This window comes from Streptomyces sp. CB01635, assembly GCF_002803065.1.
Lineage (GTDB): Bacteria > Actinomycetota > Actinomycetes > Streptomycetales > Streptomycetaceae > Streptomyces.
In genome coordinates this window covers 56,049-113,281 of the sequence record NZ_NNBL01000020.1, presented here as the reverse complement: position 1 = coordinate 113,281, position 57,233 = coordinate 56,049, and the positions used below count along the sequence as shown (strand labels likewise).

Annotated in this window: 49 protein-coding genes and 1 pseudogene (2 of these 50 cut by a window edge); 30 read left to right on the top strand and 20 right to left on the bottom strand. The window is 71.1% G+C overall.

From position 1 onward, the window contains the following. A protein-coding gene (locus tag CG723_RS34065; RefSeq protein WP_100597398.1) for an alkyl/aryl-sulfatase crosses the window boundary here: on the top strand, nt 1-1,612 show its 3' portion. Its footprint begins 293 nt before the window's first position; 1,612 of the gene's 1,905 nt are visible here — the last part of the coding sequence; its start codon lies off the left edge, out of view; it ends in the stop codon at nt 1,610-1,612. Nucleotides 1,613-1,699: 87 nt separating this feature from the next. Then, a complete protein-coding gene (locus CG723_RS34060) occupies nt 1,700-2,998 on the top strand; it encodes a hypothetical protein (protein WP_100597358.1) in 1,299 nt (432 codons plus the stop codon). 13 nt (nt 2,999-3,011) lie between these two features. Here CG723_RS34060 and CG723_RS34055 read toward each other — a convergent pair whose 3' ends face one another. After that, nucleotides 3,012-3,623 (bottom strand): TetR/AcrR family transcriptional regulator, encoded by a 612-nt coding sequence (locus tag CG723_RS34055; protein ID WP_199842004.1) that lies wholly within the window; start codon nt 3,621-3,623, stop codon nt 3,012-3,014. 115 nt (nt 3,624-3,738) lie between these two features. Between CG723_RS34055 and CG723_RS34050 the strand changes: the two genes are divergently transcribed. From CG723_RS34050 to CG723_RS34035, 4 genes are all read left to right on the top strand, one after another. Further along, entirely contained in the window at nt 3,739-5,427 is a 1,689-nt protein-coding gene (locus tag CG723_RS34050; protein ID WP_199842003.1) for a class I adenylate-forming enzyme family protein, read from the top strand. Nucleotides 5,428-5,711: 284 nt separating this feature from the next. Beyond that, complete coding sequence (locus CG723_RS34045; protein ID WP_100597357.1) at nt 5,712-6,386, top strand: SRPBCC family protein; 675 nt, start codon at nt 5,712-5,714, stop codon at nt 6,384-6,386. A 69-nt stretch (nt 6,387-6,455) separates the two neighbouring features. Next, nucleotides 6,456-6,968 (top strand): DinB family protein, encoded by a 513-nt coding sequence (locus CG723_RS34040; RefSeq protein ID WP_100597356.1) that lies wholly within the window; start codon nt 6,456-6,458, stop codon nt 6,966-6,968. A gap of 99 nt (nt 6,969-7,067) precedes the next feature. Continuing rightward, nucleotides 7,068-7,700 (top strand): TetR family transcriptional regulator, encoded by a 633-nt coding sequence (locus tag CG723_RS34035; RefSeq protein WP_100597355.1) that lies wholly within the window; start codon nt 7,068-7,070, stop codon nt 7,698-7,700. Between the two features lie 20 nt (nt 7,701-7,720). Here the strand turns inward: CG723_RS34035 and CG723_RS34030 are convergent, their stop codons facing one another. Beyond that, complete coding sequence (locus CG723_RS34030; RefSeq protein ID WP_100597354.1) at nt 7,721-9,418, bottom strand: AMP-binding protein; 1,698 nt, start codon at nt 9,416-9,418, stop codon at nt 7,721-7,723. 57 nt (nt 9,419-9,475) lie between these two features. Beyond that, nucleotides 9,476-12,721: a carboxyl transferase domain-containing protein gene (locus CG723_RS34025; protein WP_100597353.1), complete on the bottom strand. Its 3,246-nt coding sequence runs from the start codon at nt 12,719-12,721 to the stop codon at nt 9,476-9,478. Between the two features lie 222 nt (nt 12,722-12,943). On the opposite strand from CG723_RS34025, the gene CG723_RS34020 reads away from it, so the two are divergent. From CG723_RS34020 to CG723_RS34005, 4 genes are all read left to right on the top strand, one after another. Then, nucleotides 12,944-13,582: a TetR/AcrR family transcriptional regulator gene (locus CG723_RS34020; protein ID WP_100597352.1), complete on the top strand. Its 639-nt coding sequence runs from the start codon at nt 12,944-12,946 to the stop codon at nt 13,580-13,582. 107 nt (nt 13,583-13,689) lie between these two features. After that, nucleotides 13,690-14,247, top strand: coding sequence for a DUF6069 family protein (locus tag CG723_RS34015; protein ID WP_199842002.1), 558 nt, complete (start codon nt 13,690-13,692; stop codon nt 14,245-14,247). Nucleotides 14,248-14,305: 58 nt separating this feature from the next. Beyond that, nucleotides 14,306-14,890 carry a nucleosidase gene (locus tag CG723_RS34010; RefSeq protein ID WP_100597351.1) on the top strand — a complete coding sequence of 195 codons (585 nt, stop codon included), beginning with the start codon at nt 14,306-14,308 and terminating at the stop codon, nt 14,888-14,890. A gap of 119 nt (nt 14,891-15,009) precedes the next feature. Beyond that, nucleotides 15,010-15,999 carry a YihY/virulence factor BrkB family protein gene (locus tag CG723_RS34005; protein WP_442802614.1) on the top strand — a complete coding sequence of 330 codons (990 nt, stop codon included), beginning with the start codon at nt 15,010-15,012 and terminating at the stop codon, nt 15,997-15,999. On the opposite strand, the gene CG723_RS34000 is transcribed toward CG723_RS34005, so the two are convergent. The 5 genes from CG723_RS34000 to CG723_RS33980 all read right to left on the bottom strand — a co-directional run bounded on the left by CG723_RS34000 (nt 15,968) and on the right by CG723_RS33980 (nt 20,181). Further along, entirely contained in the window at nt 15,968-17,134 is a 1,167-nt protein-coding gene (locus tag CG723_RS34000; RefSeq protein ID WP_100597350.1) for an alpha-hydroxy-acid oxidizing protein, read from the bottom strand. The genes CG723_RS34005 and CG723_RS34000 overlap by 32 nt on opposite strands. A 155-nt stretch (nt 17,135-17,289) precedes the next feature. Then, nucleotides 17,290-17,832 carry a TetR/AcrR family transcriptional regulator gene (locus tag CG723_RS33995; RefSeq protein ID WP_100597349.1) on the bottom strand — a complete coding sequence of 181 codons (543 nt, stop codon included), beginning with the start codon at nt 17,830-17,832 and terminating at the stop codon, nt 17,290-17,292. An 11-nt stretch (nt 17,833-17,843) separates the two neighbouring features. After that, complete coding sequence (locus CG723_RS33990; protein WP_100597348.1) at nt 17,844-18,428, bottom strand: sugar O-acetyltransferase; 585 nt, start codon at nt 18,426-18,428, stop codon at nt 17,844-17,846. Between the two features lie 71 nt (nt 18,429-18,499). Next, complete coding sequence (locus CG723_RS33985; RefSeq protein ID WP_234374665.1) at nt 18,500-19,462, bottom strand: hypothetical protein; 963 nt, start codon at nt 19,460-19,462, stop codon at nt 18,500-18,502. Between the two features lie 110 nt (nt 19,463-19,572). After that, complete coding sequence (locus CG723_RS33980) at nt 19,573-20,181, bottom strand: dihydrofolate reductase family protein (protein ID WP_100597347.1); 609 nt, start codon at nt 20,179-20,181, stop codon at nt 19,573-19,575. Between the two features lie 793 nt (nt 20,182-20,974). Between CG723_RS33980 and CG723_RS33970 the strand changes: the two genes are divergently transcribed. The 3 genes and pseudogenes from CG723_RS33970 to CG723_RS33960 all read left to right on the top strand — a co-directional run. Further along, on the top strand, nt 20,975-23,263 hold the full coding sequence (locus CG723_RS33970; RefSeq protein WP_159032612.1) for a SpoIIE family protein phosphatase: 2,289 nt from the start codon (nt 20,975-20,977) through the stop codon (nt 23,261-23,263). A gap of 313 nt (nt 23,264-23,576) precedes the next feature. Next, entirely contained in the window at nt 23,577-25,697 is a 2,121-nt protein-coding gene (locus tag CG723_RS33965; protein WP_100597344.1) for a SpoIIE family protein phosphatase, read from the top strand. Nucleotides 25,698-26,305: 608 nt separating this feature from the next. Further along, nucleotides 26,306-26,739 (top strand): annotated as a pseudogene (locus CG723_RS33960) (zinc-binding dehydrogenase); the annotation flags it as partial. Nucleotides 26,740-27,403: 664 nt separating this feature from the next. Here CG723_RS33960 and CG723_RS33955 read toward each other — a convergent pair. Genes CG723_RS33955 through mhpD form a run of 4 tightly spaced genes read right to left on the bottom strand, consistent with a single transcriptional unit; the run spans nt 27,404 to nt 30,455 of the window. Next, nucleotides 27,404-27,583: a hypothetical protein gene (locus CG723_RS33955; protein WP_100597343.1), complete on the bottom strand. Its 180-nt coding sequence runs from the start codon at nt 27,581-27,583 to the stop codon at nt 27,404-27,406. Between the two features lie 60 nt (nt 27,584-27,643). Further along, nucleotides 27,644-28,672: a 4-hydroxy-2-oxovalerate aldolase gene (dmpG, locus tag CG723_RS33950; RefSeq protein WP_100597342.1), complete on the bottom strand. Its 1,029-nt coding sequence runs from the start codon at nt 28,670-28,672 to the stop codon at nt 27,644-27,646. Next, nucleotides 28,669-29,622: an acetaldehyde dehydrogenase (acetylating) gene (locus CG723_RS33945; RefSeq protein WP_100597341.1), complete on the bottom strand. Its 954-nt coding sequence runs from the start codon at nt 29,620-29,622 to the stop codon at nt 28,669-28,671. The genes dmpG and CG723_RS33945 overlap by 4 nt, the downstream gene beginning before the upstream one ends. Next, nucleotides 29,619-30,455 (bottom strand): 2-keto-4-pentenoate hydratase, encoded by an 837-nt coding sequence (mhpD, locus tag CG723_RS33940; protein ID WP_100597340.1) that lies wholly within the window; start codon nt 30,453-30,455, stop codon nt 29,619-29,621. The genes CG723_RS33945 and mhpD overlap by 4 nt, the downstream gene beginning before the upstream one ends. 134 nt (nt 30,456-30,589) lie before the next feature. Between mhpD and CG723_RS33935 the strand changes: the two genes are divergently transcribed. Then, nucleotides 30,590-31,312, top strand: coding sequence for an IclR family transcriptional regulator (locus CG723_RS33935; RefSeq protein WP_100597392.1), 723 nt, complete (start codon nt 30,590-30,592; stop codon nt 31,310-31,312). A gap of 15 nt (nt 31,313-31,327) precedes the next feature. Here CG723_RS33935 and CG723_RS33930 read toward each other — a convergent pair whose 3' ends face one another. The 7 genes from CG723_RS33930 to CG723_RS33900 form a co-directional block, all read right to left on the bottom strand. Further along, nucleotides 31,328-32,734 carry a peptide MFS transporter gene (locus CG723_RS33930; protein ID WP_100597339.1) on the bottom strand — a complete coding sequence of 469 codons (1,407 nt, stop codon included), beginning with the start codon at nt 32,732-32,734 and terminating at the stop codon, nt 31,328-31,330. 101 nt (nt 32,735-32,835) lie between these two features. Next, nucleotides 32,836-34,281 (bottom strand): NAD(P)/FAD-dependent oxidoreductase, encoded by a 1,446-nt coding sequence (locus CG723_RS33925; RefSeq protein ID WP_100597338.1) that lies wholly within the window; start codon nt 34,279-34,281, stop codon nt 32,836-32,838. 36 nt (nt 34,282-34,317) lie between these two features. Beyond that, nucleotides 34,318-34,896 carry a helix-turn-helix domain-containing protein gene (locus CG723_RS33920; RefSeq protein ID WP_100597337.1) on the bottom strand — a complete coding sequence of 193 codons (579 nt, stop codon included), beginning with the start codon at nt 34,894-34,896 and terminating at the stop codon, nt 34,318-34,320. A 114-nt stretch (nt 34,897-35,010) separates the two neighbouring features. Further along, the gene (locus CG723_RS33915) at nt 35,011-35,994 is read right to left on the bottom strand and encodes a quinone oxidoreductase family protein (RefSeq protein ID WP_234374664.1); all 984 of its coding nucleotides are present in this window, start codon (nt 35,992-35,994) and stop codon (nt 35,011-35,013) included. A gap of 25 nt (nt 35,995-36,019) precedes the next feature. Next, the gene (locus CG723_RS33910) at nt 36,020-36,847 is read right to left on the bottom strand and encodes an ABC transporter permease (RefSeq protein ID WP_100597336.1); all 828 of its coding nucleotides are present in this window, start codon (nt 36,845-36,847) and stop codon (nt 36,020-36,022) included. Then, the gene (locus CG723_RS33905; protein WP_100597335.1) at nt 36,844-37,698 is read right to left on the bottom strand and encodes an ABC transporter ATP-binding protein; all 855 of its coding nucleotides are present in this window, start codon (nt 37,696-37,698) and stop codon (nt 36,844-36,846) included. The genes CG723_RS33910 and CG723_RS33905 overlap by 4 nt, the downstream gene beginning before the upstream one ends. Further along, nucleotides 37,695-38,696 (bottom strand): ABC transporter substrate-binding protein, encoded by a 1,002-nt coding sequence (locus tag CG723_RS33900; protein ID WP_100597334.1) that lies wholly within the window; start codon nt 38,694-38,696, stop codon nt 37,695-37,697. The genes CG723_RS33905 and CG723_RS33900 overlap by 4 nt, the downstream gene beginning before the upstream one ends. A 263-nt stretch (nt 38,697-38,959) precedes the next feature. Here CG723_RS33900 and CG723_RS33895 point away from each other — a divergent pair, with 263 nt between their 5' ends. From CG723_RS33895 to CG723_RS33860, 8 genes are all read left to right on the top strand, one after another. Continuing rightward, nucleotides 38,960-40,294 (top strand): MFS transporter, encoded by a 1,335-nt coding sequence (locus CG723_RS33895; protein ID WP_100597333.1) that lies wholly within the window; start codon nt 38,960-38,962, stop codon nt 40,292-40,294. Between the two features lie 86 nt (nt 40,295-40,380). Then, entirely contained in the window at nt 40,381-41,172 is a 792-nt protein-coding gene (locus CG723_RS33890) for an IclR family transcriptional regulator (protein WP_100597332.1), read from the top strand. 80 nt (nt 41,173-41,252) lie between these two features. Beyond that, nucleotides 41,253-43,580, top strand: coding sequence for a CaiB/BaiF CoA-transferase family protein (locus CG723_RS33885; RefSeq protein ID WP_234374663.1), 2,328 nt, complete (start codon nt 41,253-41,255; stop codon nt 43,578-43,580). A 93-nt stretch (nt 43,581-43,673) separates the two neighbouring features. Then, nucleotides 43,674-44,456 carry an enoyl-CoA hydratase/isomerase family protein gene (locus CG723_RS33880; protein WP_100597331.1) on the top strand — a complete coding sequence of 261 codons (783 nt, stop codon included), beginning with the start codon at nt 43,674-43,676 and terminating at the stop codon, nt 44,454-44,456. Nucleotides 44,457-44,527: 71 nt separating this feature from the next. Then, nucleotides 44,528-45,298, top strand: a complete 771-nt coding sequence (locus tag CG723_RS33875; RefSeq protein WP_100597330.1) for an SDR family NAD(P)-dependent oxidoreductase — start codon at nt 44,528-44,530, stop codon at nt 45,296-45,298. 95 nt (nt 45,299-45,393) lie between these two features. Beyond that, nucleotides 45,394-46,239, top strand: coding sequence for an alpha/beta fold hydrolase (locus CG723_RS33870; RefSeq protein WP_100597329.1), 846 nt, complete (start codon nt 45,394-45,396; stop codon nt 46,237-46,239). A 65-nt stretch (nt 46,240-46,304) separates the two neighbouring features. Then, complete coding sequence (locus CG723_RS33865; RefSeq protein ID WP_100597328.1) at nt 46,305-47,159, top strand: alpha/beta fold hydrolase; 855 nt, start codon at nt 46,305-46,307, stop codon at nt 47,157-47,159. Continuing rightward, the gene (locus CG723_RS33860; RefSeq protein ID WP_100597327.1) at nt 47,159-48,106 is read left to right on the top strand and encodes an alcohol dehydrogenase catalytic domain-containing protein; all 948 of its coding nucleotides are present in this window, start codon (nt 47,159-47,161) and stop codon (nt 48,104-48,106) included. The genes CG723_RS33865 and CG723_RS33860 overlap by 1 nt, the downstream gene beginning before the upstream one ends. Before the next feature lie 118 nt (nt 48,107-48,224). Here the strand turns inward: CG723_RS33860 and CG723_RS33855 are convergent, their stop codons facing one another. Next, on the bottom strand, nt 48,225-49,715 hold the full coding sequence (locus tag CG723_RS33855; RefSeq protein ID WP_100597326.1) for an AMP-binding protein: 1,491 nt from the start codon (nt 49,713-49,715) through the stop codon (nt 48,225-48,227). 170 nt (nt 49,716-49,885) lie between these two features. On the opposite strand from CG723_RS33855, the gene CG723_RS33850 reads away from it, so the two are divergent. The 8 genes from CG723_RS33850 to CG723_RS33815 all read left to right on the top strand — a co-directional run. Beyond that, on the top strand, nt 49,886-51,118 hold the full coding sequence (locus CG723_RS33850; RefSeq protein WP_100597325.1) for an aromatic ring-hydroxylating oxygenase subunit alpha: 1,233 nt from the start codon (nt 49,886-49,888) through the stop codon (nt 51,116-51,118). Nucleotides 51,119-51,233: 115 nt separating this feature from the next. Then, entirely contained in the window at nt 51,234-52,589 is a 1,356-nt protein-coding gene (locus CG723_RS33845; protein ID WP_100597324.1) for a M20 family metallopeptidase, read from the top strand. Then, nucleotides 52,586-53,545 (top strand): catechol 1,2-dioxygenase, encoded by a 960-nt coding sequence (locus tag CG723_RS33840; RefSeq protein ID WP_100597323.1) that lies wholly within the window; start codon nt 52,586-52,588, stop codon nt 53,543-53,545. The genes CG723_RS33845 and CG723_RS33840 overlap by 4 nt, the downstream gene beginning before the upstream one ends. After that, nucleotides 53,542-54,372: an IclR family transcriptional regulator gene (locus CG723_RS33835; protein WP_234374662.1), complete on the top strand. Its 831-nt coding sequence runs from the start codon at nt 53,542-53,544 to the stop codon at nt 54,370-54,372. The genes CG723_RS33840 and CG723_RS33835 overlap by 4 nt, the downstream gene beginning before the upstream one ends. 144 nt (nt 54,373-54,516) lie before the next feature. Next, the gene (locus CG723_RS33830; RefSeq protein ID WP_100597322.1) at nt 54,517-55,518 is read left to right on the top strand and encodes an NAD(P)/FAD-dependent oxidoreductase; all 1,002 of its coding nucleotides are present in this window, start codon (nt 54,517-54,519) and stop codon (nt 55,516-55,518) included. Between the two features lie 5 nt (nt 55,519-55,523). Further along, the gene (locus CG723_RS33825; protein WP_100597321.1) at nt 55,524-55,844 is read left to right on the top strand and encodes an indolepyruvate ferredoxin oxidoreductase subunit alpha; all 321 of its coding nucleotides are present in this window, start codon (nt 55,524-55,526) and stop codon (nt 55,842-55,844) included. After that, complete coding sequence (locus CG723_RS33820; RefSeq protein ID WP_100597320.1) at nt 55,841-56,893, top strand: LLM class flavin-dependent oxidoreductase; 1,053 nt, start codon at nt 55,841-55,843, stop codon at nt 56,891-56,893. Before CG723_RS33825 ends, CG723_RS33820 begins: the two co-directional genes overlap by 4 nt. A 43-nt stretch (nt 56,894-56,936) precedes the next feature. Further along, on the top strand, nt 56,937-57,233 hold the 5' end (the start) of the coding sequence (locus CG723_RS33815) for an alpha/beta fold hydrolase (protein WP_100597319.1). It continues 498 nt past the right edge of the window; the window shows 297 of its 795 coding nt (coding positions 1-297); the start codon lies at nt 56,937-56,939; its stop codon lies off the right edge, out of view.

Below are 57,233 nucleotides of genomic sequence, written 5' to 3'. Positions count from 1 at the left end.
CGCGCGGGCAGGCCTGTTCGAGGTGACCGAGGGCGTCTTCCAGGTACGCGGGTTCGACCTCTCCAACATGACGCTGATCGAGGGCGACCACGGTGTCGTGGTCGTCGACCCGCTCGCCTCCGCGGAGACGGCGGCCGCCGCGCTGGAGCTCTACCGGTCGCAGCGCGGCGAACGGCCCGTCGCCGCCGTCGTGTTCACCCACTCCCACCTCGACCACTTCGGCGGTGTGCTCGGCGTCATCGGAGCCGACGACGACGTACCCGTGATCGCTCCACAGGGTTTCATGGAGCATTCCGTCGCGGAGAACGTGTACGCGGGTGCGGCGATGCTGCGCCGCGGCACCTACTACACGGGCGCCAACCTGGAGCGCGGGCCCGAGGGTCTCGTGGGCATGGGGCTCGGCTTCACCGCGTCCACCGGCACCGCGGGGCTGATGGCGCCCACGGTCGAGGTCCGGCACACAGGACAGGAACTGACCCTCGACGGCGTCGTGTTCCGCTTCCAGATGACCCCGGGCACCGAGGCGCCGTCGGAGATGAACTTCCTGCTGCCGCAGCGGCGCGCCCTGTGCATGGCCGAGAACGCCACGCACAACCTGCACAACATCCTGACCCTGCGCGGCGCAGTGGTCCGCGACGCCCGGATCTGGGCCCGCTACCTCAACGAGGCCATCGAGCTCTTCGGCCACGACGCGGACGTCCTGTTCGCCTCGCACCACTGGCCGACCTGGGGCTCGGACCGCATCAGGTCGTTCCTCGCCGAGCAGCGCGACGTGTACGCGTATCTGCACGACCAGACGCTGCGCCTGCTCAACCAGGGATACACGGGGGCGGAGATCGCCGAGCTGATCGAGCTGCCGCCCGCGCTCTCCGCGGCCTGGCACGCGCGCGGCTACTACGGCTCCGTCAGCCACAACGTGAAGGCCATCTACCAGCGTTACATGGGCTGGTACGACGGCAATCCCGCATCCCTGTGGGAGCACCCGCCCACCGAGACCGCCGAACGCTACGTCGACTGCATGGGCGGGCTCGAAGCGGTGCTCGGCAAGGCGCGTACGTACCTGGAGGAGGGCGATCTGCGGTTCGCCGCCCAGCTCCTGAGGCACGCCGTGTTCGCCGCGCCGGACAGCGCTGACGCCAAGGAGCTGCTCGCGGAGACCTTCGAGCGGCTCGCGCACGGCGCGGAGTGCGCGACCTGGCGCAACTGCTACCTCACCGGCGCCCAGGAGCTGCGCGGCGAGGTCAGGGCGACCAGCATCGGCGGCGGCAACATGGGCGACGCGCTGAACATCGAGCAGCTCTTCGACTCGCTCGCGGTCCGGGTCGACGGGCCGAGGGCGTGGGACCACTCGCTCACCCTGCACTGGCATCTGTCGGACCTGGGCGAGATGTACCGCATGACGCTGCACAACGGGGTCCTGGTCCACACCCGTACGACCCGGCCCGCCGACAGCGCGGACCTCTCCCTCACGCTGACGAAGCCCCAACTCCTCACCCTGCTGGCCGGGAAGGGTCTCCACGGCGTCTATCACTCGGGCGACCTGGGCGCCCTCGACACCCTGCTCTCGGTCCTCGACGAGAACGATCCGGACTTCGCGATCGTCACTCCGTGACAGGGGTGACGGGTGACGGAGTGCGGTGGCCGCCCATACGCACTAGTCCAGCGGGCCCTCGGCCACCGCATGCCATCCCATGAGTACATGACACCGGACCGTGACGACCGTCCCCCGGCGGACACCAGCGACGACATGACGGCGCTGCGCGCCCGGGTCGCTCAGCTGGAGGCCGCGGCGCCGGCCCGGCCCCGGCACCATCTGCGCTCGTTCTTCGCCGGCCTGCTGATCGTCCTCGTGGCGATCCTGACGCCGCTCAGCGCGGTCGCGACATGGGCCAGCGACATCGTCGGAGACACCGATCGCTATGTGGCGACGATGGAGCCGCTCGCTTCCGATCCCGATGTGCAGGCGGCTGTCACGAACCGTGTCACGAACGTCGTCATGGAGAACATCGATCTCAAGGCGCTCCTCAGCGACGTGGCACCCGCCGACCGGCCGAGGCTCGAAAAGGCACTGGGCAGGCTGAGCGGCCCGCTCACCAGCGGACTCAGCGGCTTTGTGCACAACATCGTCCAGAAGTTCGTGTCGAGCGACTCGTTCGAGAAGCTGTGGACCGGCCTCAACCGGCGCGTGCACACGGCGGTCGACAAGGCGCTGACCGGGAGCGGCGGCGGCGCCGTCAAGCTCACGAACGACGCGGTGACGATCGACCTGGCGCCCGTCATCGACGAGGCGAAGCAGCGGCTCGTCGACCGCGGCCTCGGGGTCGCCTCAAAGATCCCCGAGGTGCACACCGACTTCACGGTCATGACATCCGACTCCATCGGCAAGATCAAGAAGGGCTTCCGGCTGCTCCAGCTCATGGGGGTCTGGCTGCCCGTCATCACCCTGGTCCTCGCCGCCTGCGCCGTCCTCCTGGCCGTCCGCAAGCGGCGCGCGCTGGTGGCGGCCGGGATCGCGATCGCGGTGGGCGCCGCGATCCTCGGCATCGGCCTGTGGGTCTTCCGCGCCTTCTATCTCGACGGGCTGCCCTCCGAGGTGTCGCAGCCGGCCGCCGGCGCCGTTTACGACGCGCTCGTGCGGTTCCTGCGGACGACGGTGCGCATGCTGATCACCGTCGGCATCGTGGTGGCGCTCGCGGCCTGGCTGAGCGGCGACGGCCGTGCGGCGACCCGGGTCAAGGCCATGTGGCGCGGCGGCATCGGCGCGGTGCGCGACGCGGCGGGCCTCACCGGCGGGCCGGTGGGGGCGTGGGTGCACCGGGCGAAGACGTGGCTCAACTGGACGGTCGTCGCCGTGTCGGCCGTGATCATGCTGGTGTGGGACCGTCCGACGGGCGTCGTCATCGTGTGGATCGCTCTCTGCGCGCTCATCGCTCTCGCGGTGATCGAGTTCCTGGACGACGACGGATCTCCGCATGTGACGGCCGCCCCTGCGGGGTGACGCGGTTTCGATGTCAGGCACGCGCGGGCCGGCGTACCGCGCGCGGGCGGTACTCGACCACGGTCAGCGCCAGGGCCACGTACCGCTCCACCAACTCGTCCACGGATACGGGTCCCTCGGACTGGTACCACTCCCCGATGGCGTTGCACATGGCGATCACCGCGCGCCGGGCGTCGTCCGGGTAGCGGGTGAGGAAGATGCCCTGCTCAACGCCCAGCTCGACGACGTCGCGGAACTGCCGGCTGCCGCGCGCCTCGTTCTTCCGGTAGCGCGCCAGGTGCTCGGGCTCCAGGCTGCGCCCCTCGGTCAGCACGATGCTGCTCTTCACGGGGTGTTCCGTACGGAACCGCACGGTCGCCGCGACGAGCGCCTCCAGCTGTTCGGCCGGATCGTCGCCCGCCGCCTCCAACGCCTCGTCGCACGCACCGAAGTAGGCGTCGAGACCGTCGTCGAGGATGGCGACCAGCAAGTCCTGCTTGCCCTTGTAGTAGTAGTACAGGGCAGACAGGCTCACCCCGGCGCGCTGGGCGATGTCGCGGATCGAGGTGGTCCCGTAGCCGCGCTCGGAGAACTCCTGCCGGGCAGCCTCGACGATGGCCTTGTGGCCTGCGGGTCGAGTGGACACAGCTCTCCGATCTCCTGCTCCTGTCCCGGCGTCTGGACACCTGCCGACGGGGACCGTAGCTTAACGAATGTTCTGACTGCACGCCCGTCGCACTCGTCGACAAGGGAGTTGCCGCGTGATCCGTCGCCACCCGAAGGGCATGCCGGCCCGCCTCTCCTACCCCGAGGCGTCCGTCGGGGACATCCTCGCCGGTTCGGCCAGGAGATACCCCGACCGCGTCGCCCTGCGCGACGGCGACGACACGCTGACCTTCGCGGAACTCCACCACCAGGCGCTCAGCTTCGCGCGGGGGCTGCGTGAGCGCGGCATCGCCGAGGGCGATGTGGTGGCACTGCACCAGCCCAACTCCCTCTGGTTCCCGGTCACTTACTACGGGATCCTGCTGGCCGGCGCGATCGTGGCGCCCATCAACCCGACCCTGCCCCCGACGGCCCTGCGCGCACAGCTGGACGAGGCGGGGGCCCGGGCGGCCGTGACGCATCCGGCGACAGCACCGGCGCTCCTCGCGGCCGGCACCGAAGGGCTCGAACTGCTGGCCCTCGTACCACCGTCGGCCGTCGCGCCCGGCGATCCGGCACACCTCGACGGCACCGTGCCTCTCGCCGACCTGCTCGCGGCGGCCCCCGAGCCCGGCCCACGCGTCACGCCCGACGCGGTCGCCCACCTGTCCTTCACGGGCGGCACCACGGGGCGTTCGAAGGCGGTCCAGGTGCTGCACCGCCAGGTCGTGGCGAACTGCCTCCAGTTCACCTGCTGGCGCGCGGCCGCCGTGCCCGCGGTGGACCCCGACGGGGGCATCTTCCTCGATCCGGTTCCCGAGGCCGCCACCGAGTACACCAACCCTCCGGGGCAGGGCGTCTCGGTCGCCGTCGCGCCGTTCTTCCACGCCATGGGCCTGGTCGGCCAGTCGATCGGCGTGCTCGCCGGGCTGACGAGCGTCCTCGCCGGACGTTTCGACCCCGAGCGGTTCCTCGAACTGGCCGAGAAGTTCGGAGCCACCCAGATCGCCGGGTCCCCCGCGCTCTTCCACGCCCTGCTCGCCGCCCCCGCCGCACAGGGCCGTGCGCTCCCCGCGGTCCGCGTGGTCAACTCGGGTGCGGCGCCCATCGATACGACGACACTTCGTGCCCTGGGGACACTGTTCCCGCAGGCGTGCGTCGTGGAGGGGTACGGGCTGACCGAGGCCACCATGGGAGTCACGTCGGGGATCGTCGACCCCGATGACCCGGTGCCGATCGGATCGGTCGGCCTGCCCGTCTTCGACACCGAGGTCGAGATCCGCGATCTCGTGCAGACCGGGAGCTGCGTGCCCGACGGCGAGACGGGCGAGCTGTGGGCCCGCGGCCCGCAGATCACAGCGGGCTACCTCGGCCATCCCGAGCTGACGGCAGAGCAGTTCGTCGACGGCTGGCTGCGCACGGGCGACCTGGCGCGGTGCGACGAGCGCGGTCATGTCTACATCGTGGGCCGCGCCAAGGACATGCTGATCTACAAGGGATACAACGTCTATCCCGGCCAGCTGGAGGAGATCCTCAGCGGGCATCCGGCGGTCGCGCAGGTCTCGGTGATCGGGGTGCCGGCGGCGGACGCGGGCGAGATACCGGCGGCGTACGTCGTGGCGCGCCCGGATGCCTCGCCGGCCCCCGGCCCGGCGCTCGCGGAGGAGCTGATGGCGCACGTGTCCGCCCGCGTCGCTCCGTACCAGCGGGTGCGCGAGGTGCGGTTCCTGGAGGCGCTGCCCACCTCGGCCGCGGGGAAGGTCCTGAAGGCGGAGCTGCGGCGGGCACACCAGCCGCAGATTTAACGAACGTTCAACACGCTCGGCGCCGGGTCCCCGGATTGGTGGCGGCCCGGCCCCGGCCCCTCACACCTCCCCCGCACCCCCCTCACACCCCGGGCCGCCCTGAGCCGCATGGCGGGCCCCGTCCCGGGCAGGCGACCACTGTACGTGCGTGCCCCATCACCCGTTCGGGCTAACCCGAGATGTCGTGGAGCCGATCCGCACGCACGTTTGGAAGGTAGAGCCCGTGGGGTGCGTACCCGTCGGCAACCGCGCCGACGACCGGACGGGCGCCGGGGAGGTGCGTGATGCCAGAGATTTCCGTGGACGTCCACATAGGCCGATCCGTCACTGAGGTGTACGACTTCCTCTCCGACGCACGGAATCTCGAACTCTGGTTCTCGGGTGTCGACACCGTCGCCGAGAGCGCAGAGCCTGCAGGTCCGGGCGTGGTTCATGTCTACCGCTTTCCGGGGCGCCACCGGGACCAGCTGCTCCAGTGCGTGGCGTACGTCCCGGGCGAGCACCTCGTCTTCCGCGGCGACCGGATGTGGAACCCACTCGGCGCCCAGACGCCGCTGTACTCGTTCACGCTCTCCCCGCGCCGCCGCGGCACCCTGCTGCGCCTCACGGTGCAGTGCCGCCTCGCGGGCGCCCTGACGCTCCTTGCGCCCGTCGTCGCCATGGCCTGGCGGCGCGACCTGCCGAGGGACGCGCGCCGGCTCGGCGAGCGCCTCGGCGCCCCGCACTGCCACGTCATAGCCACCCCGCGACGGATACGCCTGCCCGGCCCGTCCTTCACCCCCGCCGCCGATCCCGCGGCCGCTCCTCCGGCCCTCACGGCGCCGGCCTCGCCTCGCCCGCAGGGCCGTCCCGAACCGCGGCCCCAGGTCCATCCCGAGCCCCACCCTGAGCAGCACCCCGAGCCTCGTCCCGCCTCGGTCCCGGCCGCCAAGGAACGTGCGACGCGCCCCGCGGCATGAGGCGGCCCGGATCCGCCCACGGGAAATTCCCGTGCGCCGGGTGCGCCGGGACCAGTAGCGTCCCCGCCCATGACTCTTCCTCGTATACGCCCTGCCTACGACGCCGACGAGCGAACACAGCTGGTCGCCTGGCTGGACATGCAGCGCGCCATCGTCGAGTGGAAGTGTGAGGGCGTGTCCGAGAAGGACGCCCATCGGTCCGTACTCCCCGCGTCCCCCGCCATGACCCTGGCCGGGGTCGTGTCGCATCTGCGGTGGGTCGAGCACTGCTGGTTCGAGGTCATGCTGATGGGCGGCGCGGCCGAGGGCCCCCAGTTCGACGACGGGCCGGAGGACGCCGACATGCTGGTCGACGACGTCCCCCTCGACCAGCTCCTCGGCGAGTACGCGCGCCAGTACGCCCGGTCGAACGAGATCACCGCAGCGCATTCCCTCGACCAGGCGGGCCGGCACCCCGACTTCCGCGCGGGGGCCGCGAATCTGCGGTGGATCCTCCTGCACATGATCGAGGAGACGGCCCGGCACGCCGGTCACCTCGACGCGATCCGTGAGCTTCTCGACGGCGGGAGGGGCTACTTCTGACCCGGTTCCCACCCGCCTGCGACCCGGTTCCGGCCCGGGGTGGTCACGGCCTGCCGGGCCCTTGTACGGGCGCGTTGTGCGACCTGCGAGACTGTCGCCATGCCCAGTCCGGCCCGTACGTCGTCCGCTGCAGGCGAGGGTCTTCGCGCGAGGCGCCGCCGCGAGACCGAACACGCGATCCACGCGGCCGCGGTACGGCTCGTCGAGGGGCACGGCCTGGCCGGGGTGACGGTCGACATGATCAGTGCCGCCGCCGGGATCTCCCAGCGCACGTTCTTCAACTACTTCCCGAGCAAGGAATCCGCGCTCACCATCAGCCCGCCGCCGCTGCCGGACGCGCTCCACCTGCGTCTCACGCACGGCGACCCGGCTCCGCGGGCCACGCTCACCGAACTGCTCGACGTTCTGTCCGCGCACATCACGGACGACGTCGTACCCGACCGTGAACTCGTCCAGGCCACCTTCCGGATCGCCGACCGGCACCCGGAGCTGCGGGCGGCGCTGCACGCGCGGTTCGACGCCTTCGAGGAACAGGTGAGGGAGGCGGTGGCCGAGCGGATGGCCGCCCCTCCGGCCGACCCCCGGCCCCGCCTTCTCACCGGCATCGCGCTCGCCGTGACCCGCACCGCCCTGGAGCAGTGGTCACTGGGCGCGGCCGGCGACCACGCATCGCCCGAGCCGGATCTCCGGCAGTGCGTCGACCTGCTGCACACGCTCATGCCGAAGACCTGAGGCGCGCGTCGACACGGCCTTCAGCGCCCGTCGGCGAGCTGCTGCGCGCGGGCCGTCAGATCCACCTTCCGGATCTTCATGGTCGTCGTCATCGGCATCTCGTCGACTATCTCCACGAGGGGAACCTTGTACGGCGCCATGCTCTCGCGGGCCCAGTCCCGTAGCACCGAGGCCTCCACTGCGCCCTTTTGACGAAGTGTCACGAAGGCCACCGGGATCTGGCCCTTCGTCGGGTCGGCGGCGGGGACCACGGCGGCCGTGTGTACGTCGGGGTGGCGGCACAGCAGCATCTCGACCTCCGCGGGGAAGACGCTCATGCCCTTCACCTTGATGAGGTCCTTGTCGCGGCCGAGGTAGTGCAGACAACCGTCCTCGTTGATCCGCCCGTTGTCGCCCGTGTGCAGCCAGCCGTCGCGCAGTTGGCGTTCCGTGGCGTCCGGCTTGTTCCAGTAGCCGGTCGTCACCGAAGGGCTGCGGACGACGATCTCGCCGGCCTCGCCGAGCGGCAGCGGCTCACCGGTCAGGGGCGACATCACGGCGATGTCCGTGCCGGGCATGGGCAGTCCGCAGAAGACGGGTTCGGCGTGCAGATCCTCGTCCCCGCCCTGGAACCCGTAGGGCGTCACGTCGATGGTGTGCGTCTCGGTCATGCCGTACGCGGCCTCGCGCAGGACCGAGTGCGCTCCCGCGGCCGCCTCCCAGCGCCGCCGGACGCCGACGTCGAGCTTGCGGATGAACGAGGTGCAGAGCGGGTCGACGAGGGAACTCAGGTCGTACGTGGCGAAGTCGGTCCGGTCGAGAAGTTCGAGGTAGTTCTCCACGGTGCCGACCATGGTGGTGACCTTGTGCCCGTCGATCGCCCGCAGGACGCGCGCAGGGTCCCAACGGGGCATGAGGACCGAGGTCCCGCCCAGCATCAGGGGGTTGAGGATTCCCAGGTCCTCGCCCGCGATCCAGAAGACCGGGATGTAGCACAGGACCACCACCTCGCCGTCGGCCTTCTGGCGGGTGGCCCCTGCGCTGGTGGCGATGGTGTAGATCATGTGCCGCTGGGTGTGCATGCAGCCCTTGGGAAGCCCGGACGTGCCGCCGGTGTAGTTCAGGGCCGCCAGGGCGTCGAGGTCGGCGGGGGCCCCGTCGACCGGCTTGTGGGCGACGGCCTGTGCCCACGTGTGGACCGCGAGCCCCTCGATCGCCACGGCGTCCGGGGCGGTCGCGGAGTGGGCCATCTCGGTGAGCGAGGTGACGAACACCCTTCGTACGGCCGTCTGTTGGCGTACGGAGGCGAGCAGCGGGAGTGAGGTGTCCAGGGTGATGACGGTCTCGGCGCCGCAGTCCGCCAGTTCGTAGGCGAGTTCGGCGCCCTGGAACATCGGGTTGACCGGCACGTGCACCGCGCCGAGGCGCAGCACGGCGAGGAAGGCGACCAGGAACTGGGGGCAGTTGGGCAGGTGGACGGCGACCCGGTCGCCCGCGCCGACGCCCTCGGAGGCGAGCCGTCCCGCCACCCGGCGGCTCAGCTCGTCGAGTTCGCGGTAGGTGACGGTGCGGCCCTCGAAGACGACCGCGGCCCGGTCGGGGCGCAGCCGCGCCCAGTGCGCCACATGATCCGGCACAGAGATCTCGCCGAGCGGGTACACGACGTCGGACGGTGTGCCGTGCGGGCGGACGCGGGCCTGACGGGCACGCAGATCCTCAAGATACTCCTCGATCTTCATGCGGCTCCTCGGTTTGTTGTCCCGACCTGACCTACCCGGACCTTCACCGCACCGGCGTCACCACGTGTCGATGAATCGACCGCGGGTGCGCCCCTCGGGCGTACGCGGGTGCGGATACGAATCCGGATGCGTGGGGTGCTGGGCGAACGTCGTGGTGATCCAGCGGCGGGTGTCGGCCGGGTCGATCACGTCGTCGACCTCGAAGGTCGTCCCCGCGTTGAGCGCCTTGCCCTGCTCGTACTGCTCCGCGAGCAGGGCCTCGTACGTGGCCTGTCGCTCCTGCGGGTCGGCGATGGCCTCGAGTTCGCGGCGGTAGCCGAGCCGGACGGCGCCTTCCAGGCCCATCGGGCCGATCTCGCCGGTGGGCCAGGAGACCATCGCCGTGGGGGCGCGGAAGCCGCCGCCGGTCATCGCCATCGCGCCGAGACCGTAGCCCTTGCGCAGCACGGCGGAGAAGACCGGGACGCCGAGGTGGGCTCCCGCGACGAAGAGCCGGCTGAAGTGCCGTACGGTCGCGGTCTTCTCGGCGTCCGGGCCGACCATGAACCCCGGGGTGTCGCACAGGGTGACCACGGGCAGGCCGTGGGCGTCGCAGAGTTGCAGGAAGCGTGCCATCTTGTCGGCTGCGTCGCTGTCGATGGCGCCGCCGAGGTGCTGAGGGTTGTTGGCGACCAGGCCCATCGGCCGCCCCTCGACCCGTACGAGCGCGGTGATGACGCCGACGCCGAACTCGCGGCGCAGTTCCAGGACCGAGCCGGTGTCGGCGAGGAGCGTGACCGCCTCACGTACGTCGTACGCGCGCAGCCGGTTCTCGGGGACGACGTGCCGCAGGAGGCGCTGGTCCGCACAGCCCCAGTCGCTCAAGTCGCCCTGGAAATAGGAGAGATACTGCTTGGCGACCGCCACGGCCCCGGCCTCGTCGTCGACCAGGATGTCGACGACTCCGTTCGGTACCTGGACCGGCATCGGTCCGACCTCCTCGGGCAGGAACTGCCCGAGGCCGCCCGCCTCGATCATCGCGGGGCCGCTCATGCCGACCGTGGCGTCGGGGGTCGCGATGACGACGTCGCAGCAGCCGAGGAGCGCGGCGTTGCCCGCGAAGCAGCGCCCGGCGACGATGCCGACCGTCGGCACCTGCCCGCTGAGCCTGGCCAGGGTGGCGAAGGTGGGGACGTCGAGTCCGGCGACGGCCATCATGTCGGTGTCGCCGGGACGTCCGCCGCCGCCCTCGGCGAAGAGCACGACCGGGATCTGCTGCCGCTCGGCGAGTTCGAGCATGCGGTCGGTCTTCTTGTGGTTGAGCATCCCCTGTGTGCCGGCGAGGACGGTGTAGTCGTACGCGAGGACGGCGCACTGGCTTCGCCGGTCGCCGAACTGCGCGCCGTTGACCTGGGCGACACCGGTGACGATCCCGTCGGCCGGGGTGTTGGCGATCAGGTCCTCGAGGGTCCTGCGGCGGCGCTGCGCGGCGATGGCCAGGGCGCCGTACTCGGTGAAGCTGCCCGGATCGCAGAGGTCGGCGAGGTTCTCGCGTGCGGTCCGGTGGCCGGTGCGCCTGCGGCGCTCGACGGCCTGGGGCCTGGCCTCGTCGAGGCCGATGCGGTGGCGCTCGACGACCTCGGCGAGGTCCGGCCTGATCACGTCGAGATCGACGTCGGCCGCCGCCTCGTCGACGCCGTCCTCACCCTGCGAAGGTGCGAAGACGACGAGTTCGGCACCGGCCGGGACGACGTCCCCGACGCTCGCGCGGACCTCGCGCACGATTCCGCCGCGGGGCGCGGTCAGGACGTGTTCCATCTTCATCGCCTCGAGGACGACGAGTGGCGCACCGGCCGCCACCTCGGCGCCCGGCTCCACACAGACGTCGACGACGCTGCCCGCGGAGAGGGCGGTGAGGACCGAGCCGTGGCTCTCCTGAGAGGCGGTGGCGCCCGGTACGAGCTTGTCGAGGTGTTCGTTGACGAAGGCGGTCGTCACCGTGCCGTCCCGGAAGGCCTCGTGGCGCAGAACGGCACGCAGCAGCGGGATGTTCGAGGGGACGCCGGAGAGCGTGAACTCGGCGAGCGCCCCGGCCGCCCGCCCCGCCGCGTCGGCGAAGTCGCCGCGGACCGTACGAGTGATCACCTTGGCGACGAGGGAGTCGTACGAGCCCTTGATCTCCAGGCCCGCGCGGCCGTGGGTGTCCACGCGCACGCCGGGGCCGCCGGGTGCCTCGAAGGCGGTCAGCGTGCCCTGCGAGGCGCGGGCCGTGCCGTCCGCGGACAGCTCTTCGAGGTTGACGCGCGTCTGGATCGCGAAGCCGCGCGGCTGCGGGATTTCCTCCTGGAGGAGGCCGAGTTCGGCCAGCGACCTGCCCTGGGCGAGGCGCAGTTGGGTGGCCACCAGGTCCACGCCGGCGAGTTCCTCGGTGATGGTGTGCTCGACCTGGAGGCGCGGATTGGTCTCGATGAAGTAGTAGGCGTCCGGGTCGTCCGCGTCGACGAGGAACTCGAAGGTGCCGAGGCCGAGATACCGGGTCGCCGAAGCCATCGTCACCGCGGCCTCGATCAGCAGGTCACGCGTGCGCGCGGGGAGCCACGGGCTGGGCGCGACCTCGATCAGCTTCTGGTTGCGGCGCTGGACCGAGCACTCCCGGTCCCACAGATGGGTCACCTGTCCGGTGCCGTCCCCGACGACTTGGATCTCGATGTGCTTGGCGCGGGGCAGGAGTTGCTCGACGTACACATCACCGTTGCCGAAGGCCCGCTCGGCTTCGGAGCGGCAGCGCTCGTACGCCCAGGCGAGGTCCGACGCGTCGTGCACCGCGCGCATGCCGCGGCCGCCTCCCCCGGCGACCGCCTTCACCATGACGCCGTCGCGCACGCCGGCGAGGAACTCCGTGGCCTGCGCGAGCGAGGTCGATGCGCCGGTCGCCGCGAGGACGGGGACGCCGTGCCGGACGGCGAGCGCCCGTGAGCTCGCCTTGTCGCCGAAGAGAGCGAGGAGTTCGGGGGTGGGCCCCACGAAGGTCAGCCCCGCCTCGGCACACGCCGTCGCGAAGTCGGCGTTCTCGCTGAGGAACCCGTAGCCGGGGTGGACCAGGTCGCATCCCGCGCGCCCGGCGATCTCCACGATCTGACGCGCGTCGAGATAGGCGGCTACGCCTTCGCCCTTGAGCAGGTGGGCCTCGTCGGCGAGCCGCACATGGGCCGCCGAGCGGTCGTCCGCGGAGTGCACCGCCACGGTCCGCAGGCCGAGCGCCGATGCCGCGCGGTGGATCCGGACGGCGATCTCGCCCCGGTTGGCGATCAGCACACGTGTCATCGGACGTCTCCTCCACGGGCCCGGAACGGGGGCCTTCTGTACGTGACGGCTTCGGGCTGTAGTGAGTGCTTCGGGCTGTACATGGCTCTGCTTGGGCTGTACGTGACACGGCTTCGGGGCGTGCCGGACGTACCGACGCGCCAGCGCATTGACGCTGGTGTCAACCTCAATGGCGCGCCCAGTCTGCGTTGACGCCGTCGTCAACGTCAATAAGCTGGGGCCATGCCGATCGCGAGAAAATCCTGGACCGTGCGCGACAAGCTGGACCGCCAGGACAGCGCCACGCGGGCCCGACTGCTCACGGCGGCCCGCACGGTCTTCGAGCAGCGCGGCTATGCGCGCACGACGATCGCCGACATCACGGCGGAGTCCGACGTCGGCCGCGCCACGTTCTATGTCTACTTCGCCTCCAAGCAGGACGTCTTCGCCGTGCTCGCCGCCGATCTGCGGGACCGCTTCCTGGCGGCCCAGGAAGCGGCGGCCCCAGAGGCCGAGGACCCGTATCTGCTCGCCGAGCGGACCAACGCGGCGTTCCTGGACGCCTACGTGGACAACCTCGCGTTCCTGACCGTGCTCGAACACCAGTCACTCACGGATCCGGCGATGCGCGTGCTCCGCGACGAGATCAACGACCGCCCCCGCGGACGCACCGCGCGCTACATCGCCGGTCTGGTGCGCCAGGGCCTCGCCGAGCCGGCCGGTTCGCCGGAGTCCGTGGCCACCGCCGCGGCCGGCATGGTCGCGGGCTTCGCACGGGCCGTGGCCGCCGACCCGGGCTACCGGGACCGGGCGGTCGCCGATCTGACGGCGATGTACCTGCGGCTGCTCGGCCTCACGCCCCGCGCCGGAGCTAAGCCCTGACCCCACGGGTTCCTCCGGCCCGTCCATTCGGCCCACGCCCGCTCGCGCCATGCACTCGCCTCTGTGTTGGCTTGAGCCAAGCGTCCGGACGGAGGGGGAAGATCCTCATGGAGACACCGCATACGCCCTATGGCCAAGACCCCGGCTACGGGCAGGATCCGCATCAGCCGTACGGGCCCGACCCGGCGCACCCCACCTACACGGCGTACGGGCCGTACGCCGACAGTGCGCCGCCTCCGCCCCCGCAGCCGCGCGTCGACGCCCGCAGGATCTGGTCCGGCGGCCTGATGACCGCGCTCGTCGCCGCGCTGACCGCCGTGGCCGGTGTGCTCCTCGTCCGCGGTGTCCTCGGCGTCGCCGTGTTCGCGCCTGAGCGCGACGGCGCGATGGGGGACGCGTCCACCGGAATGCTCGCGGGCGGCGCCGCCGTCGCGGCTCTCGTCGCGACGCTGCTGCTGCATCTCCTGTGCCTGGGCACACCGCAGCCCGGGCGGTTCTTCTCCTGGATCGTCACGCTGGCGACACTCGTCGTGGTGCTGCTGACCTTCACCACGTCGGTGGCCATGGTGACGAAGGTGGGCACGGCTGCCGTCTGTCTCGCTGTCGGACTCACGATCGGGGTGCTCCTCACCCCTGTGGCACGCGGCGCGGTGCGCGGCCGCTGACCTGGTGTGCCATGCCCCGGCTGCGAGTGGGCGACCGGCCCGGAGCTACCTTTGCGGCATGGAACTCATAGGTGAGATCACCGCCGGCCGCCCCCTGCTCGTGCTGGCCGTGAAGGAAGAGGCGCAGTTCCTCGACACGGATCTCCCCGTCCTGCTCACCGGGATGGGCAAGGTCAACGCGGCGACCGCGCTCGCCACCGTCCTGGCCCGCGGCCCGCACCCCTCGGGCATCGTGAACCTGGGCACGGCGGGCGCGCTGCGCCCCGGCTGGACGGGCACCCACGTCATCGGCTCCGTGATCCAGCACGACCTCGACAACGCCGTGCTCGCCTCCCTGACGGGCGAGATCTACGGTGCGCCGATCGACCTGCCCGACCACGGCGGGCCCGTCCTCGCGACCGGCGACTCCTTCATCTCCGACGAGGCGGCCCGCGCCCGTCTCGCCGCGCACGCACCGCTCGTCGACATGGAGGGCTACGCACTCGCGTCCGCCGCCCAGCAGGCCGGTGTTCCGCTGCGCATCGTCAAGCACGTCAGCGACGAGGCGGGCGACGGGGCGGCCAGGACATGGCGCGAGACGGTTGCCGACTGCGCACGCGTCCTCGCCGACTGGGCCGCGCGGAACATTCCCGTACGCCCCTGATCCACGACTCCCCCGACAGGCCGCGGGGCCGGCGATGAGATGATCGCGGGCCACGTCCCGCATACGCCGGTACTCCCGCCGAGGCCTGTCGGGCGCCCTCCGACCGAGACGAGCACGCCTTGGGAACCCGGCCGACGGCCCAGGTCACCCGAACCGCCCCCTCCTCCGCCACGTCCGGCTCCGCCGACGAAGGCGACAACGACCACGGCCACAGCCACGTGCCGGGCGCCGAGTCGATGTCCTGGCGCCGGCTGTGGGCGGCGCTGCGTCGCACGCCGGTGTCGATGTGGAACGACGACGTGTCGGACTGGGCCGCGGCGCTGACGTACTACGCGATCCTCGCCCTGCTGCCCGCCATGCTCGTGACCGCCTCGCTCATCGGCCTGGTCAGCCCGGCGACGACGGACGCCCTGATCACGCATGTGACGGCCTGGGCGCCCGCCGAGTCGGGCGCCGCCCTGCACGAGTCGCTCCGCCACATGGCACACGAGCGGTCCGCCGCGCTCACCGTGACGATCGCAGGCGCAGTCAGCGCCCTGTGGTCGGCGTCCAGTTACTCGGCCGTGTTCCGCCGGGCCCTCCACACGCTGCACGGCGTCCGCGACACAAGGCCCGTGTGGCGCAAGGCCCACCGCATCCTGCTGACCGCCTGCACCCTGCTCGCGCTCCTCGTGGCCAGCGCGCTCGCCCTCGTGCTCAGCGGATCCCTCGCCCAGTCCCTCGGGCACTGGCTCGGACTCGGCGACACGGTCGCCGCGGCCTGGAACTTCCTCAAGTGGCCTGCCCTGCTGTGCCTGGTGGCGCTGCTCGTCCTGGTCCTGTTCCGCTCGGGGCCGCCCGCCGCCCGAGGGTGGCGGCACGGCCTGCCGGGTGGTCTGCTGGCCGCGCTGATCTGGCTCGTCGCGTCGGCCGGCTTCACGTTCTACGCCTCGCAGCTCGGCACCTACAGCAGGCTCTACGGCTCCCTGGCGGGGGGCGTCGTGTTCCTCGTCTGGCTGTGGGTGTCGAATCTGGCGCTGCTGGCCGGGGCCCAGTTCGGCGTCGAACTGGACCGGACCGCGCCCCACGCGCCCGAGGTCAGCGCCGGCGACGCAGCGCCTGCGGAGTGAGGTCGGCGAGCGTCGGATAGCCGTCGACGGCCATGATCAGGTCGGTCTCCGCGAGCAGGGACCGCAGCACGTGGACGATGCCGTCGACGCCGCCGAGGGCGAGGCCGTAGGCGTAGGGGCGGCCGATGCCGACCGCCGTCGCGCCGAGGGCGAGCGCTTTGACCACATCGGCTCCGGAGCGCACCCCCGAGTCGAACAGCACGGGCAGACCGTCGGCGGCCTCCACCACCTCGGGCAGGGCGTCGATGGCGGCGAGGCCTCCGTTGGCCTGCCGCCCGCCGTGGTTGGAGCAGTAGATCCCGTCGACGCCGCCGTCCTTGGCCCGTCGTACGTCCTCGGGGTGGCACAGGCCCTTGACGATGAGCGGCAGGTTGGTGAGCGAGCGCAGCCAGGGGAGGTCGTCCCACGTCAGGGGGTTGCCGAAGACGCTCGCGAACTGCATGACGACGGCCTGCGTGTCATCGGCGCGACCCTGCGGGAGCCGGGAGCGGAAGACCGGGTCCGAGGTGTAGTTGCTGAGGCAGTGGCCGCGCAGCTGGGGGAAGTTGCCGGTGGTCAGGTCGCGGGGCCGCCACCCGGTGACCCAGGTGTCCATGGTGACGACGATCCCCTTGAAGCCCGCCGCCTCGGCGCGGCTGACGAGGCTCTCGGCGAGGTCGCGGTCGGTCGGCGTGTAGAGCTGGAAGAAGCCGGGGGTCTCGCCGAACTCCTTGGCCACGTCCTCCATGGGGTCCGCGGACAGGGTGGAGGCCACCATCGGAACTCCCGTGCGCGCGGCGGCCCGCGCCGTCGCGAGGTCCCCGTGCCCGTCCTGCCCGCAGAGCCCGATCACGCCGATGGGGCACATGAACAGCGGGCTGTCGAGCTTGAGTCCGAAGAGGTCGACGGTCAGGTCCCGCCGGCTCGCCCCGACGAACATGCGCGGAACGAGCCCCCACTGTTCGAAGGCGGTGACGTTCTCTCGCTGGGTGAACTCGTCGCCCGCGCCACCCGCGACGTACGACCACACGGACGGCGCGAGCGCCTCGCCGGCCCGCTGCTCCAACTCCGCGAAGGCCATGGGCAGCTCGGGGACGATGCCCCCGAGCGCGTTGAAGTAGATCTCGTGCTGGTAATCACCGAACTGCTGCGTCATCGCGGCCACCCTCCTCGTCCAACGCCACCGTGTCCTGGCGGTGGCGATCAGACCCTAGTGCGCAGGCCGACGGATGGGAGCCCGTGGGGTACGGGGTCAGGTCCGCACCCCACGGGCTGCTCAGGGCCGGCCACGCGCCGAACGCCGGACGGAGATCAGCCGGAGGTCAGGCGCCGCACGGCCGCCCGCGTCAGTTCGCGGCCCTGCGGGGCCGTGTCGAGGGAACGGTGCAGGACCAACCCCTCCATCAGCGCGTCCAGTTGGCGGGCGGTGTCCGCGTCGAAATGCCGCTCCAGGAGGTCGCGGCTGCGGGCCGTCCAGGCGTGGGTGAGTTCGCGGTACTCGTCGCGGCGGGCGGCGAGGGCGTACAGCTCGTGGGTGAGGACGAGATCGCGGCGCGGCCCTTCGGAGAGCGCGTGGATGAGGTCGGTGACGGCTTCCCGGGCCCGCTCGGGGGTGCCGGCGTCGGCCAGGTGCCGCTCGAACACGGCGACGATCTGGTCGGCGAACCGTTTGAAGGCCTCGCGCAACAGGTCGTCGATGCCTGCGAAGTGGTAGGTCATCGAGCCGAGCGGCACGTCGGCTCGCACGGCGATCTTGCGGTGGGAGACCCCGGCGACGCCCTCTTCGGCGATGTGGTCGAGGGTGGCGGCGAGGATGCGCTCGCGGCGCTGCGGGTCCGTGCGTCCGGTGGCCATGGGTGCGCCGGTCAGAGGGTGCGGACGGGGCGGGCGGGGTTGCCCACGGCGACGACGTTCGCCGGGATGTCCTTGGTGACGACGGCGCCGGCGCCGATGACGGAGTTGTCCCCGATGGTCACCCCGGGACACACGATGACCCCGCCGCCGAGCCAGACGTTGTCGCCGATGGTGATGGGCAGCGCGGCTTCCAGCTTGTCGCGGCGGGGCTGCGGCTCCACCGGGTGGGTGGGGGTGAGGAGTTGGACGTTGGGGCCGATCTGGCAGTCCTCGCCGATGGCGATCCGGGCGACGTCGAGCGCGGTGAGGTGGTAATTGACGAAGGTGCGGGCGCCGATGGCGATGTTGCTGCCGTAGTCGACGAACAGCGGCGGCCGCACCTCGACGCCCTCCCCCACGGAGTCGAGCAGGTCGGCCAGAATCGGCCGGGCCTTGTCGGCATCCACGACGAAGGCGGCCTGGTAGCGGGCCGCCAGCTGCATCGCCCTCCGCTGACGCCGGGCGATCTCCGGATCGTCGGCGATGTAGAGGTCACCCGCGAGCATGCGCTCCAGGTTCGTGCGCGGGTCGTCGGCGAAGGAGTCCGTCGTTGTCATGCGTACGATCGTACACTCGAGAACGTACGCTCGCGATCGGCGAGTCACCGAGCGCAGGGCGCTCGGCCCGGCTAACCCGCTTGCCGCATCAGCATGTCGCGGACCCCGATGCCGAAGTGGGCACGCAGGCGGTGCAGTTCCCACAGGCCGACGGCGGTCACCGAGGCGGGGGCCCCGAGCATGAGCAGCACCCGGAGCGGGCCCGGCACACCCGCGTAGGCGCCGGTGAACAGGTCGACGAGCGTCATCTCCCAGACCAGCGTCATGGCCAGCAGCGGCGGCACGGTCTCGTGGATGTCCGCGGTGCGGAACACGTACACGAGCGCCAGGCCGATGCCCCAGAAGATGAACGGCACCACCCACACAAAGGTCAGCACGAGGACGGAGTACGTGACGACGGCCATCACCGGGTTGGTGGCGAACCTGCCCTCCATGAAGCCGGTGAGCATGATCGCCGGGAACACGCCCACCGCCGCCACGATGGACACCATCGCGCCGAACGACTTGGCGGCCCGGCGCAGCAGCTCGCGGCGGGCCGAGGGAGCGGCGAGGGCGAGCAGTACTCCCACGGCGACGGGGAACGTCACGGACAGCATCAGGACGCTGAGCCAGGCCTGGTCCCCCCGGTCACTGACGACGTCGCTCACCGAGTTGGCGAGCTTGTAGGACATCGACACCCACACCACCGCGCCCAGACCGACCAGGGTGCGGATCTTCTGGACACGGGCGACCAGGGCGTCGTCGACGATGCCGGAGCGGGACGGCTTGAACACCCGGCGCGCGGTGTGGATGGGGCCGACCTTCTGCCGCAGCCGCTGGAAGGGGCCAGGGGCGGGCGGCGGGCCGGGGTGCGGCGGATACGGGTGCGGCCCGTTGGGAGGGGGCCCGTACGGGTGCGGGATCTGCGGCGGGTAACCGCCGTTGGGCGGCTGTGGCGGGTACGGGCCCTGAGGCGGCGGGTACGGGCCGGGCCGGGGCCGGTGCCCTGCCTGCGGGTCGTAGGGCGGCTGCCCGCCCGGATTCCAGGCGTTCATGTGTTTCCCCCGAGGTGTGACTGATGGAACACGAGCGGCAACAGAATAGAGGCGCCGCGTCCCGGCGGACCCCTACCGGACGATGCGGCGGCGGTATCGATGCCGGCGGTTCAACCGGCGGAGGCCGGGCGGTAGCGCACGTTCACCACGAGCGACGGGTCGCTGCCGTTGACAAGACCGAGTCGGACCGGCGAGCCTCCCGGGTTGTCGAACAGGCGGATCCCGTCGCCGAGCAGGACCGGCGCGATGTGCAGGTCGATCTCGTCGATGAGCCCGCGCTCCAGGAGCTGACGGCCGATCGAGGGTGACAGGACCTCAAGGTTCTTGCCCCCGGCCGCGTCCAGAGCGATCCGGACCGCCTCGGCCACATCGCAGTTGAGGAACGTCACGCCGTCGGCGGGCTTCAGGTCCTCGGGACGGTGGGTGAGGACGAACACGGGCCCCTGCCAGTGGCCGCCGTAGGTCGCACTCGCGTCGGGGTAGGCGTCCCAGCCGTCCCGGCCTCCCAGCACGGCGCCGGTCGTCTGCGCGTACTCCTCGACAAGGCCGGGCCGGGACGAGAAGCCTGTCATCCAGTCCATGGAATGACCCGGCCCCGCCACGAAGCCGTCCAGCGACATCGTGAAGTGCCAGAGCACCTTGCCCGATGCGGTCTGCCGTTCGGTGTCGGTGATCGGCGAGGCGGCATCGGGGTTCCGCGGGGTCTCGGCGGTGGGCATGATCGGTCCTCTCGTCGGCGGAGGCTGTCCCGTAGACCCGGTACGACCCGGGAACTCATCGCCGACGCCCACCCCTGCCTCTCACTGCGCCCGCACTATCGACGTGGCCATGACGTGTGACCGCGCCTGGTGAACACGGAGACGTCGGCGCCGCGATCGGCGCCGACGAGGTTGTACGTCAGACAGACGCCGTACCCCTCGCTGACGGTGCGGCGGGCGAGGTCGGCGGCGGTGAGAGATCGACGGACCCTCGGCGACCCAGGGACAGCACACGCTTCTCGTTCTCCACCAGCCAGGCAGTGATGCGCGGCGGATTCAGCGGGGCGTTCTCGTCGACGACCCCGTCGGCGTCGCCGTACGCCCACACCCCGCCGGTGTGCGCATAGGGGTGGGGCCGCACGCCGTCCCGCAGTGCCTCCGCCGCTGCGCGGCCGACGTCCGCCGTGCCCTCGGCGGAATCCGCTCCCCGAGATGGATCACCGCGTCGGCCGGATGAAGTTGATTGAGGTCGGCATGGACAGGCTGCATCGCCCCGCTGTGCTCAGTCCGGCTTGCACACCCCACTCATCCCAGCGGGCCGAGCTCACGCGGGTACGCCACGTGCCGGCCCCGCCCGAGGGACTGCCTCGGCGTCAGCAGCCCGCCCGAACCTTGCGCATCTGCTCGGCGACTCTTCGTGACGCGCGCCATTCGACGGCATCTCTCCGTGCGGTGGCCGACCGAGGTGAGCAGCGCGCCTCCGCACATCACTATGGAAGTGGCGCGTATGTGCGTGCCGAAGCGGAGGTGTGCCATGCCGGCCAGTGCAGTCCTCATGCGTATCGCCGATGATGGGCGAATTCTCGAGTGGTCTGCCCAGGCCCGAGAACTGCTCGGCTGGTCCCGGGCGGATGCCGAGGGGCGCACTGTGGCCGGCCTGGTACGGCCGGGCTCCCCTGCGTCCGAGGTCGTGGCGGCACTGGCGGCTCTGGGGGAGGTGTCGGTACGACCCGCGCTCTCCGGTGGTTCGCTGACCTGGGAGGTAAGCGCAGCAGAAGGCTCTGGTTCAACCGAGCGGGACATCGCGGTCTTGCAGGCGTTGTTCGCTGACGCACCCATGGACTTGTACGTTCTGGACTGCGACCTGCGTATCGTCAGGTCCCGGGCCCGTACGCCCGAGGCACAGCCGGCCGTGAAGGAGACCCAGGCCGGCCCGGATTTCGCTTCGACGCTCGGGCTTGAGGATCCAGCGAACGAGCGTGCGGTGGCGCGGCTGGTTCTTGCGAGCGGTGAGCCGGCGCTGCAGCGTGTCGTGCGGTCCGCAGGAGCGGAGGGCACCAGTCGTCCCGTGGTCTACTCCCTGTCGTACGTCCGCGTCGAAGGACGTGACGGCCGGACTCAGTGCCTGGTCGCCTCGGCCATGGACGTGACGGACCGCGAGCGGACGTTGCGCCGGTTGAAGGTCTTGGAGCGGGTCCGCACAACCGTCGGGGACCGACTCGACGTCATGTCCGTGTGCCAGGAGTTGGTCGAGGCTGTCGTGCCGACGTTCTCAGGCATTGTGGTGGTCGAGGTCATCGAGGACGTGTTCCGGGGGCAGGAGCCGCCGTTGGCTCCGGTGGCCTACGACGTGCCCTTGCGGCGCGCTGCATTCAAAGGGCTGGTGTCGGCACACGCGGTGGGCGACGTTCGTCGGCTCCCGGACGGCACACCGTTCTCACGAGTCCTCAACGACCTGCGTCCGCGGCTTCTCAGTGTGGCCGAAGACAGTCCCTGGCTGTCGGCGGATCCGGCGCGGGCGAACTCCATCGTGCGGTCAGATGCGCACTCCCTGATCGTCGCCCCTCTTACCGTGCGCGGCGAAGCTCTGGGCGTGGTCAGCTTCTATCGGCACGGGGACGAGGAGCCCTTTGACGAGCACGACGTCACGCTGACGACGGATGTCTGCGCGCACGCGGCGCTGTGTATCGACAACGCACGGCGTTACACGCGGGAACGGACCATCGCAGCAACCGTGAAGCGTCAGCTCCTGCCGCAGAAGTCGCCGGTTCCGTCCACGGTGGACGTGGCCACGATGCACATCCCCGGTCCGGGTGGCGGAGGCGCATGGTTCGACACGATCGAACTGGCGGGCGGCCGAGTCGCGTTGGTGCTCGGAGACGTGGCCGGACGAGGCGTGGCGACTGCTACCACCATGGGACAGCTCAGGACCGTCATCCACGCGCTGGCCGCACTCGACTTGGAGCCGCAGGAACTGATGGCACGGCTGAGCGACACCGCCGAGCGACTGGCCACGGAACGGGCAGCGCTGCCGGCGGGAGACCCCCTGAACAGTGAACCGCTCACGGCTGCGTGCCTGATCGCGATCTACGACTCGGTCGACCACACGTGCACGCTCGTTCGCGCGGGACTCTCGGAGCCGTATCTCGTCCTTCCTGACGGCGAGTCGGCGACGGTGACGACTCCGGGAGGTCCGGTGCTCGCCGGCACCGATCACGCCCCTTTTCCTGCCACTGAGATCACGATGCCGGCAGGCAGCACGCTTGCGGTCGGCAATGAGGACCTGTTGGAGACCTCGCCGACGCTGCGTGTACTGCTGCGGGAAGGAGCGACGCTGCCCCTGACCGAAGTCTGCGACACACTCTCCTACGCGCTGCGAGACCGCCACGACACGGAGAAGATGCTGCTGCTGGCGCGTGCTCGAGGTCTGCCCCCGGACAGAGTGCTGACGGTTGCACTGGCCGAGGATCTGGCGGCCGTCCCAGCGGCCCGAAAGGCCGCACGCAGACAACTCGCCGCTTGGAAGATCAGCGAAGAGTCAGCGTTCACCACCGAACTCATCGTCAGTGAACTGGTCGCCAACGCAGTCCGGTACGGCGCCCCGCCGTACCGCCTGCGGCTCATCCTCGACGACCGTCTGACCTGCGAGATCCGTGACGCGGGGACAAGCGTCCCGCACCTCAAGCATGCCCGCGCGATCGATGAAGGGGGCCGCGGCCTGTTCATCGTCGCCAGCATCACCGACGCCTGGGGCGTCCGTTACCACGTCCAGGGCAAGACAGTGTGGGCGCAACAGGGCACGGTGGCTGCAGAGCCGGAGTAGCGGGAGAACTGCGAGGCAGCCCGTCCTCGCGCTCGCCGTCGCATTCGGGGCGATGCCCCTCTCCTGCACAGCGCCCTCAGCCACCGGTCAGCCCTACGGTCCCACGAAGATAGGCGCCCGAGCGTGCCGCCTGTGCCAACGGCGGCCTGCCGGACACCACCCTTCCCGTACAGGCCCGCGCCACGCGAATGGGGTGTGTTCTCCGGTGGTCTGGGTGACCATGGAAGTCGAAGCCGCCAGCAGGCGCAAACAGGCCGCGCCCCAGTCCGAGGGGTGGCTCATGTGGCGTCGGCGGGCAGAAGGAGTGCCTGCAATGAGCGAAGCCGAGTGGCCTCCCCCGGACATCGGCGAGGTGTTCAGCGGCCGAGCGAGCGACGAACCATCACAGCCGAGTGGGTTGATGAACCTTCTGGGAGTGGCGGCCGTGCTGCTGGACGCCGAGGGACGGGTCGTCCTGTGGAGTCCGCAGGCCGAGGAGCTGTACGGCTACACCGCCGAGGAAGCGCTCGGGCAGCACGCCGCACAGCTACTCGTCCCCGAGGAGGACTGTGATTGGGTGCTCAAGAAGTTCGCCGAGGTCATGGAGTCGGGCCGGAGCTGGGGTGGCACGTTCCCCGCCCGTCGAAAGGACGGCGGCACACGGCTGGTGGAGCTGCGCAACATGCGGCTCCTGGACGACCGCGGCGACTTCTACGCCCTTGGACTGGGCACCGACGCGCCCACACTGCGCGAGGTGGAGCGGGACGTAGCCCTCTCCACCCGGCTGATCTCCCAGTCCCCCATCGGAATCGCCATCCTCGACTCCGACCTGCGGTACCTGGCAGTCAACCCCGCGCTGGAGCGGATGCACGGCGTCCCCGCGAAAGACCACCTCGGTCGCCACTACCGCGAGATCATGACGGCTGCGAAGTTCGAAACGCCCGAGGCCGCGATGCGGCAGGTCCTCGACACCGGGATGCCCCTGATCGACCAGTCCACCATCGTCGGCCACAGCCCGGCCGACGAGGCACCGCGCCTGCACGCCTGGGCGATCTCGGCCTACCGGCTGGAAGACACCCAGGGCCGCGTGCTCGGGGTGGCCGAACTCGTCACAGACGTCACCGAGCGTTACCAATCGGCCCAGGAGGCGACCGCGACGCGGCGGCGCCTGGCCGTGATCGCCGACGGCTCCGCCCGCATCGGCACCACCCTGGACATCGCACAGACCGCCCGGGAGCTGGCCGACGTCACCGTTCCCGAACTCGCCGACGTGGTCTCCGTCGACGTGCTCGACTCCGTCATCGACGAGCACCGGCCTCGCACCACCGCCGGTCCCGCATTCTTCCGTGCCCTCGCGCTCAAGGCCTCCCACCCCACCGAGGCCCTCCAAGCCGCCGATCCGCCCGGGCACATCGCCGCGTACGAAGACAACCGTGTGGCCACCCGCTGTGTGCGCACCGGTCGACCCATCTTGATCCCCCACGCCGACGGAAACGACCTGACATCCATCGCCCGGGACGACCACGCCGCAACGCTGCTGGCCCGCGCCGGAGTGCACTCCTACATGGCCGTCCCACTCATTGCCCGCGCCACCGTCCTTGGCTTCCTGGGGCTGACCCGCGCCCGCGACCCACGGCCCTTCGACGAGGACGACCTCGCCATCGCCGCCGAACTGGCCTCCCGCACCGCGGTGTGCATCGACAACGCCCGTGCCCACCAGAGCGTGCGCAACGCCGCCGAGACCCTGCAGCGCAGCCTGCTCCCCCACCATCCACCCCACCTGCCCGGCCTGCAGGTCGCCTCCCGGTACCAGCCCGCACAGGCGGCCTACGAAATCGGCGGCGACTGGTACGACGTCCTCCCCCTGGGCGGCGACCGGACGGCCCTCGTCGTGGGCGACGTCATGGGCAGCGGTATCGACGCCGCCGCGACCATGGGCCGTCTGCGCACCGCGACCGCCGCCTTCGCCGGCCTGGACCTCGACCCCACCCGCGTCCTCCAACAGCTCGACACGATCACCTCCGGACTGGAGCCATACATCGCCACCTGCCTCTACGCCGCCTACGACCCCCGCCGTGGGGAGTGCCACATCGCCAACGCCGGCCACCTGCCCCCCGTCCTCATCCGCGACGGCAAGCATCCCCAGCTGCTCGACCTGCCCACCGGTACCCCACTCGGCGTGGGTGGCGTCCCGTTCGAGACCACCACTCTCTGCCTCGACCCGGGTGACCAGCTGATCCTCTACACCGACGGACTGGTCGAAACCCGCCACCACCCCATCGACGAGCGCCTCGACACGCTCCTGCGCGTCCTGGAAGCACTCGACTGCCCGCTGGAAGAAACCTGCGACCGGCTCCTGCACGACCTCCGACTGCCCGACGACCACGACGACGTCGCCCTGCTGATCGCCCGCAGCCTGTCGTTCGCGCCAGAGGATGAACGACGTCCCCGCTGATCCGATGCAGCAGGAGGTGATAACCGCCAACAGGCATCCGTTGGCGGCGGCGGTCTGGTACCGAAACGACTGGTCCAGGAGCTGATCCAGGCTTGGTGCCGGCCCCTCTCCGGGAACGTGCCATCGGGCACTTCCGATGCGAGAGGAAATACGTGCCGCAGCAGCTGAACAAACGTCAACTGCAGGTCCTGCGTCGGGTCGGGCAAGGCTGCCCGGAAGGCGTACGGGAAGGGACTCATCACAAACGCAGTCGGCAGGCATTTCAGAGGCCGTTGTCCTCACGGACGTGATCGTTGAGTTTCCGCTGCTCAGGCATGGTTTCGGTGTCGCTTCGGGGCGGGCGATCAGGTCGTTCTCGCGATGTGGAGATGACCGGTGACATCGGTGATGGGTCTGTTGGAGCGGCGCGAAGCGGCTGCCCGAGTGCGGGTGTATGAGCTTCGCGTGGAGGCGGAGCGCGTTCTTGCTGAACTCGGCGAGGCGGAGGCGGTGTTGGAGCGCGGTGATCGTCCGCACGGAGCCGGCCGAGGCCCTGGCTGCTCGGCAAAAGGCGGATGCGCTTGTCCCCGGCCCGCGCGAGGCGGCGGTGGACGAGTTCCCGGTTGCGGAGGCAGAAGATGACCCTCACCGACGGCACTGAGCTCAGCCCCGCCCTCGGCATCGGCGCGTTCGCGGAGAAGACGCTCGTGGCCGCCGGACAATGCACCAAAGTCGACCCCGCCGCCTCCGCTGCCGCGGCCGGCTTGCTCGGCTGCGGTGTGATGGCCTGGCTCGGAGCCGCCCTCAACATCGGCGAGGTCAGCCGCGGTGACTCCGTCGCCGTCATCGGCTGCGGTGGCGTCGGCGATGCGGCCGTGGCCGGTGCACGCTCGCCGGAGCAGGAAAGATCATCGCCGTGGACCTCGACGACCGGAAGCTCGCGACGGCCACCGCCCTGGGCGCCACACACACGGTCAACTCTCGGGAGACCGATGCGATCGACACTATCCGCGAACTGACCGGCGGATTCGGCGCGGACTGTTGTCTTCGAGGACAGCACCGCGGGCGCGAAGGCCGGAGCCGCGGCAGGCGCCACCGTCATCGGAGTCGGACAGCGCGGACTGGCCACCGACGCCACCGTCGTCGTCCGCGATCTGCGCGGCCTGACATGGCACGACGGCGTATTCAACCTCGCCGCCGCAGACCTGCTGCGGTGCTGACCACGCCCTACGCATCAGGCCCGGGCGCCGCCCCACGACACACGAAGGACCTCAGCTACCTCGCCCGGTACACCGGATTCATGGAGGGAGGTGCACGCCCGTGCCTGACAGGTGCGCCCGCTCCGTGCCGTCCAGCCGCAACGCCGTCGCCAGCGCATCCTGCCGGTTCTGTGCCCTCAACTCGGCAACCGACGAGCGTGCGTCCGCCGAAGTGCGAGCGGCCGGGTTCGAACCACTGGAGCCGTACCCCGGCCGGACCACGGACCGTTGGCGCTGCCGCTGTTCCTGCGGGAACGAAGTCGCGACGCGCCCGTCCTCCGTCCGGTCGGGAACGACCGGCTGCAAGAAGTGCGCCGCCGATCCGGTGGCCGAACCGATCCCGCGACAGCCGCCGCGGAGGCGCGCGCCGCCGGGTTCGAGCCGTTGGAGCCTTATCCGGGGAGACCACCGACCGGTGGCGCTACCGCTGCAGGTGTGGCACGGACATCACGCTCACCCTGACCAGCATCAGAGGAGGCCGTACCGCGTGCGGAACGTGGCGCAGGGCTCCCGTACGGCAAGCAGAGGCCGGGACCCAAGCCGGATGCTCTTGACGGCGAGACCGTCGACGGCTCCGTCGGCACGGTCTCCCGCGATGCCGTCCGCCGCACCCTTCGCGCCGAAGGCGCCCCGCAGGGAGACGAACATTCAGCCTCTTGGAGGGGGCCCACTGGGCCCGCGGGCCCCCTCCAAGAGCCGCGTCAGGGCTCAGGGCGATGCGTTCTCCCGCCCGCCGACCAGGTCCAGGGCGATGTCAGTGATCATGTCCTCCTGGCCGCCGACCATCCCGCGCCGGCCGACCTCGACCAGGATCGTGCGGGTGTCCAGGCCGTAGCGCGTGGCCGCCGCCTCCGCGTGGCGCAGGAAGCTGGAGTACACGCCCGCGTAGCCGAGGCTCAGCGTCTCCCGGTCCACCCGGACCTCACGGTCCTGCAGGGGACGTACGAGATCGTCGGCGGCGTCCATCAGCGGGAAGAGGTCACAGCCGTGCTTCCAGCCCTGCAGGTCCGCGACCGCGATGAAGGCTTCGAGCGGGCAGTTGCCGGCGCCCGCGCCCTGCCCCGCAAGGGAGGCGTCGACGCGGGTGACGCCCTCCTCGACGGCGACGACCGTGTTGGCGACGCCGAGCGCGAGGTTGTGGTGGGCGTGGATGCCCAGTTCGGTCGCCGGGTCCAGTACGTCGCGGTAGGCGCGGAAGCGGCTGCGTACGCCGTCCATCGTCAGGCGGCCGCCGGAGTCGGTGACGTACACGCAGTGCGCGCCGTAGGACTCCATCAGCTTCGCCTGGCGGGCCAGGTCGGCAGGCTCGGACATGTGGGACATCATCAGGAACCCGGCGACGTCCATGCCCAACTCCCGTGCCGCGGCGATGTGTTGGGCGGCGACATCGGCCTCGGTGCAGTGGGTCGCGACGCGTACCGAACGGATGCCGAGCGCGTGCGCCTGCTTGAGGTCCTGGATGGTGCCGATGCCGGGGAGGAGGAGGGTGGTCGGGACGGCCTTCTTCGTCGCGCCGACGACCGCTTCGATCCACTCCCAGTCGGTGTGCGCGCCGACGCCGTAGTTGACGCTGGAGCCGGCCAATCCGTCGCCGTGGGAGATCTCGATGGCGGCGACCCCGGCGGCGTCGAGTGCGCCGGCGATGGCGGCGGCCTGCTCGACGGTGTAGCGGTGGCGGATGGCGTGCATGCCGTCCCGCAGGGTGACGTCCTGAACGTACAGGCTCTTGGCGCTCATCGGGCGGCCACCTCCATGGCGCGGTGGGCGGCCATGCGCTCGGCGGTGCGCAGCGCGGCCGAGGTCATGATGTCGAGGTTCCCCGCGTAGGCCGGCAGATAGTGGGCGGCACCCTCGACCTCCAGGAAGACGGAGACCTTCAGCGCCTCGCCGGTCCCGGTGGGGACGAGGTCGTGCAGGGCATCGCCGGGGCGTACCGCGTCGTACTGGACCTGCTGCTTGAGGCGGTAGCCGGGGACGTACGCCTGGACGCGGGCGACCATATCCTCGATGGACGCGGTGACCGCTTCGGTGGAGCAGGCGGAGACCAGACAGTGCACCGTGTCCCGCATGATCAGCGGGGGTTCGGCCGGATTGAGGACGATGATCGCTTTGCCGCGGGCCGCGCCGCCGACCTGTTCTATGGCCGAGGAGGTGGTCTCGGTGAACTCGTCGATGTTCGCGCGGGTGCCGGGGCCCGCGGAGCGGGAGGAGATGGAGGCGACGATCTCTCCGTAGTGGACCGGGGTGACCGCGTTGACTGCGGCGACGACCGGGATGGTGGCCTGGCCGCCACAGGTGACCATGTTGACGTTCGGCGCGTCGAGGTGGGCGTCGCCGTTGACGGGCGGGACGACGTAGGGGCCGACGGCGGCCGGGGTCAGGTCGACGAGGGTGCGGCCCAGCGGGCGCAGCACCTCCTCGTGGTGGCGGTGGGCGCCGGCCGAGGTCGCGTCGAAGACGATCTCCACGTCCGCGAACTCCGGCATTTTCACGAGGCCTTCGACGCCCTCGTGCGTCGTGGCCACCTTCAGGCGGCGGGCGCGTGCCAGGCCGTCGGAGTCCGGGTCGATGCCCGCCAGCGCGGCGATCTCCAGGGTCTCGGAGAGGCGCAGGATCTTGATCATGAGATCGGTGCCGATGTTGCCGGAGCCGATGACTGCGACCTTCGTCTTCGTACCGTTGCTCACTTGTCCGCTCCCTCTGTTCCCTCTGTCGCGAAGGTGACCTGGACGGAGCCGAGGCCGGTGATGGTCGCGTCGAACACGTCGCCCGCGGCGGCGGGCACCATCGGGCCGAGTGCTCCGGTCAGGACGACATCTCCCGCCCGCAGTGGATCGCCGCGTTCGGCGAGGGTCGAGGCGAGCCAGGCCGCCGCGACGAGCGGGCTGCCGAGGCAGTCGGCGCCTGTGCCGCGCGAGACGGTCTCGCCGCCGCGGGTCATGGTCATCTCCACGGCGCGCAGGTCGATGCCCGTGAGCGGTACGGGCGTGCCGCCCAGGACGTACAGGCCGCAGGAGGCGTTGTCGGCGACGGTGTCGACGAGGGAGATGTCCCAGTCGGCGATGCGGCTGTCGACGATCTCCAGGGCGGGCAGCGCGAAGTCGACCGCGCGCAGCACGTCGGCGACGGTGCATTGCCGGTGCGGCAGGTCGCGGCCCAGGACCAGGACGACCTCGGCCTCCACCTTCGGCTGCAGCAGTCGGCCGGCGGGCACCTCGCCGCCCTGCGGCACCTCCATGTCGGCGAACAGGGCGCCGAAGTCCGGCTGGTCCACGCCGAGTTGGCTCTGGACCGCCGGGGAGGTGAGGCCGATCTTGCGGCCGACGAGGCGGCGCCCCGCGGCCAGGCCGCGCTGAACGTTCAACCGCTGCACGGCATACGCCGCCTCCAGATCACCCTCGTCGAACAGCGGGCGCACCGGCGGGGTGGCGACCCGGGTGCGAGTGGCCTCGGCCAGCGCGTCCGCCGCCTTGACCACGGTCGGCGGGGCGTCCTCGCCCGGGGGGACGGCTGACGACATGGGCGACCTCCAGAAGGACGGAACGGAAAGGGTTCCGGGGCTGCTCGCGGCTCCCGGTGTTGCCTCCGGTATAGACAGCAGGCCCACTCAGGAGCAAGGTTTGTTCCGTGACACGGAACAGCGAGGGCGGGAACATGCTGGACAAATCAGCCCAGATACTGGAGACCTTCCTTCCCGACGGGGGCCCGTACCGTCTCTCGGAACTCGTGGAGCGGACCGGCCTCACCAAGCCGACCGCGCACCGGCTCACCGCGGACCTGGTGCGACTCGGCTGGCTGGAGCGCTCGGGCGCGCACTACCAACTCGGCGCGAAGCTCTTCGAGTTCGGGTCGCTGGTGCCGCGCAGGCGCGATCTGCGGGAGACCGCGCTGCCCTTCCTCCAGGACCTCTTCGAGGCCACGCACGAGACCGTGCATCTCGGGGTGCGCGAGGGCCTCGAAGTGGTCTACCTGGAGCGCATCCACGGCCATGACGCGCCGTGGCTCCCCTCCAGGATCGGCGGCGGCCTGCCGCTGACGTGTACGGGCGTGGGCAAGGCGCTGTTGGCCTTCTCCGGCGCCGAGCTGTTGGACGAGGTTCTCGCCCGGCCGCTGCCGAGCCTCACCCCGTACTCGATCACGGACCCGGAGCGGCTGCGGACGTCCCTGGAGAAGGTCCAGGTCGCGGGTCTCGCCTATGAGGAGCGGGAGGCCGCGCAGGACGTCAGCTGTATCGCGGCCCCGGTGTTCGCGGGCGGGACCGCGGTCGCCGCCCTCTCGGTGGCGGTGCCGCGGACCCGGTTCCGGCCGGCCCAACTGGCGCCCGCGGTACGGACGTCGGCGCTGGGCCTGTCGCGCGTGCTGCGCAGGGGGATGTGAGCCGAGCGGTTCGGTTCAGCTCCCGAGCCCCGATTCCAGCAGTCTCCCCACCGGCTTGCGTACGGCGAACAGGATCAGACCGATGCCGATCCCGCACACGGCGGTGACGGTGAAGTACGAGGCGTTGTCGATCACGGTGAACAGCTGCCCGAGGAGCCCCGCGAGCGACGAACCCAGCGCGAGCGTGAGGAAGTTCAGGCCGACCATCTGCGAGCGGAACTTCTCGGGTCCGATCCGGGTGGCCAGTGACAGGCCGATCGGCCCGATGAACACCTCCGAAGATCCGGCGGCCATCATGAACAGCAGGATGAGGAACAGCGGGATCACCGCGTCGCCGGTGGCCTCGGAGATGATCAGCAGGAAGAGATAGGCGCAGCCGATCTGGGTCAGTCCGATGGCGACCTTGGTCACCGGGCCCGGCTGGCGCTCCCCGAGGCGCTTCCACAACCGGGCGATGAGCGGGGTGATGAGGACCGCCGCCAGGGGGCTGACGGTGGTGATCCAGGCGACGGGGAACGTCCAGCCGCCTATGTGCAGATCGATCCGCTCGGTGATCAGGATCGAGATGGCCGTGAACTTCTGGAACAGGAAGCCGAAGTAGACACCCGAGGCGAGGAACAGCGGCAGATAGCCGAGGATGCGCCGGCGCTCGTCGCGGGTGACCTCCGACGACGTCGTCATCGTGAGGAAGTACGCGGCCGCGGCCACCAGCGCGGTGATCGTGACCACGGTGGACAGGTTCCCCGCCCGCAGCAGACCGGTGGCGACGGCGCCGCCCACGACCGCGATGCAGGCGAGAGCCACTACGGCGATGAGCGGTCGGCGCCCCGCCGGCAGCGGATTGTTGACTGTCTTGGCGCGCTCGGGGAGCCGGTTCATCGACACGACGTACTGGATGAGCGCCCCGGCCATGCCGATGGCCGCGAGCCCGAATCCGAAGTGGAAACCGAGCTCGTTCTGGGCGAGCCCGGTGGTGAGCGGGCCGACCACCGCGCCGATGTTGATGGCCATGTAGAAGTACGAGAATCCGGCGTCTCGGTAGCGGTCGTCCGTGTGCTGGTCGAGGACGAAGCCGACGATCGACGTGATGTTCGTCTTGAGTGCGCCGGTGCCGAGCACGATGAGGACGAGGCCGGAGCCGAGACCCGCGAGGCCGGGGGCGGAGGCGAGCACGACATGCCCCGCGGTGATGACGACGGCCCCGTACAGGACCATCTTCTGGGGGCTGACGAGCCGGTCGCCGAGCCAGGCGCCGAGGATCTGCGACAGATAGACCGCGCCGCCGTATGCGCCGACGATGCCGGAGGCGAGGGCCGGGTCGAGGGCCAGGCCGCCCTCGCCCACCTCGTACAGCAGATAGAACGAGAGGATGCCCTGGAGCCCGTAGAACGAATAGCGCTCCCACAGTTCCGTGAAGGCCATGCTCCACAGACCTCGCCGGAAGTCTCCCGCGGGCGGTGTCGTGGCGGGCGTCCCGGACGGCTGCTGCGATGCCGGTGTCGTGGTCGGTGTCGTTGGGGTTCTCATTCGCTGAGTCCTGCCAGTCGGGAGCCGAAACGGGCGATGAGCGAGGTGTTCTGTGAGTGCCGGCTCTCCTCCCAGCGGTCGGCGACGCCGAACAGCCGGTACATGCCGTGGACGCCGATCCAGCGCAGGGGTTCGGGCTCCCAGCGTCCAGAGTCGTGGTCGTTCCACGGCAGCCGGGTCAGCTCGGTGTCCAGGCCGGCGGCCCGGTCGAGCAGTGTGCGGGCGGCGAGCTGCGTGGCGGTCACGCCGTGTCCGGCGAAGCCGCGGACGACGCCGACGCGGGTGGCCGGGTCGAAGTAGACGCCGGCGCACCAGTCGCGGGTCACACCGATGGCGCCCCGCCAGGCGTGCTCAACCGTGAACTGCACGTCGGGGAAAAAGAGTTGGAGCCGTTCGGCGAGGGTGCGCACGGTGCGGGCGTCGACGGCGCCGGTTCCCGGGGTACCGGAGTTGAAGGCGTACGGCGTGCCGCGGCCGCCGATGGCGATGCGGTCGTCGGCGGTGCGCTGGGCGTAGACGAAGGTGTGGGCGGCGTCGCCCAGGCACTCGCGCTCCTGCCAGCCGATCCGCTCCCACGCCTCGGCGGACAGCTGATTGGTCACGACCATCGAGGAGTTGACGGGAATCACGTCCCGCCCGCCGAGCCCGGGGACATCGCCCTCGACCTGGCCGGAGTACGCCTCCAGGCAGCTCAGCACGGTCTTGGCGCGCACGGTTCCGCGCGAGGTGGCGACGGCGCCCGCCGCGATGCGCGAGGCCCGTGTGTTCTCGCAGATCCGGACGCCCTTGGCCTCGACGACCGCCGCGAGGCCGTGGACCAGCTTGGCGGGGTCGACGCGGGCCGTGGTGCGGGTGAGCAGGCCGCCGAGCGCGGGCCCGATGGCGATGCGCCGCTTGACGGCGTCGGCGTCGAGGAGTTCGAGGTCCTCGGCACGGTATCCGGCGGCGAGATCCGCGGTGTAGGTACCTTCAAGTCGCTTCAGCGCGGCGGGAGTTGTCGCCACCCGCAGATGGCCGCCGCGCCGCTGGTCGGCCTGGATGCCTTCCTTGTCGAGGATGGCCAGCGTGTCGTCGACGGCGCCGTCCATCTCCCGCTGGAACGCGGCGATCGCGGCCGCACCGTCCTGTCCGCGCCGGCGCGCGGCCTTGGCGTACACGGCACGGTTGCCGGGGATGAGCGGGGAGAGCCAGCCGCCGTTGCGCCCGGAGGCCCCGTAACCGACCTCCTCGGCCTCGATCACGGTGATCTTCGCCGTCGGCTGCTGAAGGATCGCGTGGTACGCCGCCCAGAGCCCGGTCAGACCACCGCCGACGATCGCGAGGTCCTGCTCCTCGTCGGGCAGTGCGGCGTCCCGGCGCGCAGGCGGACCCGAGGGCTCGTCCGTGGCGGCGCGGGACGCCTGTATCCAATGCGATATCTCACCGTTGCGGTACACGGTCATGCGACAACTCCAGCTGGGCGCGGGGGGATTGGGTGCTCAGTAGGTGGGGGGCGCCATCGCCCACAGGACCCTGGCCTCGTCCACGCCCGTCATCTCGACGACGCGGTGCGGATCACTGCTGAGGTAATGGACCGAGTCGAGGGCACGGAGCCGGTGGTGCTGGTCGCGGACCCACACCTCCACCTCACCGGACAGCACGAGAAGGATCTCCTCGGAGCTGCCGTGGGTGTACGGCTCCACACCGGTGGAGCCGCCCGGGGCGAAGTGGCCGAGGAGCACTTCGAGGTGGTCGAAGGAGCCGGGGGTCAGCTTGATCTTCGTGGCGCCGTCGCCGAACGACATGCCGTGCGCGTCACGGAACCGCAGCACCGGGCTCGCGGCCGAGCCGCCCTGCTCGAAGAGGTCGCCGACACTCAGCTTCAGTACGTCGCACAGTCGTTGCAGTGTGCGCACGCTCGCGTTGACCTGGTCGCGCTCGACCTGCGAGAGATACCCCTCGGTGAGCCCGGCCTGCTCCGCCACGGCTTTGAGCGTCAGATGGAGGGCCCGTCTGCGGCGGCGCAGCCGGGCGCCTATACCGGCGGCGAAGCCTGGGCCGGACTGATCGTTGGACATGGACGGGAACTTAACAAGCCTTTGACGTCACCACAATGGTCTTGGGCCTCATCAAATTTTTCTTAGATGAGCGTGACGGGGCGATCCAGTCGGCATTCGAGGAGTTGCCCTCCCCTAGCCCAGGTCGAGCACCACGCGGCCGACCGCCGCACCGGTGCGCAGCCGCGCGACCGCTTCCGGCAGCTCCTCGATGCCGTACCGCTCGTGCGGGAGCGACAACTCGCCGGACGCCAGGTCGGGCAGGAGGCGTACGACGTCGGGGGCGACCTCCTTGCCGCGGCTGATCATGTTCACCGGGAGCAAGGTGACATCGGCGAGGAAGAAGTCGGCCAGATCCAGGCTGAGTTCGCGGCCCGCGGTGTAGCCGAGGAGGGCGGCGCGGCCGCGCGGACGGACCAGGGTGAGCGCGTCGCGCAGCACCGCACCGCCGACGGTGTCGATGAGCACGTCGACCGGGCCGCCAATCACTTCCGCGCAGAGGTCGGCGGCGAGGACCGGCTTGGCGGAGGCGGGCACCTGTCCCAGCTTGGCCGGGCGGCCGACCACGCCGATCACCTCGGCGCCGGCCCGGGCGGCGAGCTGCACCACCAGGGCGCCGACCGCGCCGGACGCCCCGGTCACCAACACCCGCTCACCCGACTGCACTTGGGCGATGGGGTGCACGGCGGCGAAGGCGGTCCCGACCGGTGAGAAGTAGATGGCGGCCAGGACCGGATCGGTGCCCTCGGGCATCACCTCGACGGCGGTGTCAGGCACCAGCAGATGCTCCGCCCAGGCTCCGTCACGACTGAGTCCGATCCCCTCGCCACGGACCCGGACGAGCGCGCCCTCTGGGTACACGGCAGAGGCGAGAACGGTGCCGCTGCCCTGAGTGCCGGGCACGAACGGCAGTTCGGGCAGGATGCCGAACTGTCCGTCGAGGATGTTCAGGTCCAGATGCGCGACGGTCGCCGCCCGGGTTCGGACCAGTGTGTGGCTGGGCCGCGGCGCGGGGACCGGCCGCTCGACCAGCCGCGGCAGGGTCCCGAACTCCTCCAGGACAAGGGCCCGCGACTCCTCCGGAACGAGGGCCTGCGAGGCGGAATCGATCGTGCTCACTCATTGTCTCCGTTCTCCCCGCGCCTCATACCTTAGCCCCGTACCTGCGCAGTACACGTACCGCTACCAGCCGCAGCACCCGGTCGTACACGAACCCGAGGACGCCGAGGGTGATGATGCCGACGAAGACCCAGTCGATGCGTCCGTAGTTGCGTGAGGTCCAGATCAGCGAGCCGAGGCCCACCTGGGAGGCGACGATCTCGGCCGAGACGATGGTGAGGAAGCTGTTGCCCATCGCGAGCCGGGCGCCGGTGACGATGTACGGGACGGTCGAGGGCAGCACGACCCGCTGCAGGATCTGCCGGCGGCTCGCGCCCAGGCTGGCGGCGGCGCGCAGCTTGGACTCGTTCACGGCCATGACGCCCGTGCTGGTGTTGAGCGTGACGATGAAGACGGCCGTGTAGAAGATCAGCACGACCTTCGACGACTCCCCGATGCCCAGCCACACCACGGCCAGGGTCACGAACGCGACCGGCGGGATGAAGCGGAAGAACTCGATGTAGGGCTCCAGGAGTTGACGGACGATCCGGATCTGGCCGACGAGCAGGCCGATCGGCGCACCGACCAGGATGCCGAGGCCCCAGCCGATCAGGATGCGGCGGCTGGAGGCGACGACGGAGTTGAACAGTGTGCCGTCGCGGGCGAGTTCCTTCGCGGCCGACAGCGTCTGCGCGGGTGAGGCGAGCAGCGACGAGCCGTACTTCATGGCGAGGAGCTGCCAGATGCCGAGGCCGACGAGGACGGAGAGGGTGTAGACGGCGAGGGTGCGCAGGCCGCGTACGCCGGGACGGGCCGTGGTGCCGGCCGTGGTGCGGCGCGGGGGCGCCTTCGGGTCGGCTGCGGTGAGGGTCATCGGGTTGCCTCCTCGGGGTCGAGGCCCTGGTCGCGCAGGGCCTTGCGGACCTCTTCGCCGATGTCGTCGCGCAGTTGTCGGCGTAGCTCGATCGCGGCCGGTTCGGTCTCGTCGCGGGGGCGCGGCAGGTCCACCTCGTACACGGACTTGATGGCGGCCGCGGGTCCCGCGGTCATGACAGCGACCCGGTCGGCGAGCAGGATCGCCTCGTCGATGTCATGGGTGACGAAGACGACGGTGCAGCCGGACGAGCGCCAGATGCGGTCCGTCTCCTGCTGGAGCACCTGCCGGGTCTGGGCGTCCAGCGCGCCGAACGGCTCGTCCATGAGGACGACTTGTGGCTCGTTCGCGAGGACACGCGCGATCTGGACGCGCTGCCGCATTCCGCCGCTGAGCTGCCCGGGGAACCGGTCCGCGCAGTGCCGCAGGCCTACCAGTGCGAGGAACTCGTCTGCCAGGCGGGCCTGTTCGGTGCGGGAGCGGCCGCGCATGCGCGGGCCGAAGGCGACGTTCTGGCGCACGGTGGCCCAGTCGAAGAGGGCCTCGCTGCTCTGGAAGACCATGCCGAGTTCGGGTCCGGGGCCGGTGATCGGCGCACCGTCCACCGTGAGGGCGCCCTCGCTCACCGGCACGAAGCCCGCCATGGCCGAGAGGAGCGTGGACTTGCCGCAGCCGCTCGGACCGAGCAGGCAGAGGAACTCGCCGGCGGCGATGTCGAGGTCGATGCCGCGGACGGCCTGGAAGGCGTCGAAGTGGATACCGACGCCTTCGGCATGCAGGGCGGCGCCACGCCCGTGGCCAAGCAGCTCCGCCTCTTTCGAGGGCTGTTGGGGTTCGGTCGTCCTGGTCATCGGGCTTCCTTCCTGTGCTCGGGCAGCCAGCCGCCGAGTACGGCCCGGTTCACGTCCGGTGCGGCTTTGACCTTGCCGGTGCTCGCGTAGAACTCGGCCGTGTTCCGATAGCCCTTCAGGTCGGCGGTGGTGAAGTCGCGGACACCGAAGTCGATCTCCCTGATGGCCTTGACGGTCTGCTCGGTGGGCACCTTCGCGGCCTCCTTGGTGGCCCGGGCGGCGGCGTCCGGGTCGCGCTCGGCCTGCTTCGTCGCCTCCGTGAGGGCCGCGGCGACCTTGGCCGCCGTGTCACTGTTGGCTTTCAGCCAGGGCGAGGTGGCCAGCAGCCACTGCTGGTACGACAGTCCGTAGTCCCCGGTCGTCGCCACGACACGCGCACCCAGTTCCTCTCCCTTGGCCGGCCAGGGCTCCCACAGGACGTACGCGTCGATGTCGCCCTTCTTCGTGAGGGCCGGAATCTCTGCGGGGTCGGCGGTGACGAGGTCGACCGTGGCGGGGTCGATGCCCCGCGACTCCAGGAAGCGGGTGGCGGCGAGTTCGGAGAGGCCCGGAACGACCGCCATCTTCCTTATCCGGGCCGGGGACTTCACGTGCGGGCCGAGGACGGCCTTGAGGTAGTCACCCGAGTTCTCGTACACGGCCAGCGCCCTGAGGTCCGGGTTCTGGGCGAGGACTCCGATGGTGGTGGTGTCCGAGTTGCCGGCCAGCTGCACCTGCCCGGCGGTGAGCGCGTCGACGCCCTCCCCGCCCTTCGCGAACTGGACGACATCGACGTTGACCCCGTGCTTTGCCCACAGGCCCTCGGCATCGGCGAGGAAGAAGGGCGCGAACGAGGCATCCACGCCGACGGCGATCCGGACGACAGGCCCGGGGGCGCCGCCTCCCGAGCCGCCCGCCGAATCGACGGTCCCCGCCGTACAGGCGGGCAGGACGAACAGGGCCGCGGCGATCGGGACGGAACGGGCCAGAGGGAATCTCGGACGTGACGCCGGCTGCATGGGCACCTCGGATCGGGTCGTGTGGCGACAGATTTCGGCTGAGAGAGGCAGGGGGATGGGGTGCGGGCCCGCGAGTCGGCGAAAGCTACTGCCCCCGGGCGCCGCGTCGCACGGCCGGCGGTCCGCTGAACGGACCGGACCGCGGCGGTGGAGGTCCGGCCCCCGGGGCGGGCGTCCCGCCTGGCGGACCGCCCCGGTTGAGCGGGCGGACGGGCGTTCGTACGCTCCGTCGATCCCCGGGCACGATCGGCAAGGAGCCTCGCATGACTGAACAGCCGACTGAACAGTTCACGTCCGACGAGCCGCCGTCGGTGCGACGCGTCGTTCTCGCGTCCGTGGCCGGCAACATGCTCGAGTGGTACGACTTCTTCCTCTACACCACGGCCGCGGCGATGGTTCTCGGCTCGGTCTTCTTCCCTTCGGACGGGAACCCGCTGCTCGGCACGATCGCGGCCCTGGCGGGGCATGCCGTCGGTTTCGCCGCGCGGCCCATCGGTGGCCTGGTGTTCGGGCACATCGGCGACCGGCGGGGGCGTAAGGCGGCGCTGCTGTCGACGATCTCCCTGATGGGCGGCGCCACGTTCTGCATGGGGCTGCTCCCGTCGTACGCGACTGCGGGCATCCTCTCGCCGCTGCTGCTGGTACTGCTTCGCATCCTGCAGGGCGCCGCGGCCGGCGGCGAGTGGGGCGGCGGAGTACTGATCATCACCGAGAACGTGCCGGCGAACCGCCGCGGTTTTCTCGCCTCGTTCAGCTCGTGCGGCATGGGACTCGGCTTCGTCCTGTCGTCGCTGGCGCTATGGCTGGCCGAGCGGGCGACCGGCGAGGCGTTCACCGCGTGGGGCTGGCGGCTGCCGTTCCTGGCCAGCGGCGTGATCTTCGTCGTGGGCCTGTACATCCGGCGCAACCTCGGTGAGACGGCGGGCTTCGAGGAGAAGAAGACGCACGAGGCGCGTTCGCCCCTGCGCGAGGTGCTGCGGCGTCACCCGCGCCAGATCCTGTTCGCCATGGCCCTGCGCTTCGCGGACAGCGGCGCCAGCTACATCTTCATGTCGTTCTCGCTCGTCTACGGGGCGTACATCGGGATCTCCTCGACCGTGCTGCTGTGGGCGGGAATCACCGGGATGCTGGTGGACTCGGTGATGATGGTCGTCTTCGGCAGGCTCTCCGACCGGGTGGGCAGGCGGCCCGTCTATCTCGGCGGAGCCATCGGCATCATGGTCTGGGCGGCCCCCTTTTTCCTGCTCATGGACACCGGGGAAACGGCCGCGGTGTGCCTGGCCTTCATCGTCGGGCACATCGCCATCGCCGCGATGATCGGGGTCCAGCCGTCGTACTTCTCCGAGCTGTTCAGCACCCGTACCCGCTACTCCGGGATGGCGATCGGCCACGAGCTGTCCTCCGCGGTGGCCGGTGGCCTGTCCCCGGTGGCCGCCACGGCGCTGCTCGCCGCCACCGGGCACTTTCTGCCGGTGGCCCTGCTCACTGCCGGGATGGCGCTGATCACGACTCTGGCTCTGGTCTTCGCCGGGGTCGGCCGGGCACAGGAGACGGAACCCGTCGCGCCCGCGCACGACGTCGCCACACCTGTTGCCTGATCTTTACACCGGGGTCCCTCTATGCAACACGGCCTTGTTGCACTTCAAATGGCATTTGCCGCCATTCGAAGGACGAGAGGACGCCGATGGAGACGTACGCCGACCAGGACACCGCCACGAGCGACCTGCTGCCCAACTCCGTCCTCGGGAAGGCGCAGCTGCTGCTCGCCGCCTTCGAGTCGGGTGCGGTGCGGCTGCGCCTGAGTGAGCTGAGCCGCCGCTCGGGCGTGCCGAAGGCGTCGGCGTACCGGCTGGCGCAGGAGTTGGTGCGGTGGGGTCTGCTCGACCGGCACGAGGAGACGTACCAGCTCGGTATGCGGCTCTTCCATCTCGGGCAGCGGGTGCCGGCCTCCGCGGTGCTGCGGTCCGTCGCGCGCCCGCTGCTCACCGATCTGTTCACCCGCACCCGCGCCACGATCCATCTCGCGGTGCTCGACGACGCCCATGTGCTGTTCCTGGAGAAGATCGCCGGCGAGGCGAACGTGCTGACGCATTCGCAGGTCGGCGGCAGACTGCCGGCGTCGTGCACGGCCACCGGGAAGGTGCTGCTCGCCACGGTGACGGGCGCGCGAGAGTACTCCGCCGGCGCGGACCTCGCGATGCTCACCGAGCAGTCCGTGCGTTCCCCCGACGTACTGAGGCGGCAGTTGCTCATCGTGCGGCAGCAGGGGTACGCCCATGAGGTCGGTGAGGTCCGGCCCGGCTATGCCTCTCTCGCGGTGCCCGTGGCGGGGCCGGGCGCGACGACGTGTGCGGCCCTGTCGGCGACGGCCCCGATCTCCGAGGTGTCCGTCGAGCGGCTGCTGCCCGCGCTGCGCACCACGGCGTCCCGTATCACCCGGGCGCTGGAGGCCGCCGCGATGCCGGGAGTTCACTGAGCGGAACAGGCCGGTGGCCACCCTGCCCCCCGGGAGGTGATCGTGAGGCTCCGCTCACGCAACGTTGGGGAGGAGCCGTGGTGGGAACAGCAGCAGACCCGTCGCCGCTGCGCGTACTCGATCTGACCGATGAACTGGCTTACCAGGGCGCCCGGTTGCTCTTGGGCCTGGGCGCCGATGTCGTACGCATCGAGTCCGGCGCGGAGCTGGACGCCGCGGCCAGGGCCCACTGGCACGCCGGGAAGCGCTGGGTGCGGGTCCCTGACGACGCGGCACTCGACGAGCTGGCGCGGGGCGCCGACGTCGTCCTGGAGAGCGGGCCCGCGGCGCGACTGCGCGGGGTACGGGCCGAGGACGGTACGTCGCGGTGGCCGCATGCGGTGCATGTGGTGGTGACGCCGTTCGGCCTGACCGGGCCGCGGCGCGACTGGCTCGGCAACGATCTGGTGCTCGCTTCGGCGGGCGGAATGACGTGGATGGGCGGCCGGTCCGACGGGCAGCCGAAGCCCCCGCCCCGCGAGCAGGCCCTGCAGACGGCCGGGGCGCACGCGGCGATCGGGGCGCTGCTCGGCGTGGTGGCCGGTACGCCTCAACTGGTCGACGTCTCCGTGCAGGAGGCCGTCGCCGCCACGCTGGAGACCGGCGCCCTCGCCTGGATCCACGCGGGGCGCCACCCGGTGCGCAACGGCGGCGTGTACGAGCACGTCGCCCATCGGATCTTCGAGGCTGCCGACGGGTACGTCGCCGGTGGCTACTCGGGCAGCAACCGCATGTGGACCGATCTGCTGGCGTGGATGGCGGAGCGCGGCGAGGCCGGGGACCTGGTCGAGGAGCGGTGGAACGACGCCGTGTTCCGCTGGCGGCAGCGGCCCCATGTCGACGAATTGGTACAGCGGTTCGCGAAGAAGTGGCCCGCCGCCGAGCTGGCAGAGGAGGCCCGGGCACGCGCCCTGCCCTGGGCCGAGGTGGTGACGCCGGACCGGCTCACGGACAACCCGCAGCTGCGCGACCGAGGTTCCCTCGTCACGGTCACCGGCGACGCACTGCCTCGGGGCGGCGTGCAGAACGTCGGCTTCCCGTGGACCCCGCTGCCGCGCCCGCTCGTGCTCGACGCGTTGCACGAGGCACCGCGGCCCGAGCGGCCTGAGCAGCCCGAGCGGCCCTGGCGGTCGGCGGCACCGCGCGGACTGCGCTCCGAAGGCACCAAGTCCCGTGCCCTGGAAAGGATCCGGGTCCTCGACCTGACCTGGGTGCTTGCGGGACCGTACGTCACCAAGCAGCTCGGCGAGCACGGCGCGGACATCGTCAAGGTCGAGTCGAAGCACCGGCAGGACCCGACGCGGTTCGCCCCGTCGATGCATCTGCGGCCGGGCACCGACCCCGACGGCAGTGGCTACTTCCTCAACTTCAACCGCAACAAGCGCAGCGTCGCCCTGAACCTGCGCACCGGCGAAGGACAGCGTCTGCTGCGGGAATTGGTGCCCCACTGCGATGTCGTCGTGGAGAACTTCAGCCCGGGGGTGCTGGCCCGCTGGGGCATGGACCACGCGTCGCTGCGCGCACTCAATCCGGACGTGATCCTGGTGTCGATGGCGGGTGTCGGGCAGACCGGGCCGTGGCGCAAGGCGGTGACGTTCGCGGACACTCTGGCGGCCATGTCCGGACTGTCCAGCGAGACCCGTGACCCGGGCGGCCCGCCGCAGGGCCTCACGTTCGGGCTCGGCGACATGGTCGCGGCCAACGCCGCCGTCCTCGCCACCCTGTTCCTGATCGCGCGCGGCAGCGGCGGGCACGTAGACCTGTCACAACTGGAGGCGATGGCCGCGACGATGGGGCCTGCCGCGCTGGAGCCGGTTCTGGGGGCGGGGCTGCCGGAGCCGCGGACCGGCGCGCACCCCAACCGGTCGCCGCACGCCGTGCCGCACGGGGTGTATCCGGCGGCTGGGGACGACCGGTGGGTGGCGGTCGCCGTGACGGACGACGCACACTGGCGCGCATTGACCGGCCTCATCGAACTCCCTTGCCCCGACGGAGACTTGGCGGTACGTCGCGTTCACGAGGACGACATCGACGCGGCGCTCGCCGCCTGGACGCGGGGCCACGACGCGCACCGCCTCGCGGCGCTGCTGCAGGGCGCGGGCGTGCCCGCGGCCGTCGTCGCGACCGGGCAGGACCTGGTCGAGGCCGACGAACACCTCGCCGCCCGCGGCTTCTATCCCGTACTCGAGCACCCCGTCGCCGGGCCGGTACCGCACGAGGGCATCGTCCCGCGCCTCGCCGGGACACCCGGGGCGCTGACCGCCCCCGCGCCGCTCCTCGGCCAGCACACCCGCGAGGTCCTCACGGAGCTGCTCGGCCTCGACGAGGAGCGCCTTGACGCGCTGGCGGCGGACGGGGTCACGGAATGACGCGGCCCAGCGCCGCGGACAAGCCGTGACCGGCTCCCTCTGGCCGGTTCCCCGTGACCAATCCCTAGACCGTACGACCCAGGAGAACACCCCATGACGGCAACGGCACCCTCCGTCCTCCACGTCACCCACGACGGCGCGGTGGCCACGATCCGCGTCGACCGGCCGAAGGCGAACGCCGTGAACCCGGCGATGATCGAGGAATTCCTCACGGTCCTCGCTCCCCTCGCGGCCGACCCCGAGGTCCGCTGCATCGTCATCACCGGCACCGGCCGGTTCTTCATCGCCGGCGCGGACATCGCCGTGATGCGTGACCTGTCGGCCGGCAACCAGGCGAAGATGCGCCGCTGGATCGATGTCCAGCGGGTCATCGAGCAGGCGCCGAAGCCGGTGGTCGCGGCGATCAACGGGCATGCCCTCGGCGGCGGTGCCGAGCTGTCGCTCGCCTGCGACCTGCGGATCACGTCCGCGGACGCCACGTTCGGGTTCCCGGAGATCAGGCTCGGCCTTTTCCCCGGGGCCGGCGGAAGCCAGCGGCTGCCGCGGCTCGTGGGGCCGCATCTGGCGAAGCGGCTGATGATCGAAGGCGAAAGCCTCGCCCCGGGCCGGGCGTTGGAACTCGGCCTGGTCGATCTCGTGGCGGAGCCCGCCGACTTCGACGCCGTCGTCACCGAGCAGGCCCAGCGGCTCGCCGCCCGTCCGACGGCCGCGATCGCGCTCCTGAAGCGGGTCGTGGACGAGGGGTACGGGCTCCCGGTCGAACAGGCCCTGGCGCGCGAGGAGAAGGGCGTGGCGGATCTGACCCGGACCGCCGACGCGGCGGAGGGCCTCCAGGCGTTCCTCGACAAGCGGGAGGCGGTGTTCACCGGCCGGTGACTCCCGGCGGGCGGTCCGGTCAACGGACCGACTCCGTTGGCCGGTTGACGGTGAGTGCGCACCCTCACCGTATGACACCCACGACGTCCACCTCCCCCACGACCACCACCGGCCCCGTCCTCGTCACCGGCGGCACCAGCGGCATCGGCCTCGCCGTCGCGGAAGCCGTCGCCCGCAGCGGCCGGCCCGCCGTGGTCATCGGGCGGACGGCCGACCGCTGCCACGCCGCCGAGATCGGCCTGAAAGCCACCGGCGGCCCGCACCTGGCCGTCGTCGCGGACACCACCGGCCCGGACGCCCTCGCGGCGGTCGTCGCCCGGGCCGCCGACCGCTGGGGCCCGGTCACCGGACTCGTCACGTGCGCGGGCCGCCTAGCCCGCGGCTCCGTCCTGGACCTGCCGACCGCCGAACTGCGCGCGGCACTGGAGACGAACGTCGTCGGCACCTGGCTGGCGATCCGCGCCGTCCTGCCGGGCATGCTGGACGCCGGTTTCGGCCGGATCGTCACGGTCGGCTCCGTCCTCGGCTCGACCGGCGCCCCCGAGCGGGCCGGATACGCCGCCACGAAGGGCGCGGTCGCCTCCCTCACCCGTAGCGCCGCGCTCGAACTCGCCGGCACCGGAGTGACCGTCAACTGCGTGGCCCCCGGCCCGGTCCGCACCCCCATGAACGCGGATGACACCGACGAAGCCGCCGACGCCGCTTTCACCGCCAAGGTCCCGCTCGGCCGCTGGGGCCGGCCCGAGGACATCGCGCACGCCGTCCTCCCGCTGCTCGCGCCCGGCTCCGCCTTCACGACCGGCACCGTCGTCCACGTCGACGGCGGATACACCGCCCAGTGACCCCGGTTCGCTGAGCGGACCACGGCGCTGGGCCGAAGGCGGCCACGGTGATGGGCTCGACCCCGCAGCACCCGGCAACGTAGGGAAGGACGCACATGTCAGCAGCACCGGAGAGCCACTACGCGGACGGCGCGGGGGTCCGCTACCACTACCACGACCTCGGCTCCGGACCGGACACCGTCTTCCTGCACGGCGGTGGCCCCGGGTGCACCGCGTGGAGCGACTTCGGACCCGTCGCCCCACTGTTCGCGGCCGACCGGCGCTGTCTGCTCGTCGACATCCACCAGTACGGCCGGTCGGAGAAGTCCCGGATCGAGGGGCCGATGTGGGATCACCACGCGGCCAAGACGGTCGGCCTCCTGGACACCCTCGGCGTGGACCGCGCCGACTTCGTGTGCAACTCCTGGGGCGGCACCATCGCGCTCAACCTGGCCGCGAAGTTCCCGGACCGGGTCCGCTCCCTCGTGATCACGGGCTCCATGCCGGTCTTCTACGGGCCGCTCGCCCCGCTCCCGGAGAGCGGCCACCGCGGCCGCACCGCCCGCGACGTGTACTACGGCGGCGAGGGCCCGACCCGGGAGAAGATGCGGCAGCTGATCACGAAGCTCGAGTGGTACGACGGCGAGAAACTCCCCGAGGAGACCCTCACCCTGCGCTACGAGCAGAGCCTCGACGAGGGCGAGCGCGCGCTCGCCGCGATGTCGGACTCGCCGCGCGGCGACTGGCAGGACCTGACCGACGAGCTCGGCCGGATCCAGGCGCCGACGCTGTTCATGTGGGGCATGCAGGACGCGTTCCTCACGCCGGACTACCCGCTGATGCTCGCGCGCATGGTCCCGAGCGGAAGCCTCCATGTGATGGACCACGCCTCGCACCACCTCCAGGAGGAGCGTCCCGAGGCGTACCACTCGGTGGTCTCCGGCTTCCTCCGCGCGCACTGACCCACCACACCACCGCACCGCACCCCCTTCTCTCTCCCGCTCAACTCCCGAACGGAGCAACCCCCGTGACCATCTGGACCGAGATCAGCCCGACGCCGTTCCGCGTCGAGTACGTCGATGCCGCCGGCGTGCCCACCCGCACCCTGCGCGCGGGCGACCCGGCCGCACAGGCCGTCGTCTTCCTGCACGGCACGAGCGGTCACCTGGAGGCGTTCGCGCGCAACATCACCGCGCACGCCGCGTACGACCTGCACGCCATCGACATGCTCGGCCACGGCTACACCGGCAAGCCCGACCACCCGTACGAGATCGCCGATTATGTCGCCCATCTCATCGCCTACTTCGACGCGGTCGGCATCGACAGCGCCCACATCGTCGGCGAGTCCCTCGGCGGCTGGGTCGGCGCCCGCGCCGCCCTCGACCACCCCGAGCGCGTCCGCAGCATCCAACTCCTGTGCTCCGGTGGCACGGTGGCCAATCCCGAGGTCATGAACCGCATCCGTACCAGCACCAGGAACGCCGTCGAGAACGACGACATCGAGCTGACCCGCAAGCGCATGCGGCTGCTGATGGCGGACGACGAGGACGCCACGGAGGAACTGGTCGAGGTCCGGCACGCGATCTACCACACGCCTGAGTTCGTGGCCGGCGTCGACAACCTGCTCTCCCTCCAGGACATGGAGCGCCGTCAGCGCAACCTGCTGCGCCCCGAGCACCTGGCCCAGATCACGCAGCCGACGCTGGTCGTGTGGGGCCGGCAGAACCCGTTCGGTGAGACACCCGAGGCGACCGCGATCCACCAGGCCGTCCCCGGCTCACAGTTGGAGCTGCTCGACGACTGCGGTCACTGGCCACAGCACGAGCAGGCCGAGCGCTTCAACGCCCTCAGCCTCGACTTCCTGCACAAGGCGGCCGCGTGATGCGCGCGGCACGGATCCACGCATGGGGCGCGGCACCGGTCGTCGAGGAGGTGCCCGAGCCGGTGCGCGGCGAGGGCGAGGTGCTCGTCCAGGTGGAGGCGGGCGGCATCGGTCACCTCGATGCTACCATCGCCTCCGGCGAGTTCGCGATGAAGCCGACCCCGCCCTACATCGGCGGGGTCGAGGGCGCGGGCACGGTCCTGGAGGCCGATGCCGACTCCGGCCTGGCGCCGGGTACCCAGGTCGTCCTGCGCGGCACCGGTCTCGGCATGCTGCGGGACGGTACGTGGACGGAGCGGATCAGCGTGCGCCGCAAGGCGGTCACCCCGCTGGAGGCTCCCCTCGAACCGGCCGTGGCGGCGAGCTTCTTCGTGCCCGCGACGACGGCGTACGTGGCGCTGCACGATGTCGGACGGGTCGAGAAGGGCGAGGAGGTCGTCGTCGTCGGCGCGGCCGGCGCGGTCGGCGCGATGGTCGCGCAGCAGGCGCTCGCGGCGGGGGCGCGGGTGACCGGCGTGGTCGGCCGGGCCGATCAGCTGGCCGATGTTCCCGAGGGAGTCGAGGCGGTGCAGCTCGCCGACGCCGAGGCCCTCGGAAAGGACCGCGCGGCCTCCCTCCTCGTCGACACCCTCGGCGGCGAGGGCCTGCTCGGCCGCAGCCGGTGGGTGCGGCAGGGCGGGCGCGCGGTCGTCATCGGGTACGTGGCGGGCCCTCGGGCTGAACTCGACCTGCCGAGCTGGCTGTTGGACGAGGTCGCGCTGCTGCCGGTCAACATGATCCGCGCGGAACGCCGGGCCCGCGAGGTGTCGCCCGACCTGGTGCGCCGCCTGTCGCAGGGTGAACTGACCCTGGCGGTCGAGAAGTTCGCACTGGACGACATCCCTTCGGCCCTGGACGCGCTCAAGGCGGGCCGTGTGAGGGGCAGGGCAGTCGCCCTGCCGAGCTAGTCGGAGCCGGTTCCCCCGCGCCCTGCCAGGGGCGCGGGGCTGTGTCGATGGGCGGCTCCGCCGCGTGAGCGCGAACAACCACGACGCCGCCTCACCCGGCAACGGATCCCCCGAGCCCTCACCCGAACCGATCGAACGTCCCCCCGGTCACGCCCCGCTCCCGCAGGACCCCCTTGCGCACCTTCCCGGTCTCCGTCAGTGGCAGCTCCCCCACCACATCCACGAACCGCGGCACCGCGAACCCCGGCAGCTCGGCCACGCAGTGCCGCACCACGTCCGCCGGCTCCAGGACGGAGTCCACCGGCACCACGGCCACCATCACCTCGTCCTCGGCGAGTTCCGAGGCCACCGGGAACGCCGCCACCGCCGCGACCCCCGGATGCGCCAGGACCGCGGCCTCGACCTCGTACGAGGAGATGTTCTCGCCGCGCCGCCGGATGCAGTCCTTGACGCGGTCGACGAACCGGAACCAGCCGTCGGGCTCCCGGACCACCCGGTCCCCGGTCCGCCGCCAGGCGCCCGGCGGTTCCTCGTCGCATCCCACGTAGCCGGTGGCGAAGGCGAAGGATTGCTCGGCGCGCACCATGAGCTCGCCGGGCGCGCCGTCCGGCACGGCGGCCGACGCCGCGTCGACGACCCGCGCCCCGAAGCCGTCCCGCACCTTCCCCATGTACCCGGGCCGAACATCATCGGGGGTGTACCCGATGACGAGATTGGTCTCGGTCGAGCCGAACCCGTCCACGAGCCCGACCCCGAACCGCTCCCGGAACGGCACCCACAACTCCCCCGGCGTGGCGGGCGCGAGAGCCCGCCACGCCCGATGCGCGCGGTCCCCGGGGCCCGCCGCCTGCGCGAGCAGCATCGGCACCATGGCCCCCAGCAGATACACGCACGTCGCATCGGCAGCCGCCACCCGTGCCCAGTACCGCGAGGCGGAGAACCGCCCGTCCACGACGACCGTCGCCCCCACCGTCATGGCCTGCGCCAAGCAGTTCAGTGCGTTCGTGTGGAAGAGCGGCAGGCACGTGTAGAGCGTGTCTTCGGCGCCGAGCCGCAGCGCGTCGGAGACGTTCCGCCCCCACCACACGAACTGGGCCTGCGGACAGCGCACACCGCGCGAGGGTCCGGTGGTGCCCGAGGTGAAGAGAATCGCGGCGGTGTCCCCGGGCAGCGACGGATATGCGTCGGCCTCGGCCGCCGCGAAGGGCACCGGCGCGTCCCGCGCGCCGACCGTCCACACCCGCCCGGTGTAGCCGACCTCCGCCACCCGATCAGCCAACTCCCCCTCCGCATAAAGGCATTGTGGCTGAGCGACGCTCAGTGCATGCCGCAGCAGGCGCCCGTGCAGTGCCGTGTTCAGCGGCACCACGACCGCGCCCAGCCAGGCACAGCCGAGGACGAGGTCGACCAGCTCCACCCGGTTGGACATCAGCGCGGCCACCCGGTCGCCGGGGAGGACGCCCCGCGCGGCGAGTGCGCCCGCCATCGTGGCCGCGGCCGACCGCGTCTGCTCGTACGTCCGCCGGACGGAGTCCATGCGCAGGAAGGTCCGGTCGCCGAAACGGTCGGCTGCAGCGTCGACGAGGCCGGGAAGCGTCATGCCGTTCATGGGCGGATGGTGTCCGCCGTCCAGTCCGCGTTCAAGAGCACTGGTTCGCTGACCGGTCCGTGCGGGGACCGGTCCGTTCACCGGAACAGGCCCATAGTCGGGATCGGGTGCCGCGCCGGATGCTCGTGCCGCACACCGACAGGAGCACCGGAGCAGGAGGCCAGGGCAGGATGACGACGAGCGACGAAGCACCGGCTCGCGGGAAAGCCGAAGCAGCCGCGCCGGCGCGCCCGCGGCGCGCGGCAGGCGACAAGATGGGCCGCCAGGACTGGTCCTCGTGGCCGCACTACGACAAGGCGGCGTCCGGCTTCCGCGGCTACTGGTACCCGGTGACATGGTCGAGCCACATCACCGACGACCCGGAGCCGTTCACGATCTGCGGCGAGAAGATCACGCTGATCCGCGACAACGGCACGGCGTACGCGCTGCACAACCGCTGTCCGCACCGCGGCGTCCCGTTGTCCGAGGGCAACCAGCAGTTCCCCGGCACGGTCAGCTGCCCCTACCACGGCTGGACCTTCGACCTGCCCACCGGCAAGCTTTCCGCGGTCATCACGGACGGCCCCGGCTGCCGGCTCACCGGCAAGCTGGGGGTGCGTACGTACCAGGTCGAGGAGCGCCTCGGCATGGTCTGGGTGTACATCCCCGTCGCCGACGAGGAGCCGCACCCGATCGACGAGCAGCTGCCCGAGGAACTGGTCGACAACGCGTTCGTGATGGGCGGCCGGATCGAGCCGCGCGGCGGCAACTGGCGGTTCGCCTGCGAGAACGGGTTCGACGAAGGCCACGCCAAGTACCTGCACCGCACCGCCCTTTGGCGCCTCTTCAAGCCGATGCCGACGTGGAACATCACCCGGATCGTGCCCAAGGACCGGTGGATCTTCCGGGTGCAGGACGAGGTGCACTGGGAGGCGGACTTCCCGGGCGTGGGCCACTGGTCCAACAAGCGCTGGTGGAAGAAGCAGCCGCCGAAGGAGACCTTCAACATCGGCAACACCGGCGCCGCCGACGCGGTCGACCCGGTCATCGAGGCACAGGACTTCCCCGGTTTCGCGTCGCTGTCGATGCCGGGCGTGCTGCGGATCGCGTACCCGAAGTTCATCCACTACGAGTTCTACGTGCCGGTCGACGACGACAACCACCGCTATGTCGGCGTCATGGTCAACTTCACCCAGGGCTGGGAGACACTGCGCTTCTACGGCAAGTACCTGGGGGCGATCCGCTGGCTGTTCCACGGCCAGTTCTCCGGTCAGGACGCGTGGATGGTCGATGTGACCGACGCGCCGCCGGAGAAGCTCTACCGCCCCGATGTCTCGCTCACCGCCTGGCGCAATCTCAGCGAGGACGAGTACGGCAAGAAGCTGGCCGCCACCGGATCCCTCACTCGGCAGAAGGAGGCCTGACCATGGCCCGCACCCTGTTCAAGCTGCTGGTCGGGGCCGCCGTCGCCATGGCGCTCCCCCGTGTGAAGCGGCGCATCGCGCAGACCACCATGACCCAGGTCCACCGGGTGAACCAGTGAGCGCCCAAGAACTCGATGGCCTCGACGAGCGGCGCCGGGCCTGGACCGAGGAGGCGTGGGGGCATGTCACGGCCGAGCGGTTGCGCGAACTGATCGTGGGGCTCGTCGGCGTGGCGAGCCCGACGGGTGACGAGCGGCCGCTGGCCGAGCACATCGCCGCCTCGCTCGCCGGCGTCGGCCTGCGCGCCACCGCGCAGCCGATCGACGACCGCCAGGCCAACGCCTGGGCCCGCCTCGAAGGCGACGGCACCGGGCCCGACCTGATGCTCTACGCGCCCATCGACACCCTCACGGTGGGCGAGGAAAGCGAGGACGTGCCGTGGATCGGGCCTCAGCTGCGCGAGGACATGCAGCCGCGGGCGACCGTCTACGACGATCTGGTGACCGGCCTCGGCGCCTCCAACCCGAAAGGCCACGCGGCCTGCGTGATGATGGCGGCCGAGGCGATCGCGCTCGCCGGGATTCCGCTGACCGGGGATCTGGTGGCGGCGTTCGGCGCGGGCGGCATGCCCACGAACGCCCGGCCCGGCAGTGCACGCGCCAACACCGGTCAGGGCGTGGGCTGTTCGTTCCTCCTGGAGCAAGGCGTGTGGACCGACTACGCGGTCATCGCCAAGCCCGGCTGGACGGTGTCCTGGGACGAGGTCGGGCTCGCGTGGTTCGAGGTCACCGTGCACGGCACCCACACCTACGTGGGCTCGCGCCACCGGCTCCCGTACGACAACGCGATCGTCCGCGCCGGCGATGTCGTACGGCACCTGGAGGAGTGGTTCGTGGAGTACGCCGAGCGGCACACGGACGGGACGGTCGCCCCGCAGGGCATCGTGTCGTCGGTGCGGGGCGGCTGGCCGCGGATGGCCGCGGTCACCCCGGCCGCCTGTACCCTGCGGGTCGATCTGCGGATCTCCCCGGACACGACGCCGATGCAGGCCAAGCGCGAATTCGCCGCTGCTGTCGGGGAGTTGAAGCGCAAGCTGCCGGGTCTCGACGCCACGGTGGAGATGATTCTGGCGATTCCCGGCACCGCCACCAGCCGCGAGAGCTGGATCTACCGCAGTGCGGCGGGCGCCTGGGAGGCGTTCGAGGGCAGGCCGCACGAGCCGATCCGCGGCAACAGTGGCGCGACCGACGCGAACATCCTGCGCGGACGGGGTATCCCGACCGTGCGAGTCGGCATGCCGAAGGTGTCCGGCGAGCAGGCGCCGTTCGACATCGACTTCGCGCGCGGCATGAACACCGTGTCCGTACGGGAGATGGAGCGGCTCACCCGCCATCTGATCCGCACGGCCGTCGACACCGTGACCCGCTCCCGCGAGGAACTGGAGCCGGAGCTGGAAGGAGCGAGGGCGTGACCGAGATCGTGCTGGGCGTGGGAGCCTCCCACAGCACCCTGATGAACACCCACTGGGACCAGACGTTCCACAAGGACCGCGCCGAACGGTTCCGTGCCGCGCTCGGCGAGGCCCGCGAGGCGATCGCGAAGGCGCGCCCGGACACCGTCGTCCTCGTCGGCTCGAATCACTTCCGCGGGTTCTGGCTCGACCTCATCCCGGCGTTCACCCTCGGCGTCGGCGAGTGCGTGGCGAGCGGCGAGTCCGGCACCCCGAAGGGGCCGCAGGCCGTGGATGTGCCGCTGGCCCGGCATCTCGCCAACTCCCTTGTGGAGGGCGGGCGTTTCGATGTGGCGTTCTCGGCGAAGTTGCAGATCGACCACGGGCAGTCGCATGCGATCCAGTACCTCCTTGACGGCCTGGACGTGGAGATCGTGCCGCTGGTCGTGAACGTCTTCGCGCATCCGCTGCCGACGCTGGCGCGCTGCGAACAGCTGGGCCGCGCGATCCGTGAGGCGGTACTCGCCTTCCCTGGCGACCGCCGGGTCGCGGTGGTCGGCTCGGGCGGCCTCTCACATCGGCTGCCCTGGCCGGACTGGCGTGAACCACACGGCGAGGACGAGGAGTTCATGGTCGGCGCCTGGCTCAACGGCCGGGACAACTGGCAGGAGTACGACGCCCGCCGCCGCGAGATCATCCGTGCCGCCGAGGCCGCCCTCAACCCGGAGTTCGACGAGGAGGTCCTGGCGCTGATCGGGCGGGGCGAAGCCCACCGTCTGACCGCCTACAGCACCGAGGAGTTGGAGAAGGTGGCGGGCAACGGCGCGCAGGAGCTGCGCACTTGGCTGCTCATGGCGGCCGCGCTCGACCACACGCCCGGGCGGCGGCTCGCCTATGAGCCGATGCCGGAGTGGCTGACCGGGATGGGGGTCGCGGTCCTGGATCCAGGGGCGCCGGACCCCGGGCCGCGGCCATGAGTCTCCCGGCGGAGGTACATGCGGCTGCCGCGCGGGGCCTCGCCCCCGGTCCCAGGCCGGCCGGCCCCGACCTCGCTGCCGACACCGCCGCCGAGGCGATGAACTCCGTTCTGGGAAAGGTCCGTCCGATCCTGGAGGCGTTCACCGCGGACGACGGTGCACTGCCGCTGGCTGAACTGGTGCGCCGCTCGGGCGTGGCCAAGGCGACGGTGCACCGGCTGGCCCAGGAGCTGGTCGCCTGGGGTCTGTTGGAGCGGGAGGGCTGCGACTACCGTCTCGGGCTGCGCCTGTTCGAGTTGGGGCAGCGGGTGCACCGGCAGCGGATCCTGCGCGAGGCCGTGCAGCCGTACATGGAGGATCTGCTCCTGATCACCCGGGAGACCATCCACTTCGCGATCCACGACAGCCTGGACGTCGTGTACCTGGACAAGATCTTTCCGCATCGCGGGCTCAACGCGGAGTCGCGGGTGGCGGGCCGGCTCCCGCTGTACTGCACGGGGACGGGCAAGGCGATCCTGGCGCACTCGCCGCCGTCGCTCTTCGTCGATGTCGTACGCGCCGGACTCAAGCCGCTCACCCGGCACACGGTCGTCTCCCCCGGCCGGCTGCGCGCGCAGCTCGACCGGATCCGGGTGGAGGGAATCGCCCTGGAGACGGAGGAGATCCGGCTCGGCTACGCGAGTCTCGCGGTACCCGTCTTCGCCCAGCGCACCGGCAGCCTCGTCGGCGCGCTGTCCGTCACCGCGCCGACGTACCGGATGGACGCGGGAGGTCACGCGGCGGCACTGCGGACCGCTGCGCTGGGCATCGGGCGGTCGCTCACGTAGCCGGACAGCCGACGACGTCGTTGTCAGGGCCCGCCCACCGGCGGGCCCTTTCGCCGTGCTGGGCAAAGTGTCCTGCTCAGGCGTCCTGCTCAGCGGAACAACTCCGTAGGCCGGTCCCGGGCGGTGTTCCTACGCTCAGCGACCATGAGCCAACTCCCCGACGGAATCGTCGACTCCGACGTCCTGATCATCGGCGCCGGTCCGGCCGGCCTCTACGGCGCGTACTATGCGGGGTTCCGCGGCCTGAGCGTCACCGTCATGGACGTGCTGCCCCAACTCGGCGGTCAGATCAGCGCGATGTACCCGGAGAAGCCGATCTTCGACATCGCCGGGTTCCTGTCCGTGCGCGGCCGCGACCTGGTGGACGGCCTGGTCGCGCAGGCCGAGCCGTACGCGCCCCGCTATCTCCTCGGCCACCGAGCCGCCGAGTTGTCGTACGACCCCGAGGACGGCCGCCCCGTCGTGCGCAGTGACCAGGGGGCGGCGGTGCGGGCGGGGGCTGTCGTGATCACGGGCGGGGTGGGCACGTTCACCCCGCGGCCGCTGCCCGCCGGCGAGGAGTTCCTCGGGCGCGGCCTGGAGTACTTCGTGCCGGATCCGGCCGCGCACACGGGCAAGGACGTGGTGGTCGTCGGCGGCGGCGACAGCGCCTTCGACTGGGCCGCGACCCTGGCGCCGCTCGCCGGCTCCGTCACCCTGGTCCACCGTACGGCCCGCTTCCGGGCGCACGCGGCGAGCGTGGAGAAGGTCCGCTCGCTCGGCGTCGAGCTGATCACGGATTGCGAGGTGAGCGCCCTGCGCGGGTCGACTCGCCTGCAAGAGGCGGAAGTTCGTCACCGTACGACGAAGGAGACCCGGCTCGTCCCGGCCGACACGGTCGTCGCGGCGCTCGGCTTCCTCGCCGATCTCGGGCCACTGCAGCACTGGGGCCTGGATCTGGCGGCCCGGCGGATCACCGTCGACACGCGGATGGCGACGAACCTGCCCCGGGTGTTCGCCGCGGGCGACATCACGGACTACCCCGGCAAGGTCCGTCTCATCTCGGTCGGCTTCGGCGAGGCCGCCACCGCGGTCAACAACGCGGCCACCGTCATCGACCCGGAGGCCGCCCTGTTCCCCGGGCACTCCACCGAGAAGGAGCACTGAGAGTCATGGCGTACGTCATCGGCGCGTCCTGCGTCGACATCATGGACCGGTCCTGCATGGAGGAGTGCCCGGTCGACTGCATCTACGAGGGCGAGCGCAAGCTCTACATCAACCCGGCGGAGTGCATCGACTGCGGGGCCTGCGAAGTGGCCTGCCCCGAGCAGGCGATCACCGTCGACCGCAAGGCCGACCCCGACTTCCGCGCCGACAACCGCCGCTTCTTCGACGAACCGCTGCCGGGCCGCGAGACACCGCTCGGCACCCCGGGCGGGGCCACGGGTCTGGGCCCGGTCGGCGTCGACACGGCGCTGGTGAGCGGGCGATGAGCGGCGCGGAGCAGCCGCCGCTGCGGGTCGGGATCCGTATCCCGCCGTGCGAGCGCGCCGACCGCATCGTCGAGACGGTACGGCGGGCCGAGGAGCTCGGGTTCAGTGACGCCTGGTTCCCGGACTCGCAGTTGCTGTGGCGGGATGTGTTCACCACGCTCACCGCCGCCGCCCTCGGCACCGAACGGATCGGCCTCGGCACGGCCGTGACGAACCTGGTGACCCGGCACCCGGCCGTCGTCGCCTCCGCCGCCCGGAGCGTGGCCGAGCTGGCGCCGGGGCGGTTCACGCTCGGGCTCGGCGTGGGCAACAGCTCGGTCGGCCCTGTCGGGCTGAAGCAGAGCACCAACTCCGCGATGCGTGCGGGGATCGCCCAGCTGCGGGCCCTGCTTGACGGAGCCGACTGGGACTTCGAGGGACCGGCCGGAACCGTACGGTCCCGGCTGCGCGACCCCCGGCCCGACGTGCCGCTGCACCTCGCCGCGAGCGGGCCGCGGAATCTGCGGCTCGCGGGTGAAGTCGCCGACGGAGTCGTCCTGTTGAGCGGTGTCTCGACGCGCACCCTGGCGGGCGCCACCGCTCGGGTCCGGGAGGGCGCGGAGGCCGCCGGACGGGACGCGGCCGCACTGCCGCTGACCGTCTCGGCGTACTGCGCGGTGACCGACGACATCGAGGCGGCGGCCCGCCGCCTCAAGCCCATCTGCGCCTCGATCGCGCACAACGGCGGAGCGCCTTTCCTCGCCCTCGCCGGCATCCACGTCGACGTACCGGACGTCCCCGACATCAACGCGGGCGTGTACCCGGATCTGGTGCACGCGGAGGACTGGGACGCCGCCGTGAAGATCACGTCTGAGTGGGTCGGTGACGAGGCGGCGCTGCGGTTCGCCGAGGAGTTCTGCCTCGTCGGCACCGCGGAGCAGATCGCGGGCAGGCTGCGGGCCCTGTGCGCCGACGGCGTCAGCGGGGTGTTCCTGCAGCACGTCGGCTCGTACGACCCACCGACCGAACTGATCGAAACCGTCGGCGCCTCGGTGCTGCCGGCCCTGTAACTCGTAACGCAACGAGAGCGAGCACCGGATGAGCGAGCGCCAAATGGCAAACACCCTGCGCAAGGGCTATGTACCCAGCCCCTTCGGCCAGTTGCACTATGTGGAGGTGGGCGAGGGTACGCCCGTGCTGCTGCTCCATCAGACGCCACGCTCGTGGACCGAGTACCTCGACGTGCTGCCCCTGGTCGGTGCCCGGCATCGGGCGATCGCGATGGACACACTCGGCTTCGGCGCCTCCGCCAAGCCCGAACTGCCGCATTCCATCGAGCGGTTCGCCGACGCGGCGGGCGCGCTGATCGACGAGCTGGGCCTGCAGCGGGTCCATCTCGTCGGGCACCAC

What these genes read in the sequence shown, in the direction of transcription:
- CG723_RS34060 (WP_100597358.1), top strand. Translation starts at nt 1,700, where the DNA reads ATGACACCGGACCGTGACGACCGTCCCCCGGCGGACACCAGCGACGAC.
- CG723_RS34045 (WP_100597357.1), top strand. Translation starts at nt 5,712, where the DNA reads ATGCCAGAGATTTCCGTGGACGTCCACATAGGCCGATCCGTCACTGAG.
- CG723_RS34040 (WP_100597356.1), top strand. Translation starts at nt 6,456, where the DNA reads ATGACTCTTCCTCGTATACGCCCTGCCTACGACGCCGACGAGCGAACA.
- CG723_RS34035 (WP_100597355.1), top strand. Translation starts at nt 7,068, where the DNA reads ATGCCCAGTCCGGCCCGTACGTCGTCCGCTGCAGGCGAGGGTCTTCGC.
- CG723_RS34030 (WP_100597354.1), bottom strand. Translation starts at nt 9,418, where the DNA reads ATGAAGATCGAGGAGTATCTTGAGGATCTGCGTGCCCGTCAGGCCCGC.
- CG723_RS34025 (WP_100597353.1), bottom strand. Translation starts at nt 12,721, where the DNA reads ATGACACGTGTGCTGATCGCCAACCGGGGCGAGATCGCCGTCCGGATC.
- CG723_RS34020 (WP_100597352.1), top strand. Translation starts at nt 12,944, where the DNA reads ATGCCGATCGCGAGAAAATCCTGGACCGTGCGCGACAAGCTGGACCGC.
- CG723_RS34015 (WP_199842002.1), top strand. Translation starts at nt 13,690, where the DNA reads ATGGAGACACCGCATACGCCCTATGGCCAAGACCCCGGCTACGGGCAG.
- CG723_RS34010 (WP_100597351.1), top strand. Translation starts at nt 14,306, where the DNA reads ATGGAACTCATAGGTGAGATCACCGCCGGCCGCCCCCTGCTCGTGCTG.
- CG723_RS34000 (WP_100597350.1), bottom strand. Translation starts at nt 17,134, where the DNA reads ATGACGCAGCAGTTCGGTGATTACCAGCACGAGATCTACTTCAACGCG.
- CG723_RS33995 (WP_100597349.1), bottom strand. Translation starts at nt 17,832, where the DNA reads ATGGCCACCGGACGCACGGACCCGCAGCGCCGCGAGCGCATCCTCGCC.
- CG723_RS33990 (WP_100597348.1), bottom strand. Translation starts at nt 18,428, where the DNA reads ATGACAACGACGGACTCCTTCGCCGACGACCCGCGCACGAACCTGGAG.
- CG723_RS33985 (WP_234374665.1), bottom strand. Translation starts at nt 19,462, where the DNA reads ATGAACGCCTGGAATCCGGGCGGGCAGCCGCCCTACGACCCGCAGGCA.
- CG723_RS33980 (WP_100597347.1), bottom strand. Translation starts at nt 20,181, where the DNA reads ATGCCCACCGCCGAGACCCCGCGGAACCCCGATGCCGCCTCGCCGATC.
- CG723_RS33970 (WP_159032612.1), top strand. Translation starts at nt 20,975, where the DNA reads ATGCCGGCCAGTGCAGTCCTCATGCGTATCGCCGATGATGGGCGAATT.
- CG723_RS33965 (WP_100597344.1), top strand. Translation starts at nt 23,577, where the DNA reads ATGAGCGAAGCCGAGTGGCCTCCCCCGGACATCGGCGAGGTGTTCAGC.
- CG723_RS33955 (WP_100597343.1), bottom strand. Translation starts at nt 27,583, where the DNA reads ATGTTCGTCTCCCTGCGGGGCGCCTTCGGCGCGAAGGGTGCGGCGGAC.
- dmpG (WP_100597342.1), bottom strand. Translation starts at nt 28,672, where the DNA reads ATGAGCGCCAAGAGCCTGTACGTTCAGGACGTCACCCTGCGGGACGGC.
- mhpD (WP_100597340.1), bottom strand. Translation starts at nt 30,455, where the DNA reads ATGTCGTCAGCCGTCCCCCCGGGCGAGGACGCCCCGCCGACCGTGGTC.
- CG723_RS33935 (WP_100597392.1), top strand. Translation starts at nt 30,590, where the DNA reads ATGCTGGACAAATCAGCCCAGATACTGGAGACCTTCCTTCCCGACGGG.
- CG723_RS33930 (WP_100597339.1), bottom strand. Translation starts at nt 32,734, where the DNA reads ATGGCCTTCACGGAACTGTGGGAGCGCTATTCGTTCTACGGGCTCCAG.
- CG723_RS33925 (WP_100597338.1), bottom strand. Translation starts at nt 34,281, where the DNA reads ATGACCGTGTACCGCAACGGTGAGATATCGCATTGGATACAGGCGTCC.
- CG723_RS33920 (WP_100597337.1), bottom strand. Translation starts at nt 34,896, where the DNA reads ATGTCCAACGATCAGTCCGGCCCAGGCTTCGCCGCCGGTATAGGCGCC.
- CG723_RS33910 (WP_100597336.1), bottom strand. Translation starts at nt 36,847, where the DNA reads ATGACCCTCACCGCAGCCGACCCGAAGGCGCCCCCGCGCCGCACCACG.
- CG723_RS33905 (WP_100597335.1), bottom strand. Translation starts at nt 37,698, where the DNA reads ATGACCAGGACGACCGAACCCCAACAGCCCTCGAAAGAGGCGGAGCTG.
- CG723_RS33900 (WP_100597334.1), bottom strand. Translation starts at nt 38,696, where the DNA reads ATGCAGCCGGCGTCACGTCCGAGATTCCCTCTGGCCCGTTCCGTCCCG.
- CG723_RS33895 (WP_100597333.1), top strand. Translation starts at nt 38,960, where the DNA reads ATGACTGAACAGCCGACTGAACAGTTCACGTCCGACGAGCCGCCGTCG.
- CG723_RS33890 (WP_100597332.1), top strand. Translation starts at nt 40,381, where the DNA reads ATGGAGACGTACGCCGACCAGGACACCGCCACGAGCGACCTGCTGCCC.
- CG723_RS33880 (WP_100597331.1), top strand. Translation starts at nt 43,674, where the DNA reads ATGACGGCAACGGCACCCTCCGTCCTCCACGTCACCCACGACGGCGCG.
- CG723_RS33875 (WP_100597330.1), top strand. Translation starts at nt 44,528, where the DNA reads ATGACACCCACGACGTCCACCTCCCCCACGACCACCACCGGCCCCGTC.
- CG723_RS33870 (WP_100597329.1), top strand. Translation starts at nt 45,394, where the DNA reads ATGTCAGCAGCACCGGAGAGCCACTACGCGGACGGCGCGGGGGTCCGC.
- CG723_RS33860 (WP_100597327.1), top strand. Translation starts at nt 47,159, where the DNA reads ATGCGCGCGGCACGGATCCACGCATGGGGCGCGGCACCGGTCGTCGAG.
- CG723_RS33855 (WP_100597326.1), bottom strand. Translation starts at nt 49,715, where the DNA reads ATGAACGGCATGACGCTTCCCGGCCTCGTCGACGCTGCAGCCGACCGT.
- CG723_RS33850 (WP_100597325.1), top strand. Translation starts at nt 49,886, where the DNA reads ATGACGACGAGCGACGAAGCACCGGCTCGCGGGAAAGCCGAAGCAGCC.
- CG723_RS33835 (WP_234374662.1), top strand. Translation starts at nt 53,542, where the DNA reads ATGAGTCTCCCGGCGGAGGTACATGCGGCTGCCGCGCGGGGCCTCGCC.
- CG723_RS33830 (WP_100597322.1), top strand. Translation starts at nt 54,517, where the DNA reads ATGAGCCAACTCCCCGACGGAATCGTCGACTCCGACGTCCTGATCATC.
- CG723_RS33825 (WP_100597321.1), top strand. Translation starts at nt 55,524, where the DNA reads ATGGCGTACGTCATCGGCGCGTCCTGCGTCGACATCATGGACCGGTCC.
- CG723_RS33820 (WP_100597320.1), top strand. Translation starts at nt 55,841, where the DNA reads ATGAGCGGCGCGGAGCAGCCGCCGCTGCGGGTCGGGATCCGTATCCCG.